Below are 57,483 nucleotides of genomic sequence, written 5' to 3'. Positions count from 1 at the left end.
GCCGAGATCGGGATGGGGTCAGAAAGGTCAGGCATCTGGACGAATCGCTTTTGGTGTCGGGATTGGGAACAATGTACTCGTGGCAATCCATGCTCCAGTTTCCTCAAAAACCGGAAATGATTTCCTCAGCAAGTCCGTCAATTTTTGTGACCGTTACCTTCCCATCGCGATCGACCGAGAGTGAACGATGTACCTTGGCCGACGAGCAGACGCCGGATTTGCTGGGATGTTGCCACCAGATGATTTTCAAAACTTCCATGCTGCCCTCAGGGCGTGCCGACGAGGCATCATTCTCCAGCAGTTTGGGTAGGATTGTCTTGATTATCTCGGCATCCTGATCGCTGAAACCGGTGCGTACGGCAAGCTGCGGATTCATGCTGCCGAAGGAGACATAAATGCCGTGATCGACACGGTGCTTCATGCCCATGGTGTCAGGGCCTCGTTTGCTGCCATCACCTTCGCCACTGACGCTCTTGGTGATCTGCGTGCTGGTCACTTCGACAGGTTCCAGGCTGAAGGCAGATTGCAGCGTGACCGGACCACGGATGCCAATGGAGATACCGGTGTCGCCTTCCGGTTCTTCTGCGTTCTCGGCTTTGCTCTTGGCTTTCTTTCCAGCCTTGATGGCGAACAACTGGCCGAAGGCACGCACGTCAAACCATTTCTCACAGGCAAGCTTTATCGTTTCCGTACCACCAAGCTTGTCACCCAAGCCGGATCTGGCACGCTCGGCGAGACTTCTACAGCCGTCGTCTCTGCGATCGTCTGACTGTACAAAAATTGAACCCTTTGCCAGATTTTCTTGCAAACGATCCCGGAGCTTGCGCTTGAGGCAGACATCGGTGATTTCGCCGATGCTATCGTAGCTGGTGCGTGGACGGTTGCCATTGAGCGGATCGCCATTTGGATTGGCGTTGGTGACGCGCAGGACCAGTGCGAAATCGATCTTGTGTTGCAGGCTGCTCATGATGTTTCCTCCGCTTCGGATGCCTCGTTGGTTTCGGCTGTGCTGACGTGAGTTCTCGGCTCGTTGAGCTTGGCACGCTGGCAGTGGTAGCCCAACAGAAATTCGCCCGTGAGCTTGCGATCTTCGGTGAAATCGCCGTCCTGGAATTTCTCGACGATCTGGTCGATCTGCTGCTCAAGCTGGTGCAGATAACCCGGACTACGGCCTCGGAGTCGTGACCTCGACGGATTGAGCGCCAGTTCGATCTGCCGCCAGGTGGCGCAGGGATGATCGGCAAAGCGCTGCATCAGCTTGACGGCGTGGGTATCGCGTTTTTCGCCGGCGGCATACAATGCGCGTTGTTCAAGGTGTTCGGCAATCGCCAGCAGGCGGCCAAAGAGATAGTCGCGAGTGTTGCGATCCGGTTCGAGCGCCATGGCGTAGTTTCCTTGTTTCAGCTGATGTTGATATCCGCGAAAGAGTGCGCAGGCGACACCGAGCGTCTTTTCCCACTCCCAGGTTTCCAGCCCGACACGACGGATCACGCGGCGGAAAGTGGATTCGAAGAGGTCACGCGGCAGTGGCTGACTGTCGACGATGCAGGGCAGCAAGCGCTCGACGCAGGCCTTGCGCAGACGCTCGTCGACCCTCGGGCCATAGGCGGCGTCGGCGATGTCGCGTGGTGCGGGGGCGCCGGTAAACTTGCGATCCTTGCCGAAGTTCTGATGCCAGGAAAAGTTTACGTGCCAGGCTTCGATGCGGTCGAGAAATTCCGCGCCGGCGAATTCCCGGTAGAAGCTGATCGCCATGCGGCCCGGTGTCGCGGCGTCGAGAGCCATCATCACGATACTCGCCGACGGGGTCAGCTTGGCGCGGTAGCCGGCGATCTTTTGCTTGAGCGCGAGTGCGTAGCCCTGCCCGGCGTCGCCGTGATAAGCGATGTCCATTGACAAAGATTCCAGTCCGAACAGGGCAAAGGTGTCCGCCAGCGGATCGGGAATCGCTTCGCCACCTACCGACCAGGCAACCACGATCTGATCGCTATTGCGGAAGGCCTGGCGTCCGATCAGCCAGCGCAGCGCGAGGTGCGCCTTCTGTGAAGCATCGTAACCGATACCGCAGGCCTGGTCGCTGTCCGTGAATCGGCCACGAAAAGTGAAGCCGGATGTATCGTTGGAACTGATCAGCTTGGCGCCATCACCGGGGTGTCGAAGACGTTTCGAATGGCTGGCGGCGAGCGCGGCATCGAATTCTCCGGTTGCCATACACAGGCCTTTTCTCTGCATCCGTGAGGCGTTGAACTGAATCCAGGCGAGCTGAATGTTCGGATCACGCCACACCGCAGGCTCGCTGTCACCGGGAATTTCGACGTGCCAGCGGACGAAGGCGTTACCCTGATCACCATTGCTTGGAGGAAGCAGTCGAAAGATTTCCGGTTTGGGGGTATCGCCTGGCCATTTCGTCAGCAGCTTGCCGTCGGAGTCGACGAACAGCAGCTTTTCCTTGATCAGATCGGCGACCACCGTTCCGCGTCGTACGTAGTTCAGGACGGCTTGCGCTTTTGGGTTGGCAAAGGGTGACGCACACCATGCGCCTAGCAGTTCCAGATACTCTGCATGGAATGACGGCTTGGCGCCGCCATGGGCGGGATAGTCGCGAGCGACATACTGAATCTTGTCGCACAGGGGATGGGGCGGCGGCTGGGTGCCGACGCGGTTGGCTGATTCCTCGGTTGCGGGAATCAGCGTCTCCTCCTTCTGTACCATGCGCGCACGCTGGAAACTGCCTTCGGCATTCAGGACCATCTCGATATGCGCCTGCTGCGGGGTATGGCTGATCGGCGGCAACGGGTTGTTGGCAAACTGATCCCTGTCGATACAGACGTCGTAGGTTTCCAACAGTCTCTGCAACCAGCCCATGTCAACCCTCGCTCTCTGCGGTCGTGACTGCGCACAGGTTATGGCCCAGTCTGAAATCCTTGACCGCCATTTCGCGCACGAACTTGGTCACTTTGCAGTCTTCCGGACGAATGAAGCGAATCACGCCGTTCTCCATTCTTGGCATCCAGAAGCGACTTCGCAGTTCCTTGTTCCCGGTTTCATCGGGATAGTCGAAGCCGTGGAAGGTCAGTCCAAAAGCCAGTTCCCCGGCATGGTCGTAGGCGCTCTCGCCGCTACCAAACAGGCAAGGCTCCGCGTAACCCTGGCAATCGCGAGTGCCTAGAAAAATGTCCTGCCGACCTCCCCGTTCCAGCATTCGCCGCAAGATCGCAACGTGTTTGGCCTCGACCCGGTCCTCCTGAAGTTCGTTGCGGTGGATGTTCCATTCGAAGTGCGCCTGCACCTGATATTCGACATCGGCGAGAAAAGTGTAGATGGCCAGAGTATTGCCGCCTCCGAAGTTGAGCGGCTTGGTGCCTTTGGTCTGGGTGCGGATCGGTTTCATCACGCGCACCGCGTCGATCACCCAGATCAGTGTCGGTTTCCAGTAGATCGACTTGGCGACGCCTTTGAGCGCTTCATAGGTCGGGATGTGGTACGAGCATTTTTCGCCACCGACGCGGGTTACGGGGTCGGTAAACAGCGCGTAGCGGCCCCAGGTGCGAAATTCGATGTGGGTGCGTTGCGGTTCAGACATAGAGCGTCTCCATGGAACTGGCCGGTGTTTCGCTGAGGCCGAACTCTTGGCTGTAGTACTCGGGTCGCAGGTGATAGATGCCGATGCCGTCGCCTATTTCATGAATGGCATCCGCACGCTGCAAGACATCGAACACGGACGGAAAGACATTGACCGAGAATCGCTGGGCTCGGCGTAGCAGGTCGAACTGCAATTCGGGTTTGAAGCTGCCACAGAGTTGCGCCACCAGTTCTTCACCCTCAACACCATAAGGTACGATGACGCCCTGCGTGGGTGCGTCGATGGCACGGAACGCTTTCGCTGCGGTCATGAAGGCTTGCCGTAGCTGCAGCGGCGGGGCGCTGCCTCGGTGTTGCGTGTAGTCATGCGCGGCGAGACGGTTTTCCGCAAGGAGGTTCAACAAGCTGTCGTCGCGCATGGCGGCGTCGGGCGACACCGGGTAAACCATTTCCCTGGCGCGCTGGGCGAAATAGTAATCGAAATACTTGGTCATTGCTGCGGGGCCAAGCAGATCGCCATCAAATGCGTGTCGATTTCGCTCGAATTCATCGAGAACCCGCTGGGCGACGTTCCGCCCCTCGCGGATGTCAATCAACCGATCAATCCGCTCGTCCGCCGGGTTGATCACCTGTACACGACTGATCGCGCGTCGCCCATTTCGATTGCATCGTCCTGCCGCCTGGGCAATTGAATCCATCCCGGCGACGTGGCGTATGACAGCACCAAAATCGACGTCGACGCCAGACTCGATCAACTGGGTACTGATGCAAAGTGTGCGCAAACCGTCGATCAGGCGGTTGCGGATCTTGGTCAGAACCTGGCGGCGATGCTCGGGGCACATCAAGGTACTCAAGTGATAGATCGCGCCCTCGACTCGCTGCGCACAAATCTGATACAGCGTCAGCGCGGCCCTACGGGTATTGACGATGACCAGACAACTGCCGCTGTCGGCGATTTCTTCGGCCACGAGCGCAGCCACCTCTTCGTCCGTCCAGCCCCCAGCCTGATGACGATGGAAGACTTCTGTGCGTTTGAGCGCGGCAAACAGTCGCGGTACATCAGGAATGATTTCGTTTGCCGACTGGAAGCGTGCAGAACCCTTTTGCGGATCGACTGCATTGAGCAATGGCTGGGTGGCGGTGCACAGGACAACGCTGCTGCCGCAATGTTCGACCAGGAAATTGATCGCGTTGTTGAATAGATGAATGCAGCGCAAAGGCACGGTCTGTGCCTCGTCGAAGATGAGCACTGCATTTGCCAGTTGATGCATCCGGCGTGCTCCGCGCGTGCCGGGTCCGAACAGCGTTTCGAGTAACTGGACGCTGGTCGTGTAGATCACCGGCGCATCCCAGTTTTCCGAAAGGATCTTGGCGCGCCAAGTCTGTTCGTCCGGCGTCAGGTTGGAGTGGTGTTCAAGAACGATGCTGCCCGATTCAATGCCCGCCCCTGCCGGCTCAAGAATACCTCGCACCACATCGGCGTTCTGGTCAATGATCGAGGTAAAGGGAATGACATAAATCACCCGGTCAAGTCCATGCTGTTGTGCATGATGCAGAGCAAAGCGCAGGCTCGCCAGCGTCTTGCCACCACCTGTCGGCACCGTCAGGGTGAACATGCCCTGCTTGCGCTCGGCGGCCAACCGGCAATGTTCGGATACTTCCCGTCGAAGTGCATCGACAGGATTGGTGTCGGTGAAGCTTGTCAGATGCAACTCGAGAAGAACAATCAAATCTTCCCAGCGCCGGTATTGCCCATGCTGCCTCAAGTGTCGGGCATGCGGTCGCTCAAAGTCGGCACTATCCACACGGTCAGCGTCGATCAGACCACTGAACAGGAAGCGCACCAGCAGTCCGAGCTTGAACTGGACGATCTGATTGCTTTTACCGGATTGATGCTCCAGTTTGACGATACTGCCGGCAATCTTCTGGAGATCGTCAGCAAGATTTCCGCCATCGATGAGTTCGCTCAGCCTGTTCGATACTGAAGCGTCAATCTTGGCCAGGGCTTCCTCCAGGTGAGCCGAATGTTCTGCCTTGTTGATCCGACGGGTGAAGTTGTCTCCGCCTTCTGGAGTCAGGCAATCGATCAAACCGGAATGATGCGAAGCGATGCAAACAGCCAGCATCTGCCCGAAAAGCTGACCAAGCGAACCAGCCTTCGAAAGTTTCCGCCAGACGAACTGCGCTCCGGCCGTTGAATGATCGACGCGACCGCAAAGTTGCTTGGCGTCGACAAAATCGTCTGCATCCTGGTCGATCAGGCCAACCGCAGACCTCAGATAATCCTGAAACGCCTTGCTGTACTTACCAAGATCATGCAGCAGGCCAAGAACTTCACCGGCGCCTTGGAGATTAGCGGGGTGTATGCCGTCGACCGCGATGAGTTTCAGTTTGGCCGCATTTCGTGCCGACAACTGCCCGACTGCGAGAAGGTGGCGTTCCAGTGTCTGTATCGTACCGTCGGCCTCGCGTCGATGTGCGATCGAGGGGTGTCGTGTTTCAGTTGGCTGCATGACGGATCGATCTCCTTGGTCACGATTATGATACGAAAGTGGCAACCCTATCGACGCAGGACTATTGCAGCAAGTGTTCACAGCCACTGAGAATATCGATTCTTCCACAGCAAGATCTGCAGTGATTCACTTTCGCGACCACAAAATGCCAGGACCGGGTTTCCCCGCCCCTAAAATCACCCGATCGCTGGATCAGTTACTTCCAGCCGGCCTACTTCTCGAAGAGTAATAGGAGACAGACCACGTTTCTCTCTGAACAAACGTAGCCGCTTCCGTCGATGTGGAAGCACTCCCTGTGTGTTCCGCGTTGGCGTTACCGCCCGAGCCGCCTTGCGGCGGCACCCATCTGCTCATGCTCGAAGGCCGGTGCGAAGTCACCCAGATCTGCCTGCCGCAACCCCACTCCCGAACTGAGTGCGACCTGCCGCCAGTTCGCCACCACCACATGCACTTCGGCCAGCACCACCAAGGCCTGGGTTTCGTCCAGCCTGAAGTAGGAGGCACGCGCCAGCAGCATCTGCACATCGGTGATCGGCCCATCCTGCTCGGACAGCCAGGTCCTGGACTCACGGTCCTTGTCCGAGAACGGATTGATGTCGAAGGCTGGCGCCAGGCGCCACTGGCCGTATGCCACGTGCAGGAAGCCGTGATTCTGCCGATGATCGTCCACGTTGGTAATCAGCAGGTTGAACACCAGCCGGCGCCAAAGCTGCTGCACGTCCTGCGTGGGAGCATGGCCGTAGGTTCGGATGGCGTCGACGATCTCGGTGTAGCTGCGGTCTTCCGCGCGCAAGGCCTGTAGCCATCCGTTGCAGGTCGGCCGACACGTTGAAACGCGTCGGACTGGCCCACCAGTCCTCGTCATAGGCGAAGGCGCTGTGCTCGCGCCGCCCCTGGCGGACATGCACGAGCGAACCCACCGGCAAGCCCGCCTTGCCGATGCAAAGCTGAAGCTGCCGACGGATCGAGGCCATGGCCGCCATCACAGCGCTCCCGAGGTACCCGGCTTGCTGCGCACACGCTTGGGCAGGCGCTCGTCCATCCGTATCAGGCCCATGTCGTCCCTGGCCGTATCCAGGAGGTTTTCCAGCGCCTGGACTTCGCCGAAGACATGTCGCGCGCGGGCAAAGAAGTGGATGGGCACCGCAGGTCGCCTTTCTCCATGCGCCGCACGGTAGAGAGGGACGCGCCCATGCGCTCGGCCAGCGAGGCCTGTGAGAGGTGTCGCCGTCGACGCGCCAGGGAGATAGCGCCTCACTCGTGCTGCTATCGCCGCCACGTCCTTCCTTACCTAATTCCCCGCCGTACCCGCATCACTACCCCAAAATGACAAACACTTAACCCATCCCGACTTCATTCGTAAGCGCTCAGCAAAAAGTCATCCGATATTTGGAGCCGAAGCCGTCCAGAATGGCATCGACGTCAGCCTCAAGCGTTGCGGCGCTGCGGTCACTGATCGCTTTCGGCGCGCGCGGTGCCGGTGGCGCGCGTCGTCGCCGCGCTCTGGGGCGAGGAAGAGGCGCCCAGCGGGCCGCCGAACGGGCGCAGCAAGAACGGCGGGGCGGAGGCGAGCCGCGGCGCCTTCGACATCACGCTCGCCCGCTTGCAGCAGCGGTTACGCCAGAGCGACGCGCTGCAGGTCGACGACGGCTACCTGACGCTCAACCCGCACCGCTGCTGGGTCGATCTCTGGCAGCTGCAGCGCCGGCTGAACGAGACGCGCGCGACCCTTGCGGGTAACGCCGAGGAGACGGTGACGCGTCTCGCCGCGCACAGTCGGGCGCTACTCGCTTTTGCGCCGTGGGACTTCCTGCCCGCCGAGGGCGCGCCCTGGGCGCGCAGCGCGCGCCAGACGCTGCGCGCGCAAGTGATCGACGTGCTCGCCGATCTGGCAAGCGCGCTCGGCGATCTCGGCCAGGGCGCCCAGTTCTGCGCACTGTGCCGCGCGGCGCTCGCCGTCGATGCGGGCCGCGAGCCGCTCTACCGGGTCTGGATGTGCGGCCTCTACGAGCAGGGCGAGCACGCCGAAGCGCTGCGCGTCTATCGCCGCTGCCGCGAGGCGCTGGCGCGCGAGTTCCAGACCGTTCCCTCGCCGCCGACCGAGGCGCTGCGAAAGACGATCGAGGAGGCATCACCGCCGCCTGCGCCGGGGTCGTGACGGCGAGCGCCCTGCTGCTGCCGGCAGGGTTTATGCGGGAACGCCGAGCGCGCTGCAGAGAAAGGTCATCAGCGGCGTCGCAGCGGTGAAACGCTGGGCGACGATCGCCGGCAGTTCGGGCGCCACGACTTCGTCAAAGACAAGCGGCGCGATGGCGATGAAATCCTTGCGTTTCAGGTCTTCCCGCGCCGGATGGTCGGCAGCGTAGCCCCGCGGCAGACGTGTCAGGCTGTCGCCAGACAGCGCGAAAGACGCGGCGAAGAGCGGATCGTTGCGCACCTTGAACCACTGCTCAGGCCGTTCCGCAATCGCCTCGCGCAGTCGCCCGAGCGCGACCGGCTCGGGATGCCAGCAGCCGACGCCGAGGAAACAGCCGTCAGCGGCGAGGTGTACGTAGTACCCCGGCGCGTGGACATCCTTGCCCAGGGCATGGCGAAAGTGGATGCCGACGTTGGTCTTGTACGGCGACTTGTCGCGCGAGAAACGCGTGTCGCGAAAAACCCGCATCAGCGACCCCCCCGCTTTTTTCGCCTCGGCGCGGAAATGCGGCGCGAAACGAGTCAGATGCGGCGCCATCGCGGCGATGAATTCCAGGGCCGGTTCGCGCACCAACGCCTCGTAACGTGCCTGGTTCGCCACGAACCAGTCGCGCCGATTGTTTGCCGTCAGTTCGGCGAGGAAGTCGAAAGTCTGTGATGAAAACATGGTCGGGTTCGCCAAGCCGTTCGCATCAGGGCTGCGCCGGTATCGGCGGCATTTCGTCGAAGGCGGGCAGGTTCGGGTCGAGCGAATCCCAGCACAGACGACGCTTGGCGTAGACCGCCATTTGCGGCGTAACAGCTTCCGGTGCGTCGAGATTGGCGACACGCAGCGTCAGCATTCCGGGCATGCCGGAACTGCGGCCAAACAGCGGACTGCCGCAGGTTGGGCAGAAACTCGTCGTCACCGTTGCGCCGCTATCCGCCTGCCAGGCGAAATCGCGCGCCGCACCGCTGAGGGTTACCGCGGCTTCCGGCCACAGCGCGTGAAAGGCGTGTCCAGCGCCGCTCAATCGGCGACAACTCTCGCAGTAGCAGAAGCCGGTCATCATCGGCTCACCGGCAGCGGCAAAATGAATCGCGCCGCATAAACAACGGCCTTGATGGACGGTAGTAGCGCTCTCACTCATGGTGTCCTCCAGGAATCAGGCGTGGGAGAATGGCCATCGATGACCATTCCTAGTCGCTTGCAATTAGCAAGTGAGACGATGCTGCCACAGTTACTTTCTAATTGCAAGCGACGAACTCGACAGGTAAAGTGGCTCCACCATGAAACTCCCGCCACACGGTTCGTTCCGCTCGCTCTGTCCGCTCGCCGCGTCGCTCGACCTGCTTGGCGACCGCTGGAGCCTGCTCATCGTTCGCGACCTGATGGCGCGCAAGACGCGCTACAAGGACTTCCAGGGATCACCGGAGCGTATTCCGACCAACATCCTCGCCCAACGGCTGAAGCTGCTCGAAGAGAACGGCCTCATCGCCCGCCGGCCCTACCAGCAGAGGCCGCTTCGCTACGAGTACTTCCTGACCGCCAAAGGGGCGGACCTGCTGCCCGTCCTGCAACAATTGGCGCTGTGGGGACAGAAGTATGTCCCCGATAGCTGGACGCCGCCGGCGTGGTTTGCGACCGCCACCGCCGCCGACCTGCTGGCGCGTGACGCGGCGACTCCACCGACCGGCGAACCCGGCGACGAGTGAGGCCGACCCCGCAGTGCGAAGGCCTTGGCACTCTTTGTCGGAGTCAACCGAGTTCAAGCTGGCGACGCGCCGTGTGCTGGACGCTGCTCAGTTCGGCGATCGGCTGACGGCGAGGAAGCCGCGGATTGCATCACCGAAAGGCGCGTCGCCGGCAGTACGAGCGGGCGACAACGTCGGCGCAGAGGTTATGGCTATATGGGTTATCACTATCGCGGCGACTGCTGCCACCCCGGATCGACGACGGACCGGCGCTCCTTTGTCCGGCTGGCCGCCGTCACGGGAGGCCTGTAACCAGCACCTGGCCCATCACCCAGGGATTGGCCGTTCGCGATAGCGCCGGCGCGTCACTCAGCGACTGGCCAGCCTGTTCCAGTCACGTGCCCTTTATCGGCAGCGGTGAACTCTTGACGCGCGATGTCATGCGACACCCCGAACAGCATTTTCGATCAACGACGAATTGTGTCCTCGCCTTGCCACGGAAACCGGCGTCGGAGCATTCCCAGCCTTCTGTGGGGATGGCCGAGCTAGTCGACTCGGCCGTGGCAATGTTTGTAGCGTTTGCCCGAGCCGCAGGGGCACGGGGCGTTTCGAGGGAGTGAGTTCAGCTCCTCGTGCGCGACGGCGCCGACGCCCTGGAGCCGGTCGAGTGTGGCGATGGCGTTCCGGGTCCTGAGCGTATCCGGATGATCGTTGCCCAGCACGCGTTGCTGGTCGGGCAGCAGCGCTTGGTAGAGCGCGGTCGCGGCGCGTGCGTCGCCGGTCTCGCCGGTCCAGTGGGCGAGGTTGGCGCGGGTCCTGAGCGTTTCCGGATGATCGTTGCCCAGCACACGTTGCTGGTCGGGCAGCAGCGCCTGGTAGAGTTCGAGCGCGGCGCGTGCGTCGCCGGTCTGGCCGGTCCAGCCGGCGACGTTGTTGCGGGTCGTGAGCGTATCCGGATGATCGTTGCCCAGCACGCGTTGCTGGTCGGGCAGCAGCGCCCGGGAGCGTTTCCGGATGATCGTCGCCCAGCACACGTTGCTGGTCGGGCAGCAGCGCTTGGTAGAGCACGAGCGCGGCACGAGCGTCGCCGGTCTGGCCGGTCCAGTGGGCGACGTTGTTGCGGGTCGTGAGCGTATCCGGGTCGTCGGCCTCCAGGTCGCGGGTCAGGATCGTTCCGACGCGAGTCCACGCAGGCTGGCGCGCACTCGCCAGAACGCCGTCCGGGAGGGCGTCGTCAAGCGCGAAGAAGCGCGCCCGGAACTCGCCGACCTCGAGCAATCCCGACTCGCCGTGTTCCAGCAGAATGCTCGCCGCTCGACTGAAGGCCCGCGCCATCTCGTCGCTCGCGTGTTGGCGCCGCGCCTGGTCGAGCCGGGTCGTCTGCTGCTCGATCAGCACGTCGATCACCGTGCGCGCCTTGTCTTGGCCGTTTGCCTGCTGCCGCAGATTGGCGAGCAGCGCCTCCTGCATCTTGGCGTGGAAGCGGTACGCCGAACCGCTTGCCAGGACGTGCGAGTTGTTCGGCCCGACCAGGTCGTGAAAGTCCTGGATCGCGATGTCGGTGATCACGTGGCGGTCAAGCAGCCGGCGAAACACGTGCTCGTCGAATTCCAGCGCCAGTGCCTGCAGGGCGCTGCGCTCGCGCGGGCTCATGTAGCGCAGGAAGCGCTGCTGCAAATCGTTGTGTCCGCGTCCGAGATGACGGGCGGCGGCGAAGTCGTCGCGGTGCCGTCCGATCTGCCGGATCGCGAGGTCCAGCGCGAAAGGATGGTAGCGCCGCTCGTCGCCGGGCGACACGCTTTCGTCGGCCGCCGCGAGGATGGCGTCGCGGTGGGTCTCGATGATCTCTGCGATGCGTTCGCAGACTGGGTCGCCGGTGTGCTCCCGGTACCAGTCGAGCACCTGGTCGAGAAAGCGCTTGGCGTCGTCCAGGCTCAGGCCGCCGATGCGATGCTGTTCGATGAGCACGTCCCAGGTATCTTCGGAGAGATCGTCGCGCTGGTCGTAAAGGTCGCGCCAGCGAATCTTGCCGCGCCCGAACAGCGCGAAGCCGCAACGCGGTCGCGGTTCACTCGTTGCCAGGTGGCTGCACAGCGCCTGCAGCGCCGACTGGCTGTTGCGCGCGTTCAACGTCGACGAATGCGCTCGAAACCATCGATCAGGAGGCACAGTGCGTAAGGATGGCTGTTGCGTTCGCCCTGCGTCGTGAGGAAATCGATCAGGTCTTCGGCGAGAATGAGCGGTGCGTACTGCTCGAAGTCGGCGTTGGTCAGCTCTGCCAGTTCGAGCGCCGGAAACCGTTCGTCGTAGCGCTGCCGGCGGCGGCGGTCTCTGAACGCGATTGCCGTGTGGAGCAGCAGTCTGGCGCCCTTGACGGTCGTCGCGTAGTCCTTGGCCTGCTCCCAGAGGGTGCCGACAAACCCGGCGGTCTGCTCGTGCTTGCCCAGTAACTCTTCGATCTGCTCGCGGCCGAAGTCGCCGCTTTCCGCCAGGCGGGCTTTCCAGGCAAGACAGTAGACGTCGAAAAGCGGTAGCGGAACCTCCACCTTTTTCAGCGCTGTTCGCAAATGGCGGAAGAAGAGTTCGAAGATCGGGTACTCGGGAGTGACGATATCCGAGTCCAGGTCGACCTCGGCGAATGCCAGCGGATAGCCGCCCTGATCCGACGTTTCGCGGCGGAAGTCGTCGACTGCCTTGTTGCGCAGCGCGGTCTTGCCGGCTCCGCCAACACCGTGGAAAGCCTTGATCGGTGTGAACCGTTCGTCTGGCGTGAAAGGGCGCGCCAGTAACTCCCGGAAGAAACTCCGCAACACCTCTCGCGACTGCTCGCGGTCGGTAAACACGTCCTCGGCCCTGGGACCGGGGGGCGTCCAGAACAGACCCTTGCGTGCCATTCACCCTTCCTTTCGATCGACCGTTGGCGCCGGGGCAGGCCCGCGCGCGACTCCTGCAGGACGGATTATGCGGCCTTCGCCGGAGCGATGCGACAGGCGGTGCATGTCGCGGGCGATCTGCAGCGTTGCTCGCTTCCGCCGGTACGAGCAATAGGAGCAATAGGAGACAGACCACGTTTTTCTCTGAACAAGTAGCCGCTTCCGTCGATGTGGAAGCACTCCCTGTGTGTTCCGCGTTGGCGTTACCGCCCGAGCCGCCTTGCGGCGGCACCCATCTGCTCATGCTCGAAGGCCGGTGCGAAGTCACCCAGATCTGCCTGCCGCAACCCCACTTCCGAACTGAGTGCGACCTGCCGCCAGTTCGCCACCGCCACATGCACTTCGGCCAGCACCGCCAAGGCCTGGGCTTCGTCCAGCCTGAAGTAGGAGGCACGCGCCAGCAGCATCTGCACATCGGTGATCGGCCCATCCTGCTCGGACAGCCAGGTCCTGGACTCACGGTCCTTGTCCGGGAACGGATTGATGTCGAAGGCCGGCGCCAGGCGCCACTAGCCGTGTGCCACGTGCAGGAAGCCGTGGTTCTGCCGGTGATCGTCCACGTTGGTAATCAGCAGGTTGAACACCAGCCGGCGCCAGAGGTGCTGCACGTCCTGCGTGGGAGCATGGCCGTGGTTCGGATGGCGTCGACGATCTCGGTGTAGCTGCGGTCTTCCGCGCGCGAGGCCTGCAGCAAAGACGCAGCGGACTGTGGTACGGGATGCGGCCGTCTGCTTTATCGCGATCAAAGCGGCGGACGACGGCTACCGGCACATCGCCCAGCAAAACGACCCGAGCCGGTGCGGTATCGATGCCCGCCTGCGCTGCCAGCTTCAAGGCCCGGACCTCGCCACGAGTGACGCCACGCGCGTCGCCCACGCTGGGGAACTTGCCGATGGCGAGTCGGCCGTCCTCATCCACCAGCGTGCACTTGGGCCGCATGCCACCCAGCGACGTGCCCTTGCCCTGCAGATAACGCAAATCCTCGGCGGTCTCATCGCCGCGTCCACCGCCCGGCTAGCCTGGAAGACACGCGCCAGCTCGACCAGGGGCGGGGTGCTGCGCCGCCCGGCCACCGTCGGCCGCTGCCAGGTGCCATCCGGGTCGCGCAAGCGCAACGCGCCGACGCGGCTGAAATCGTCCACCGCGAGCAGATAGTCCAGTTCCGCGAGAGCCGGCAGCCTTGGATCATCCTGGCGGCGCTTGGCGTGGTCACGGGCAATGACGCGCCGGCCCCAGGCGTCGGGCGCGGTGTCGGCGATGGCGCCGTGGAACACCGAGAACAGATCAGATCGTGGCTTCGCACGATCTACGATCTATTCTTATCCGTTGTGGCCCTTGGGGAGCCGCCAGCGCTGGCCCAGTAGAGTCAATTGTGCCCCGATTCAGCCCCTACTAGGCGGCCCCGACCGCCTTCGCTGCGCGATGAGTGCCAGCAGGGCCCCTAGACCAGCCAGCGCTATTCCAGAGGGTTCCGAGACAACGCCGGGTGGTAGCGGTTGTGTCGTGTAGTCAACGATAATGGATGCGCTATCGCCGCTTAGCGCAAATGCCAGTGCCAATCCCAAGTCACCAGGGCCACCCACAAAGTTGCTTCCGTCAGCTGAGAGCACGGTGAGATCGCCCGACTCAAGGGCGGTGCCGAACCCGGTCCAAATGCCTGAACCGAAGGCCGTCAGTGCAGCACCCGAGGCCGCGACGCCCGAAAGTCGAACAGTGATCCCACCGCCAACCGTATCGTACTGGAACAGCGCCAAGTCACCGCCCGCTATCGACCCCGTGAAAGCTGCTGTGTCGTCACCAAATCCAAGGATGTCGTTCTCGGCATAGAAACCAAAGACCGTGCCGTCCAGCCTTGTGCCCGGCGCAGCTGTAAATGTAAACGTCGTCCTGGCGATGGTTCCTGCTAGCTCGGTGACGGCGCTGGTCGTGACCGCACCGGTTACCGCGCTGTTACCGACCAAGCCGCTGCCAAGGTCAACCGGTGAGCCAAAACCGCCTGCAGCGCCATTGCTCAACACTGCTGTGCTACCGCTAGAGAAGCGAAGAAACGGGTCAATGGACCAGGTCGGTGTGGCGCCTACACTCAGATCTGTGTAGTCGAAGAACCCGCCGAATGGCACCAAGCCGTTGCCGGCTTCGCCGCCATTGACGGTCACCGATGTCGTTGGGTTGCTCAATACCACAGGTGCAGCCGCGGCAGAGACTGCCGCCAGCAACGCCACAACACCTACGAGCCCATGCTGCAACGAGCGCGTGAGAAACCGTGGGCGGCGCACATCAACGTCGCGGCCGAGAGCCGCTGCTAGAAGTGAACTTTTCATAAATCGATACCCCCATAAGGCTTGGCGAAGGAAAACGCACCTGCAAGAGCAACTGCATTTCCCATGTTAAAAATGACATGAAGAGGAATCATGGAGCCTCGTGCAACACTTCCTCGCGCTGTGTATCGCTCATATCGAGTCACGAGCACTTATCGTGCCTGCTCTTATAATTCGCAATTATTCATGTGTTTACACATATACTTGGCGATTTTCAGCGCGTCGGATGTAAAATTTTTCGACATCCGGAATGCTGAGCCAGAGCAATAGGGGACAGACCACGTTTTTCTCTGAACAAGTAGCCGCTTCCGTCGATGTGGAAGCACTCCCTGAGTGTTTCGCGTTGGCGTTACCGCCCGAGCCGCCTTGCGGCGGTACCCATCTGCTCATGCTCGAAGGCCGGTGCGAAGTCACCCAGATCTGCCTGCCGAAACCCCACTTCCGGACTGAGTGCGACCTGCCGCCAGTTCGCCACCGCCACATGCACTTCGGCCAGCACCGCCAAGGCCTGGGCTTCGTCCAGCCTGAAGTAGGAGGCACGCGCCAGCAGCATCTGCACATCGGTGATCGGTCCATCCTGCTCGGACAACCAGGTCCTGGACTCACGGTCCTTGTCCGGGAACGGATTGATGTCGAAGGCCGGCGCCAGGCGCCACTGGCCATGTGCCACGTGCCACGTGCAGGAAGCCGTGATTCTGCCGGTGATCGTCCACGTTGGTAATCAGCAGGTTGAATACCAGCTGGCGCCAAAGCTGCTGCACGTCCTGCGTGGGGCATGGCCGTAGGTTCGGATGGCGTCGACGATCTCGGTGTAGCTGCGGTCTTCCGCGCGCGAGGCCTGTAGCCATCCGTTGCAGGTCGGCCGACACGTTGAAACGCGTCGGACTGGCCCACCAGTCCTCGTCATAGGCGAAGGCGCTGTGCTCGCGCCGCCCCTGGCGGACATGCACGAGCGAACCCACCGGCAAGCCCGCCTTGCCGATGCAAAGCTGAAGCTGCCGACGGATCGAGGCCATGGCCGCCATCACAGCGCTCCCGAGGTACCCGGCTTGCTGCGCACACGCTTGGGCAGGCGCTCGTCCATCCGTATCAGGCCAATGTCGTCCCTGGCCGTATCCAGGAGGTTTTCCAGCGCCTGGACTTCGCCGAAGACATGCCGCGCGCGGGCAAAGAAGTGGATGGGCACCCGCAGGTCGCCTTTCTCCATGCGCCGCACGGTAGAGAAGGACGCGCCCATGCGCTCGGCCAGCGAGGCCTGGGAGAGATGTCGCCGTCGACGCGCCAGGGAGATATCTTCTATACAACCCTGGGCCAATTGCCAATCACCCTTCCAAACCGATCACTCTGGGAGATTGACGCCGCTTGGCAAGCACTCATGTACTGTACTCACGTCGACGACCCGCACCGTCGGCCACTTCGACGTGGCGGTCATGGCGGCACGCTCCAGCCGAGATCGCGATGAATCGCCAGATGGCGCGGCGTCCATGAGTTCGGCGTCTTGTGCACGAAATGAAAGCGGGCGACGTGATAACTCGGATCGAAGCCGTAGAAATTGCGCTGCAGTTCAGCGAGTTCCTCCGCACGATAGCTTGCCAGCGGCTTGGCAGTTTCGTCGGCCAGGCGCTGCGCCCGTTTGACCCGCAGCCGCTCGTCGAGGTCGGGAGCCATGGCCAGTTCGGTGGCGCGGCGGGCGACATCGATCCGGAAAGCGTCGGGGTCGCCCGCCAGACAGGCGTCGATCAGGCCGGCGGCGACCGCAGCAGCGGCAGTCATCGGCAGCCGGTCATGCATGATCGCCTGCGCTCCCGCCATCCCGACGCGCGCCGGCAGCAGATAGGTCCAGTATTCCGAGCCAAACAGGTTGCCCATGTTGCGGTAATGCGGATTGAGCAGCACGCCGGCGCGCGCCCAGACCAGATCGGCGGCGCGCGCCAGGAAACAGCCCCCGGCACCGCAATTGCCCTGCAGCGCGGCGATCGTGAGCTGGTTCTCGCTGCACAGGATCGCTTCGGCGAGATCGTCGATGGCTTGGATGTTGGCCCAGGATTCATCCGCCGGCGATTCGGCCGCTTCGATACACGAGAGGTGGATGCCGTTCGACCAGTAGTCGCGTCCGCCCATCAACACCAGCACACTGATCGGCTGCTGCCGTGCCCAGGCGTACGCCGCCTGCAGGCGCTGGCATTGACGAGTGCTCATGGCGCCGTTGTAGAAGTCGAAGTGCAGGAAACCCACGCGCCCGGCTTGTTCATAGCGAATGTCCTGCCAGGTCCGGCCGGCAGGAGCGAAATAGCCGTCGAGCGGGGCTTCCGGAATCGTCGCCAGTGCTGCCGCAAAGACCTGCGTCGCCGGCAGCTTGAGCGAGTTGCCGGGTTCCTCGCGGCGCAGGTGACCGATCCATACTGCGCCATCGACCGTTGCGCGCAGGATCGCCGTCTCGCGCCAGGCGATCACCTCGCCCGGCGCGCCGGCGCGTGGCGGGCATGGATTCTCTTCCGGCCAGGCGTCGAACAGGCGGCAGGGCTCGCCGAACAAGCGATCGGCGACGCCGGGAAAACCATCGGCGGCGTTGATCCTGGCCAGCACGCGCGCCGTTTCATCGCGCTGCCAGTCGATGGCACGATCGACCTGCTTCATCAACGGCCGCTGTCTGCCTGGAATGGTCGGGTCGGCATCGTCGACCGGCGTCGGCACGAAGCCACCAACCAGGAAGCGTTCGACGGCTTTCAACAGCGCACGCACCGCGGCTTCGGTGACCTCGTGGCGATAGAGGCTCGACTTCCTGGCCATTCGCATCGGAAAGGTTTCGGTTGCCCAGACCGGGCCGGCATCCATCTCGGCGGTCGCCTGCAGGACCGTCACCCCCCAGTCCCGCTCGCCTCCCTGAATCGCCCAGTCGAGCGCCGACGGACCACGGTCGCCGACGATTCCCGGATGGACCACCAGACAGCAGTGCCGGCGCCAGATCGTCTCCGGAATCGCGCGGCGCAGATACGGCGCGACGATCAACTCGGGCCGGAACAGCGCGACAGCTTCCTCGGCCACCGCATCGGCGATGTCGTATTCGATCGACAACTGATGATCGCGTGCGCGCAGTTCGGTGTACAGGCGCTGGCTGAGGCTGTTGAAGGCGTGGCAGAGAAAGAGGATGCGCATCTTTCACTCAAGCGTCGCGCCAGCGACTGACGAATTCCCCTCTCCAAAAAGCGGGAAAAGGGTCGGGAGAAGGGTCGCGGGAGGGGTCGGGGTGAGGAACATGCTCATGACTGTGCACACCCTCAGCAGATGCGCGGCAATGGTTCGCCGCTCAGCCAGTCGACGATCCGCCGGCCGCCAAAGGTCGTGGTCATCTGCACGAAATGCTGCTCGTCCTGATGCACGCTGCCGATTACCGCCGCACGCCGGCCGAGCGGGTGGGCCTGCATCGCGGCGAGCAGGGTGTCGCAGTCCTGCGGTGCGACGATTGCCAGCAATTTGCCCTCGTTGGCGACATACAGCGGGTCGAGACCCAGGAACTCGCAGGCGGCGGCCACCTCGGGCTGTACTGGCAGCGCACGCTCCTGCAGCATCATGCCGACACCCGACTGGCGGGCGATCTCGTTGAGCGTCGTCGCAACACCGCCACGCGTCGGGTCGCGCAGCACGCGAATGGCCGCCCCACTCGCGCGCATCGCGGCGATCAGGCCATGCAGCGCGGCCGTGTCGGAAACGATGTTCGCGGCAAAACCGAGGCTTTCGCGCTGCGCCATGATCGCCATGCCATGCTCGGCGATGCTGCCGGAAACGACGATCCGGTCGCCGGCGCGGGCGCGGTCGCCGGCATAGTCGGTGCCCTCGGCAACGACCCCGGCGCCGGTGGTCGTGATGTAGACGCCATCTCCCCTGCCCTGTTCGACCACCTTGGTGTCGCCGGTCGCCACCGGCACGCCGGCGTCGCTGGCGGCGCGCGCCATCGATTCGACGATGCGCGCCAGATCGCCGAGCGGGAAACCTTCCTCGAGAATGAAGCTGGCCGCCAGATACAGCGGCGTTGCCCCCATCACCGCGACGTCGTTGATCGTTCCGTGCACCGCCAGGCAGCCGATGTCGCCGCCGGGGAAGAACAGCGGCGAGACGACATGCGCATCGGTGGACAACACCAGCCGGCCCGGCGGCATCGGCAGCACGGCCGCGTCGTTGCCCTGCCCCAGGTAAGCGTTGCCGAGCCGCCTTGCGAACAGTTCCTCGATCAGTTGCGCCATCGCCCGCCCACCGCTGCCATGCGTCATGTCGACACGGCCTTGCCGCAGATCGAGGGGACGGACGTAACCCTTGCGGACGTCCTTCATGACACGACCGCCAGGTCGGTAAAACGCCCGTACGAATAGTGTGCCGCACACGCCCCTTCCGACGAAACCATGCACGAGCCGATGGGGTTTTCCGGGGTGCATACGCTGCCGAAAATCCGGCATTCCTGCGGTCGCTTGACGCCACGCAGGATCGCCCCACACTCGCAGGCCGGATGGTCGGCCACCGCCCGGTAGCGAACCGCAAAGCGACGCTCGGCGTCGAAGTCGGCAAATTCCTTGCGGATTCTGAGCGCACTGTAGGGCAGCTCGCCCAGTCCGCGCCAGGCAAAAGAGCGGCGCAGTTCGAAGACCTCGGCCACCAGACGCTGCGCCTTGCGGTTGCCGTCGCGCGTCACGGCGCGCGTGAACTCGTTCTCGACCACGGCCCGACCGGCGTTGACCTGCCGGATCAGCATCAGGATCGACTGCATCACGTCGAGCGGTTCGAAGCCGGCGATCACCACCGGTTTGCGATATTCCTCGGCAAAAAATTCGTACGGCCGCGTGCCGATGATCGTCGAGACATGCGCCGGTCCGATGAAGCCGTCGATCCGCACACTGCCCCACTGCCGGACCTCCGGCGATTCGAGAATGCTGGCGATCGCCGACGGCGTCAGCACATGGCAGCAGAAAACCGAGAAGTTCCGAAGACCGAGCGTCTGCGCCTGCTTGATGAGTACCGCCGTCGGCGGTGTCGTGGTTTCGAAACCGATGGCGAAGAAGACCACCTCGCGATCGGGATTCTGCTGCGCGATGGCCAGCGCGTCGGCGCCCGAATAGATCATCCGGATCTCGCCGCGATGCTCGCCCCTGCTGACGGTCATGCCTTTTCCAGGCCCCCCCCGATCATGAAGGTCATGACCGTTTCCCTCCCTTGCAGGGCGCATTCCGGCTGGCACGCCGGAATCGCTCGATGGGCGCGGAGCAGGCTCCGCGAATTCCCCATCTCGCCCCCCGACTCCTCCCCCGCAAGTGGGGAGGGGAGATTCATGAGTCGCTGACGCGACTTTCACATTAACGGGGTGGCTGCCCGCCCTGCCCACCCGGCCCGCCATACCCACACTCCTGCTCAATCCCGCTTTCGCCTTGAGCAGCGACAGCCCGCCCGACGCCGGCACGCGCATGGGATCACCGTAGCTGCACAGGATGACGCCCAGGTCACGAGCGAATGCGATTGCCATGTCGATCTGTCCGATCGGCAGCACGCAGACCGGACAGCCCGGTCCGTGAATCATGCGCACGTTTGGCGGCAACAGGTCAGTCACCCCGTAGCGAGAAATGGCATGGGTGTGCCCACCGCAGAATTCCATGAAGTGATAGTCGCGATCCGCCCGCGCCGCCTGCCGAATCGCCGCCGCCAGGCCTTGAGCCAGGTCTCCATCACGGAACTCGTCGATAAATCTCATTTCGCACCTTCAGCAGTGAGCCATGCATTGGCCTGACCTGCCACGGCAAATTGCAGGACAGGCGAATCATTGCGACAGGGCAAGACCTGGATGATCCGGGTCCTAACGGTCATGACGTTTCCAGGCACCCCCGATCCATGAAAGTCATGACCATTTTCCCTCCCTTGCAGGGCGCATTCCGGCTTGCACGCCGGAATCGCTCAATGGGCGCGGAGCATGCTCCGCGAATTCCCCATCTCGCCCCCCGACCCCTCTCTCGCGAGTGGGGAGGGGAGATTCGTGAGTCGCTGACGCGACTTTCACCTTAACGCCGGCTGACCACCAGACTCGCGCTACGCTGAAACCGCAGTCCGCCACCTGAAAAAGCGACTTCCAGAGCATAGACACCGGCGGGAGCCTCTGCCGGAATCCCGATGAAAGCGTCAAGCTGCCACTTGCCGGGTTTGATCTCGAAACGGCGCGAAACGTCTTCAAAAACCGTGTTGCCCTTGAAGGTGATGCGTCGGGACAGGTCCCCCACCACCCCTTCACCGGTACGCAGCGGACACATCGAATAGACCATGCGGTGGTTGAATTCTTCGCCGGCGGGAACGCGGGAGGGCAGGATTTCGTTCAGGTCGATGTCGATGTTGGGACGTTGCAGTCTGGCGCAGTTGCGCTCTTTCCAGACCACATCGGGCGGGCTGACAAGCTTTTCACCGGGCTGGCGCCCGCCTTTTTCCTTACGCTGGAACCAGGACTGAAGGGTCTCGAGCGGGGTGGAACCCTGGCCAGTGGCGCAGGCGGCAAGCAGGACCGTGCTCAAACCGAGCAGCAGGACGCGCAGTAGCAGGATCATTGGCAGGCGATTGATCATTTTCGTATCGTCCATCCGCCTGCCGAACCGGAATCGTCACGCCTGACGACCGGCGGATTGGGGTTGCTGCGAATACTGGAGCGTGCTGCAGGGGCTTCCTTCACCCTTGAGGTGACTGCGACCTTCTCGCCCGCATCCGGACTGGCCCGTTCGCGGCTGGCGGACGCGGGACGAGCCACAGGGTCCGGCGGTGTCGGGATCGTGGCCGGCGTCCCGCCCTCGGCCGGAACGGATGGCAGGGTACTCGCCGGGAGCACGGGCTCGCGCAGCGTCGATGTGCCCAGGGCGGCGGCCGCTGCAGGCTCACTACGCGGCAGCGAAGGCGCCGGCGTGGCACCCACCGGAGGTTTTTGCGCCAGCCCGCCAGACGCTTCCGCCGGTGACGCTGGACTCTTCTTGCTGCTACTCCACCAGCCCAGACCAGCAAGCATCAACAGCGCAGCCATCAGAGCCAGGATGCCCGGGTACTTTTTCCAGAGCGCCTGCGCTGGCGATGCACCCATGGTTTCTCCGGTTGCATCGCCAGCGATCCGGATGGCCGCCGGCTCTGCGACAGCAGCGGATCGGCCGATGTCTGCAGCAGTAGAGGCGGCACCCTGCGGAACAAACAGGCGTGTCCCGGGAATCGGGCAGGGAGCCGCGTCGGGGGGCGGCAAATGGCTGGTCAACACCCCCTCCAGCGCGCTGCGAAACGCGCTGGCATCAGGGTAGCGCTGCGCAGGGTCCTTGGCCAGCGCTCGTGACAGGATGTCCTCAAGCACGACCGGCAGGCTGCCTGCAAACTGGCGTAGTGGCGGCGGCGGCTCTTCGATCTGCGCTTTCATGATTTCGAAGTCGGTCCCCTTCGAGAACGGGACACGCCCGGTCAGCAGCTCGAAAAGAACCACGGCCAGCGAGTATAGATCCGAGCGGGCGTCCACATCCCTGCCCTGGACCTGTTCGGGAGACATGTACTCGAGCGTCCCGATCAGATGTCCGCTACGCGTCAGGCGCATCTTCTCGAGGATGCGCGCGATGCCGAAATCCATCAGCTTCAGCGACCCGTCCACGGCCACCATCATGTTGGCGGGCTTGATGTCGCGGTGCACCACACCCGCACGGTGCGCGTGCTCAAGACCGTTCAGCGCGGCGATTCCATAGCGTATCGCTTCCTGCCAGGGTAACGCGCCGCGTCGAACGACGAGCTGGTCGAGCGTTTCGCCGGCGACAAATTCCATGACCATGTAGTACTGGTCGGCATGCCGGAAAAACCGGTAGACGCCGGCGATGTTCGGATGATTGAGACGGGCCAGGGCCACCGCCTCGGTTCGGAAGCGTTCGATAATATCGGCGCGCGCGGTAAATTCCGGGCGCAGTGATTTGATCGCGACATCCCGTTCAAGCATTGAGTCGCGGCCCTTGAAAACCTCCCCCATCCCTCCTTCGCCAATTTTGGCGACGAGTTCGAAATCACCGATCACCTGACTGCCCATCACCTGACCTCCAAGTTGTCAGTCACCATTTCACGCGTCACCGGTATCGGCCTCTCCACGGCCTCGGGAGGCCGAACGGCAATGATCCCGACGGAAATGTTGTCGCTGCCACCCCGCTCGCGCGCCAGTTCGATCAGCCGCCGACAGGCCGCCTGCGGGTCGCACGATTCAACCACCCGGACAATCTCGCTCGCATCGACACAGTCGTACAGACCATCGGAGCAGAGTACGAAAGTGTCGCCGACTTCTGGCGGGTCGCCGACCTGGGCGGTGACCCGCAGATCCGGGCGCGTGCCCAGAGATCGCAACAGGACATTGCGCTCGGGGTGATAGCGTGCGTGTTCGGCCGAGATCAGTCCTTCATTGACCAATTGTTCGACGAGGGTGTCATCCTTGGTCAATTGCGTAACCTGGCCATGTGAGCAACGGTAGAGCCGGCTGTCACCGACATGCCCAAACCACATGCCCCGTCCAACCAGGGCCAGTACCGTCGCCGTGGTTCCCATTCCCGAGAGCGCTCTGTCGGCCTCGGCGGCACGAAAAATCGCGGCATTCGCCTCCCGTAGCGCCTGCTCGATCGTATGCAGGGGGTCATCATCATGGGCTGCAAAGTAATGACTGCAGATCGTATCCACTGCCAGCTTGCTCGCCACCTCGCCGCCATTGTGCCCGCCCATGCCATCCGCCACCACCGCCAGAACACCTCGTCTCCTGCGTTCATCGGGGTCGCCCGGAGAAACAAAGGCAATCGAATCCTGGTTGCTGGTTCGCACGCAGCCAATGTCAGTGGCCATGCAGGTTTGCAAAATATAGTACGCGGATGCATCGCTCATCGGATCACTTTCTCTCTTTCGGTCGGAGTTGCCAGGCCAGAAACTCGTTACCGCTCTGGCGAACCTCAAACGCCACCCGCTCATCTTCATGTCCTTCTCGCTTGAGCGTCAATACGACATGAGCCCCGACCGGATACGGTTTCTCGAATACCTTCACCGTCGTGCCAAGCAGTCTGCCATCTTCGTAGATATCTGCAGGCCCGTCGATCGTACCGATGCGCACCACCCTCAGCGCGGCACCCTGCAGCCCGGCGTGCACCATCGGCTCGGAGCCTGCACTCATGGGCGGAGCGTCCACCACGGTTCCCGGCCGCATCTTCCATAAGAATCCTGCCAGCAACACGCCCGCAAGCAGGAATCCGCTGCCGATCAGAGGCCAGTGTTCCCGCCAGGCCGACCACCCCCTTGATCGGAATCCACGATCCGCCAGCGCTGTCTGCGCAGGCGGCGATCGTCCGATTTGCTGAAGGTCGTCAAGCAGCTCGCGGGCATCATGATAACGTTCCGATGCATCGCTGCGCAGACATCGGCCGATGATGCGCTGTAGATCGTCTGACATCGGCGAAGCCAGCGTCGGAATAGGGTACTCTGCGCGGCTAATGCGTTCGCAGAGCACCCCCACAGAGTCGGCGGCGAATGGCATATTGGCAGTCAGCATTTCGTAGAACAGGACGCCCAGCGACCAGACATCTGCCCGTGCATCCGCTGGCCTGCCTCTGATCTGTTCAGGCGCCAGGTAATCCATTGTGCCGACACAACCGCCGACCATCGTCAGACGCTTGCTGCTGGGATCCTTGGCAATGCCAAAGTCGAGCAGCTTGACCTGCCCAGCGGAACTCAGCTTGATGTTCGAGGACTTGATGTCCCGATGGAGGATGCCGCGCTCGTGCAGATAGGCAATGGCTTCGACCACGGCACGAAAGATGGCCAGCGCCTCGGCCACCGGCAGCCCACCACGAGCACGCCGTATCCGGTCATCGAGGGTGATGCCGTCCACATACTCCATGATGATGCATGGGCGCCCTTCGAACTCGACGAAATCATAGAATTCGGCAATGTGCGGATGGTGCAGCCCGGCCTGGATCCGCGCTTCGTTCATGAAGCGCTCGGCCAGACCCGCTCCGGGTTCAGCACCCGAAAGAATCTTGACGGCGACGACTCGTCCGATCCTGGAGTGTACCGCGCGGTACACTTCGCCCATGCCACCTGCACCGAGCGATTCGAGCAGTCGATATTCGCCAATCGCCGCGTTGGCGAGCATGGTCATGGGCTGCCGGCGCCATCAACTACTGGAGCACTGCCTTGACTTCCATCAGTTCCTTGGCGAACTTGATGGGTACCGCAAAGGTGATGGTCGGGTTGCCGGCGTAGAAAAGGCCGATGACCCGCCCACGATCGTCGAAAACCGGCCCGCCACTGTTACCGGGTCCGGTGGCGTTGGCAGTCAGTTGATAGGAATCCGATGCGCTGTAGTAATCGTCTTTGCCGCCGCCGGCCGTAGTCACCGTGCCGCGTATGACCTTGCCGATGGCTCCGGGTGTGACGGTCGGAACCGGAATGTCTACGATGTTCATTCCACCCGGGTCGAGCATGTCTTTCGATTTACCGGCAAAGAATACCTTGGGCGAAACCCCGGGATAACCCAGCACGGTAATCGGATCGCCCGGCCTGACATCCTCGTAGCTTGACTCGGGCGCGAGTACGGTCGGTTTGACTGCCGCCGGGGTGTCCACCTTGATCAAGGCGACGTCATGCTCGTCCGAGACTCTGGCAAGTTTGGCGGGAATGCGCAGCTTGTTGTTGGCGAAAGTGACCTCGAGGCGGTCATGCCGTCCGGCAACCGGTTTCTGTTCACCCAGAGGCGTTTGCGACCAGACGCTTTTCTCGGGATACCAGCGGTGTTTGGGGACATTTTCGACGGCGACCAATTCCTTCTTCTGATTCAACTCGAGCCGCACCCCTGCCGGTAACATCTGGTAGGCTTTCCAGGGCGCAGCCACGTGGCGATTGGTCAGAATGAACCCGTTCTCGGTGACGGCAAATCCGGAACCGGAGTGGCTGCCGCCGATCGGCACACTGTTCTTCTGCGCCTGCGCGGTCAACACCGGCTCCAGGTCGCCTTTCGGCGTCCGCACGTAGGCCGGTTTCCCTTCCCAGGACTGGTGATACAAAGGTTGCCCCGAAGCCAGGTCGATCAGCTTCCAGCTCACTTCGATGTATACCGTCGACCCCGAATACGCTGCGGCAATTTCCTTCGGCGTCATCAGGTCCTGCATCGCCTTGACTGTCGACGCCGTCGCTTCCGATTGCGATTTTGCAGCCTGGACCTGGGATGTGGTGGCCTCGATCTTCTTGTCCGTTTCCCGGCCCATGAAGACGAACACGCCAGCCACCACGGCCACCACGGCGAGCATGGCGGCCACGATGTTGACCATGGACTTGCGCGACTCCACCTTGGTCTGGGTAATCAGTCGTTCCACCGTTTCCTTGCCCACCCCGCGCGCACCTGCTGCCGTCGCGGAAGACGCGGCGGTATCGCTAGCGGTGGCCGCAGCCGCCATCGGAGCCATCGTCGCCTCGCGGGTCTGCGCGGGCGAAGCCTGGCGCGGGTCGAACTGGCGCGTCGCCCGGAGAGCATCGGCAGGCGGCGGATCGAGCTGGAACGTGAGTTCCGGCCCGCCCGCCCCGAACTGGATGAGGTCACCATGGTGCAGGGCGACATTGTCGCGAATACGCGCACCGTTGACGAACACGCCATTGCGACTGTTGAGGTCAACCAGCGTGAAGCCCTTCTGCTGAGCGTCGCGCTTGATCGTCGCATGATTGCGGCTGACCGTATCGTCACGCTCGGCGTCGTAGGAGACGCTGGCAGCAGGGTCGCGCCCAAAGGTAATTTCGGTCGTCTGCGTGACCGGGAAGGTCACTTCCTGGTTCGCCTTCGAGCCGGTCAGATGTCTGAGCAGCACGCGTTGCGGTCGTACCTCGGCGTTCGTCGCTGGCACCGGGGAAATTTCACGGGTAGGCGCCGCCTGCCTGAGATCGATCTGGCGCGTCGCTTTCGGAGTCAGTGCCGGTGGCGGGTCCATCTGGAAGCTAAATTCCGGCCCCCCGGTACCGAGCTGCACGAGGTCCCCATGATGGAGCGGCGTGCTACCGGCGATCCTCGACTGATTGACGAAAACACCATTACGGCTACCCAGGTCGGTGAGGATGAAAACCGTGCTCTGTGCAGGATCACGAGTGATCCGGGCATGGTTGCGGCTGACGGCATCGTCCCGTTCCATGTCATAGGCGACGGTCGATGCGGCGTCTCGTCCAAGCGAGATCTCCGGTACCTGATCAATGGGAAAGCTGATCTCCTGATTTGCTTTGGAGCCCGAAAGGTGCTTGATGACGATACGTTCCATCCGACCATCCTTCCTGTGAATGTCACTCGATTTCATTGACAACCCTACATCCCCTGTATTCCAGTCTACCTCAAGGCCCATTGACGTTCAATCCTGCACATGCCCACACCAGAAATGGCTTCCAACGACGTCAGATACCAGAACAAGGCACCGCCAGTAATCGGTGATGGGCGAAAGAACTCTCAAGATTTTGAGCGAGCATCCGTTTCTGGGAGTATTACCTGACTTCATTACCCCACTTCACCGACTGTACTGACGGAGCAAGTCAAATGTTCAAGCATGACCACTCATCCCTCGTGCATGCTTCGCGACGCGCATCCCGCCGCTTGCACCGGCGCCCCACGCTTTCAGCCATGGCGTCGGCACAGCCGCCCGGGTTCCTGCCGACAGCTTCCGGCCGTGCGCAACACTCGCACGTTCGCCGTTTCGATACGCGCCAACCCGAAGCCACTGCGCTGGAATTACTGGCCGCCGAACTGCGCATCGGTGACCTCGAAAGGGCCTTGGGCGAAGCGCGGGCGGCGGCCCATACCGATGCGCTGACCGGAGCACTCAACCGTCACGGCTTTACCGAAGCCTACCAGCGTGAAGCGGCGCGCTCACGCCGTAACAATAGTCCCCTGGCGCTGGCTCTGATCGATCTCGATGACTTCAAGCGCCTGAATGACACCCTCGGACATCAGGTGGGCGACGAGGCACTGGTTCATCTGGTCAGGGTGATTCGCTCGGCGCTACGTCCATCGGACATTCTCTGTCGCTTTGGTGGCGAAGAGTTTGTCGTGCTGCTGCCCGAAACGGCACTCAACCAGGCGACCAGTGCCATTTCCCGTTTTCAGCGGCAGCTTGCCACACAGGCCATCCCGGGCCAGGAAATCGTCCTGACCTTCAGTGCCGGCGTCGTTGTTCAGGCAAGTGGCGAATCACTCGAACAGTCGATTCTACGTGCCGACGTGGCGACCTACGCGGCCAAGCGGGCAGGCAAGAATTGCGTCGTCGCGGGTTGAACTGTGCCTGTGTGAAGACCCCGGGAGTTGGAGACCCGAGCACGCACCGGTGTCGGGGACAGAGCATGGTAGACTGCTCACCAGTCACCATTCGTCCTCCATCCGCTTCTTCCATACGGTCATTGCCATGCGCTATATCTCGACTCGAGGCCACACTGCCAGTTCACTGAATTCCTCCGGTCATACATTTACCGAGATCCTGCTCGGCGGACTGGCGCCGGACGGCGGTCTCTATCTGCCCGAAGCCTATCCGCAAGTCAGCCGTGATCAACTGGAGCAATGGCGATACCTGTCGTACGCCGATCTGGCCTATGCCGTGCTCTCCAGATTCATCGACGATATCCCCGCCGCCGATCTGCAGGCTTTGCTGGCCAGGACCTACACCGCGGGGGTTTACTGCAATGGCCGCATCAGTGCGCAGGCAAGCGAGATTACTCCCTTACGCTGGCTCGAAAGGCCGGATTCCGCACGCGGCGAAGGCGGACTGGCGATCCTCGAACTGTCCAACGGTCCAACCCTGGCTTTCAAGGACATGGCCATGCAGTTGCTCGGCAATCTTTTCGAGTACGTACTGGCCAGGCAGGGAGAGGAAATCAACATCCTCGGCGCCACCTCGGGCGACACCGGCTCATCCGCCGAATACGCCATGCGCGGCAAGAAAGGCGTGCGGGTATTCATGCTTTCGCCGCACGAGCGGATGAGCGCTTTCCAGAGGGCGCAGATGTATTCGCTGCACGATGCGAACATCCACAACCTTGCGGTACGCGGCATGTTCGATGATGCCCAGGACATCGTCAAGGCGGTGTCCAATGATCATGCCTTCAAGGCAAAGTACAAGATCGGAGCGGTCAACTCGATCAACTGGGCACGGGTTGCTGCACAGATCGTCTACTACTTCAAGGGGTATTTTGCAGCCACTGCCGACAGCAATGCCCGGCAGGTCGACTTTGCAGTCCCCTCAGGCAACTTCGGCAACATCTGCGCTGGCCACATCGCGCGCATGATGGGTCTGCCGATCGGTCGCCTGGTTCTGGCAACCAACGAGAATGACGTGCTTGACGAGTTCTTCCGTACCGGCGTCTACCGCCCGCGGGCAGCCGCCGAAACCTGCGCCACTTCGAGTCCGTCGATGGACATTTCGAAGGCCTCCAACTTCGAACGCTTTGTCTTTGATCTGGTTGGTCGTAACCCGGCCGTGATTCGCCAGTGGTGGCAGGAGATCGATACAGGTCGCAGCTTTGACCTGTCCGGAACGCCATTCCTTGCCAGATTGCCGGAATTCGGTTTTGTTTCCGGGAAAAGCACGCATGCGGATCGTCTGGCAACGATCCGCCGAACCTTCGAAAAATATGGCCTGATGATCGACACGCACACCGCCGATGGGCTCAAGGTCGGCAGCGAGTTACGAACACACGGGATACCAATGATCGTCCTCGAGACGGCCTTGCCGGTCAAGTTCGAGGAAACCATGGTCGAGGCCCTCGGCCAAAAACCCGAACGACCCGCCAGCCTGCAGGGTATCGAAAACCTGCCACAACGAGTCGCGGTCATGGACGTCAGTGTCGAGGCAGTGAAGCGCTTCATCGAGCAGCATCTGAGCTGATCCCGGCCGGGCACCGACTCCCGACAGCAGATGAAAAAACATGTCCTAGAGATAGATGACCGCCGGAAAGACGGCGACCGCGAGCACCAGGACCAGCCATTCGAGATTATGTCGCGCCAGGAATCCCGTGAAGTGCATGACCAGAATTGAAATCGCCAACACGTAAAACAGCGCAAATAGCATCGAATCCCCTCTCGTTATTTCGCGCAGACCACAACGCCTGTTTCGTATCGCTCAGGCCAGATTATATTACTGCCTTGCTCGGCTGCCTTGCTCGGCTGCCTTGTTCGGAATTCCCGTCAGCGATCGCGCGGCCGGCATAGCCGCTGCCTCAGGACAAGACCGCTCACGCTGTGCAGACGGATGCCCCCTGACGGTCATGACGCTTCCAGACACCGCCGATCCTGAAAGTCACGACCGTTCGCCTCTCCCGCGAACAAGGAGGGGAAATTCGTGAGTCGCTGACGCGACTTTCACATCAAGCCTGGAAACGCATCGACAGATCAAGGGCACGAACATCCTTGGTCAGGCTACCAATCGAAATGCGGTCCACCCCGGTCTCGGCGATGGCACGCACACTCTCCAGGCTGACGTTGCCCGACGCTTCGAGAACGGCACGACCAGCGGCAATCGCTACGGCTTCGCGCATCTCGTCCAGTCCCATGTTGTCGAGCAGGATCATTGTCGCACCGGCATCCAGGGCCTGCCCCAATTCGGCCAGGGTTTCGACTTCGATCTGGACGAACTGGCAGCGACCTGCCGCGTTCTCGGCAACCTGTTGTGCGGCAGCCAAGGCTGCAGCAATGCTGCCGGCAGCCAGAATGTGGTTTTCCTTGATCAGAATCCCGTCATAGAGGCCCAGGCGGTGATTGCCACCCCCACCGCATCTGACCGCGTACTTTTGTGCCAGGCGCAGACCGGGAATCGTTTTGCGCGTATCGACCACCTGCGCCCGCGTACCGGCAACCAGGTCGGCGTATTGCCTGGCTTTGCTGGCAACCCCGGAAAGCAGTTGCAGGAAGTTGAGCGCACTGCGCTCGCCGGTGAGCAGGGCGCGCGCCGGTCCCTCGATTTCGCAGAGCAGTTGATCCGGGCGGATGCGTTGGCCATCAGCTGCCTTCCAGGCGATGGCAATCGCCGCATCAAGCCGGGTAAAGCAGCGCTCGAACCAGGCGGTCCCACAAAGGATGGCATTTGCACGGGCAACCACGGTGGCGCGCCGGATTTCGCCGGCGGGAACCAGTTGCGCGGTCAGGTCGCCGCTCCCGACATCCTCGCTGAGCGCAGCCGCGACGTTGCGCTCGATTTCCGTATCCAGCATGGCTGCAAAGGTCATGACAATTCCCGTACACTAAGAGCTGATTGCACCGATTCTACCACCGAAGGAAAACCCTGATGCTTGACCTGTTGCTTGCTGGCCTGGGAGTGATGCTTGCCCTTGCATTTGCTGGCGGCCTGGTTTACCTCTATGTACAGGACGTCACGCAGGAAAAGCATGCCGTGTTGCGGAATTTTCCGCTGGTCGGTCATCTGCGCTATTTTTTCGAGACGCTCGGCGAATACTTCCGGCAGTATTTTTTTCTCGGCGACCGGGACGAGATGCCCTTCGATCGGGCGACTCGTAGCTGGGTCTACCGCATGGCCAAGAACGAAGGGGGCATTATCGGCTTCGGCTCGACCTACCGGATCCATACCCCCGGTGCTCTGATTTTCGTCAATGCGCCGTTCCCCGTTCTCGATGAGGAGAAACAGGCAACACCCGCGCTGGCGATTGGTGAAGGCTACTGTCGAACCCCTTTCGTCGGTCGGTCGCTGGTGAACATCAGTGCCATGAGTTTTGGCGCCATCTCCCAACCTGCCGTACGCGCGCTTTCCCACGGTGCAGCAGCAGCCGGCTGCTGGCTGGACACCGGCGAAGGGGGGCTTTCTCCGTATCACCTGGAAGGCGGTTGCGACATCATCTTTCAGATCGGCACGGCCAAGTACGGCGTTCGTGACGGTAACGGCGAGCTGTCCGACGAGCGTCTGCGCGAACTCGCCGCCCAAGCCAGCGTCCGGGCTTTCGAGATCAAGCTCTCGCAGGGAGCCAAGCCGGGCAAGGGCGGGGTTCTGCCGGGCAACAAGGTCACGCCCGAGATCGCGCGCATCCGCGGCATCAGCGAGGGACGCGATTCACTGAGCCCGAACCGCCACCGCGACATCGCCAACATCGACGAACTGCTCGACCGGGTCGAACATGTCCGGGCCATCACCGGCAAGCCGGTGGGTGTCAAGACTGCCATCGGAGGGGATCGCTTCATCCAGGAACTCACGGCAGCGGTCGCACACCGTGGCCTGCAGGCAGCACCCGACTTTCTGACCCTGGACGGCGGCGAAGGCGGCAGTGGTGCCGCACCGCAGGCGCTGGCCGATCACATGGCGATGTCGATTGACGAAGCCCTGCCACTGGTTGCCGACGCACTGCTGGCCAGCGGCCTCAAGGAACGGATTCGGATCATCGCTGCCGGCCAACTGGTGACGCCGGCGCGCGTCGCCTGGGCACTGGCGACGGGCGCCGATTTCGTCAATACCGCGCGTGGCTTCATGTTCTCGCTGGGCTGCATCCAGGCCCTGCGCTGCCACACCAACACCTGTCCGACCGGCGTCACCACGCACGATCCGCGCCTGCAGCGTGGCCTGGTCGTCGAGGACAAAGCGACGCGGGTGGCGTCCTATTGCCGGAACATGAACAAGGAAACCGAGATGATCGCCCACTCCTGCGGCCTGCGCCATGCTCGCGAACTGCACCGTGGGCATGTACGCATCATGCAGCCTTCCGGACAGAGTGTCGCACTCGACAGACTCCATCCCTATCCGGCTACGTCTCCCTGAAATCAGTCGGCCGCCGCGACGATGGCCAGCAGGTCTTTGCCGTAACGGTCGGCCTTAGCCAGACCGATCCCCGGTACGGCGAGCAGCGCCTGCACAGAATCGGGCAGCAGCGCAGCAATCTCGTAGAGCGCGCGATCATGCAGGATCACGTAGGCGGGCACCCCCTGTTCGCGTGCCCTCTCGCTGCGCCAGGTCCGCAGCCTGGCCACCAGGGGCGAATCGTTGGCTCGCTGCGGCGTGCTGCCCGATACCACCTTGCTCCGGGCTGGCGTGCCCTTTGGCCGATCCGGACGCCGCCGCAGCTTGAGGCTGATTTCCCCCTTGAGAATCGGCCGTGCGCTGTCCGTCAGCTTCAGCGCCCCGTAGGCCGCGGCGTCGGCTTCGAGCACCCCACCGACGAGCAATTGCCGAAATACCGAGCGCCATCCCATGTCGTCCAGCTCCGCTCCAACACCGAAAGTCGGCAGGCGGTCGTGACCGAACTGCCTGACCTTGTCGGTAGGCTTGCCACGCAGGATGTCGATCAGATGCCCGGCACCAAAACGCTGACCGGTTCGCAAGGCTGCGGAAAGCGCTTTCTGCGCCGCCACCGTACCGTCCCAGAGCTGTGGCGGGTCAAGGCAGACATCGCAGTTGCCACAGGGCGCTGCGGCCTCGCCAAAATAGTTGAGCAGGAGGACGCGACGGCACTGCGCCGATTCGCAGTAGGCGAGCATGCTCTCGAGCTTCTGCCTTTCGACGCGCTTTTGCTCGAGCGGTGCCGACGACTCCTCGATCATTTGCCGATGGATGACCACATCATTCAAGCCGTAGGTCATCCACGCTTGCGACGGATCACCGTCGCGCCCGGCGCGCCCGGTTTCCTGGTAATACGCTTCGAGGCTCTTGGGCAGGTCGAGATGGGCGACGAAGCGCACATCGGGCTTGTCGATTCCCATCCCGAAAGCGATGGTGGCCACCATCACCAGCCCATCCTCGCGCAGAAAGCGCTGCTGGTGACGCTGCCGGTCGGCAGCGGTCAGCCCGGCATGGTATGGCAGGGCAGTCACTCCCTGGGCATTGAGCCAGATGGCGGTTTCATCGACCTTGCGGCGCGAAAGACAATAGACAATGCCGGCCGCACCGTGATGTGCGCCGAGAAAGTTCAGCAACTGCCTGCGCGGGTTGTCACGCTCGACGATCGTGTAACGGATGTTTGGCCGATCGAAACTTGCGACGAACAAGCTCGCTTCCTCGAGCTTCAGGCGGGTAATGATTTCCTGTCGGGTCAGCGGGTCGGCAGTCGCCGTCAAGGCGATGCGCGGTACCCCAGGGAAGCGCTGGTGCAACTGCGAGAGCTGAATGTACTCCGGTCGAAAATCGTGTCCCCATTGTGAAACACAATGCGCCTCGTCTATCGCAAAGAGTGCGAGCTGCCGGTGCGCGACGAGTTGTTCGAGCAGACCGATGAAACGGTCGCTGAGCAGCCGTTCCGGTGCCACATAGATCAGATCCAGCTTGCCGTCCAGCAAACGGCGCTCGGTGTCCACCGCCGACCGGAAATCCATCGACGAGTTCAGGAAGGCTGCGCGCACACCCGCCAGCCGCAGGGCATCAACCTGATCCTGCATCAGCGCGATCAGCGGCGAAACGACCACCCCAACACCCTGGCGTAGCAGTGCCGGGATCTGATAGCAGAGCGACTTGCCACCACCGGTCGGCATCAGCACCAGCGCGTCACCGCCAGCGACGAGCTGGTCAACGATTTCCTCCTGCTGACCACGAAACGACGGATAGCCGAAAACCCGGCGCAGGATGTCGACCGCGGGCTTGCTCATGACCTGCGTTCGCCGTGGGAACAACCGAAGGGAATCAGATCCAGCGCTCCCGGTACAGTTCCCGGCCATCCCAGCAGAGAAACTCGCCTTGCGTCTCCTGCCAGTCCGCCAGCACCCAGCGTTCGACGTGAATACCGTCGATCAGATGGTCATGCGTTGCCGGACGATGCGTGTGACCGTGAATCAGTGTGGCATAGCCATGCGCGCGCAGGAAATCGTCAGTCGCCCCGGCATTGACGTCCATCAGGTAGTCCGCCTTGTCTCGCTTCGCAGATTTGCTTTTCTGGCGGGCCGCGATGGCCATCGCCTTGCGCTCCGGCAGGGATTTGCCCAGAAAGGTGGCCTGCCAGTCGGGCCGGCGTGCCAGCGCACGAAATGCCTGATAGTCGTGATCGTCGGTGCACAAGGCATCGCCATGCGACAGGACGAACTGCCATGCCGGCAGTGACAGGACATAAGGATCCGGCAGCAGCCGGACACCGCTGCGGGCAGCGAAGTGGTTCCCGAGCAGAAAATCGCGGTTGCCGTGCATCACCGACACGCACACCCCGGTCGACGCCAGCGCGTGCAGGGCATCGACGATGTCGGCGGCAAAAGAATCCTCCGGATCTTCCAGGCAGTCGTCACCCGGCCAGGCTTCGAAAAGATCACCGAGAATGAACAATTGCTCGGCGGCACGCGCACGGCCACCAAGAAAATCGAGGAAGAGGCGGGTGACGCCCGGCGCCTGCGGTGCGAGATGCAGATCAGAAATGAACAGGATCACTACGTCGACGAATCGTGCACTGGTGCGGTCATTAATGTGAAAGTCGCGTCAGCGACTCACGAACCTCTCCCCTCGCGAGAGAGGGAAACGGTCATGACTTTCATGATCGGGGGTGTCAGGAAAAGTCATGACCGTTAGCAGACCTCGGCACGTTCGATCAGTACCTCTTCAAGGGGCACATCGCTATGCCCACCGGAAAAACCCGTCTTGACTGCCTTGATCCGATCGACCACATCGCGACCCTCAACCACCTTGCCGAACACGCAGTAGCCCCAACCCTGGGCATTGGGCGCACGGTAATTGAGAAAATCGTTGTTGACCAGATTGATGAAGAACTGGGCGGTGGCCGAGTGCGGTTCAGGAGTACGTGCCATGGCGACCGTGTAGGCATCATTCCTGAGCCCGTTGTTGGCCTCATTGCGGATCGGGGCCTTGCAAGCCTTCTGTTTCATGCCCGGTTCGAAGCCACCGCCCTGAACCATGAAGCCGGGAATCACGCGATGGAAAACCGTGTTGTCATAGTGGCCGGCTTCGACGTAGTCAAGAAAGTTTCTGGCCGACAAGGGAGCTTTTTCGGCGTCCACTTCGATGGCAATGACGCCAAAATTGGTATGCAGCTTGATCATCGTTTTCCTTTCTCGGGAATGATCTTGACCGACTCGATGATGACCGGTTCAAGAGGAACGTCCTGGTGTATCGAGCGGTTCCCGGTCGCCACCTTGGCGATCTTGTCCACCACTTCCATACCTTCCGTGACTCTGCCAAAAACCGTGTAGCCCCAGCCATCGCTCGCGGGATAGTTGAGTGCGGCATTGTCGCGGTGATTGATGAAGAACTGTGAACTCGCCGAATGCGGATCCGGGGTACGGGCCATGGCGATCGTTCCCCGATCGTTTTTCAGGCCATTCTTCCCCTCGTTTTCCACCTTTCTGGCCGCCGGCTTCTGTTGCAGGTCAACGGTAAAACCACCGCCCTGAATCATGAAGCCGGGAATGACGCGGTGGAAAACCGTGCCGTTGTAGAACCCCTCATCGACGTACCGGACAAAGTTCTGGACAGTTTTGGGTGCCTTTTCGGAATCGAGTTCGATCACGATCCGACCCATGCTGGTCTGCATGTCGATGCTGGGTGCAGCCAGTGCCGCCACCGACAGCAAGCCACCGGCAATCAGGACAAGTTTCCTGTACATCAGAGATTTCCTCCGGGTGAATAATGATCATCCACCGATACGTTCCTGCTGGATCAGCCACCTGCCTCTGGATTTGACCAGGACGAGGTTTTTGGTCACGGTGGATTTCAGGTAGGGCGAACTGTAATGCTGAAGGAGTTTTACCGTCGCCTTGTCGTCGGCAAACGAGACTTGGAGATCCTCGATTTCGACCTGCAGCTTGCCAGGCTTGCTCATCGGACGGGTGCGCTCACTTTCCCACGCCTTACGAGGAATTCCTCTGGGCGTACGAAAGTCGGCTGCATAGTAAGCGAGATAGGCCTTGGCATCCTTGCGCGACCAGGCACTGGCCCAGCCTTGCAGGGCTTTCGTCACGGCCCTCTCGTCACTGGCAGCCAGCGTTGTTGCCGGCTGCCCCGATTTATCAGCCTCTGTCACAGCAGCAAGCGGAGTAATGCCCTTGCCCGCAGCCAGCGCGACAGCAGAGGTACCGGCGGCAGGGGTTGATGCTGCCGCCGGCATGACATCCGGTTCGATGCTGGTCATCCGGCTGCCAGTCTCGCCGGCTGGCCGTATCGCGACTCCTGTGCTGCTTGTGGAGGGCTTATTGAGTTCCCGAAGCCTGGCAAGCTTGGATTGTGTCACCCGCCTCGACGGATCCAGTTGCAGCGCCTTGTCATAAGCCTGACCGGAGAGCATGGCGTAGACATCACCCAGGTTGTCGTAGGCGGTCGCGTAGCCCGGATGGATCCTGATCGCCATCTCGAGTGCCGTACGCGCCTTGTCGTATTGTTTCTGTTGGGCATACAGAACCGCCAGGTTGTTGTAAGTCTCTGGCAATTCGGGATAGTCCTCGGTCAGTTTGCTGAAGACGGCTATTGCTTCCTGCGGTTTTCCCATCTCGGTGAGGGCCAGGCCCTTGAGGAATCGCCCCTGGGGATCCGATGGCTTGCTCGCCAGGTAGGCGTCGACCTTTTCGAGCGCATGCGCAGGCTGTCCCTGACGCATTAGCCGCTGCGCATCCGACAGCGTGTCGGATGTCGCAAAGAAACTGCTACAGCCCAGTAGCAAACCGACGATCAAGGCCGGAAATGAGGCAGGCATAGGCATCGGAAGATTCGAGTGCATCGGTATGGTATACTGGCCTATGCAGCAGTCGGGCGTCACTAAACCGGCTGATTCTAACAAGAAGTGCGTCCAAACCAAAGCACTCCAGGTGTACGTGCAGAGTCAATTTGTTCTTCCCGTAACCCTTCGGCTTCCCGTCAAGCCGGCGGTGACCAGCAAGAATCCGGTCCATCCATCCAATGCGGGTTGAGAATCCTGATTAGATTGAGGAACCTGGATTCTTTGAAGAGAGTGGATTGACCCTGCGCGTACGTCTGTGCTGGACGCTATCGCGGACATTAAAAATGTTGAAGATCTACAACTCGCTGACCAGAGAAAAGCAGGACTTCGTACCGATCACGCCCGGCAGCGTCCGCATGTACGTCTGTGGAATGACCGTCTATGACTACTGCCACCTCGGCCATGCGCGCGTATTGGTCGTTTTTGACATGGTTCAACGCTGGCTGCGAGCGAATGGGCTACAGGTATGCTACGTCCGGAACATTACCGATATCGACGACAAAATCATCCAGCGGGCGCTGGCCAACAAGGAAAGCATCGGCGAACTGACCGACCGCTTCATTGCCTTCATGAATGAAGACGCGGCGGCACTTGGCGTGGAGAAACCCGACCATGAACCCCGGGCAACCCAATATATTCCGCAGATGCTCGGCCTGATCGATCTGTTGGAGAAAAACGGGCTGGCTTACCAGGCGACCACTGGTGACGTCAATTTCTCGGTCCGAAAATTTCCTGGTTACGGCAAATTGTCGGGTAAGTCCATTGACGATCTACGCGCCGGGGAACGCGTCGACGTTGACATTGGCAAGGATGACCCGCTCGACTTCGTGCTCTGGAAACGAGCCAGGAAGGACGAACCTTGCTGGCCATCACCCTGGGGCAATGGTCGCCCCGGTTGGCACATCGAGTGTTCAGCGATGAGTTCGGACCTGCTCGGCAAGCACTTCGACATTCACGGCGGCGGGCAGGACCTGCAGTTTCCCCATCATGAAAACGAGATCGCGCAGTCCGAGGGCGCACATCACTGCCCGTTCGTTAACTACTGGATGCACAACGGCTTCGTCCGTGTCGATAACGAAAAAATGTCGAAGTCACTCGGCAATTTCTTCACGATCAGGGACATTCTCAAGCAATACGATCCTGAGGTACTGCGTTTCTTCATCCTGCGGGCGCACTACCGCAGCCCGCTCAACTATTCCGATGCCCATCTCGACGATGCACGACAGGCGCTGAGCCGGCTTTACACCGCACTCAAGGCAACCCCGCCGGCAGTCGAAGTGGCCGCGGTGGACTGGCATGAGCCACATGCAATTCGCTTCAGCCAGGCCATGAACGACGACTTCAACACCCCGGATGCGTGTGCCGCATTGTTTGACTTGGCCAGCGAGGTGAACCGCAGCAAGTCTGCGGGACTGTCCGGTCAGTTGCGTGGGCTGGCGGGCCTGCTGGGCCTGCTCAAGCGCGACCCACAAGGATTTCTCCAGGGGTCACCGGCACTGGGCGCTGAAGAGATGTCGGTCGAAGCCATCGAAATGCTGATCGCCAACCGGTTGGCGGCAAAGAAACGCAAGGACTACGTCGAAGCAGACAGAATCCGTAGCGGACTGCTGGCCGCGGGAGTCGTCCTTGAGGATGGTGCACAGGGAACCCACTGGCGACGCGCCTGATCGCCTGATTGCCTAACGGTCATCACTTTTCCAGGCACCCCCGATCATGAAAGCCATGACCGTTTCCCTCTCCCCCAACCCTTCCCACGGCCCGCGCGGCATCGCGGGCCGGCTACGGCGGCGCGGAGCAGCGCTCCGCGAAACCCCGCCTGAGGGGGAAAGGAGGTTCGTGAGTCGCATACGCGACTTTCACATTAACGAAGAACCCGGCCACTGTTGCCAATGACCGTTAAATCAACAAACCGGGAACCAAACCGATCATTGGCCGAATAGCTGATGCGATAGCCCCCAAGGTCATGATTCTGCATGCCTTCGAGACTGGTCAGAAGCTTTTCGCGGCTGAGATCTTTGCCCGCCTTGCGGATGGCATCGACCAGCACTTTCGCCATGGCGTAAGCCTCGACACCATAGTAAGAAAACTTTCCATTCTGGCCGAGCAGCTTCTGGTATTCGCGTACCAGCGGCGTAGTATCGTTCCAGGGATAGGGCATGACCTGTGAAATGCCGATCCCGCGTGCCTCGTCACCAAGCTCCTGCACCAGCAGATCGGCGCCAACTGGCGACAGGGTCATGAACTGTGGCTTTTGACCGATTTTTCTCATCGCACGAACGAAGGCGGCAGTCGGCTTGTACAAGGTCACCATGATCACCGCTTGCGGGGTAACCGGGGCAATGGTCTGCACCGCCTGACTGACATCGGCCGAGTTGCGTTCGACCGTGGCCACCGCCACCGGTGCCTGGTTATGCTTTCTGAGCGCGGCAACGACGCCATCAAGGCCGGATTTTCCGAATCCATCGTTCTGGTAAAAAACGGCGATGTTGCTGAAGCCAAGAGAGACCAATTGATTGACGATCGCTTCGGTCTCGTTTGCGTAACTCGCCCGCACATTGAACATGTAGCGATTTTTCGGGTTGTCCCTAGGCAACTGACGGATCGATTCGGCACCCGAAATTGCTCCGACCAGCGGCACTTTGGCCACACCAAAGACCTCGTTCATTGCCGCTGTGGTGGGACTCGAACCATAGGATGCAAGCAGGGCAAAAACCTTTTCCTGGTTGATCAGGGTGCGGGTATTGGCGACCGCACGATCGGTTTCGTAGCCATCGTCGAGTGCGCGCAGCTCCAGCCTTCTTCCATGAATCCCACCGGCGTCGTTGATCTGGCGAAAATAGGCGTTGATGACCATCTTCATGTCCAGCCCATACGCCCCGTTGGGGCCGGAAAACGGCGCAGTCATGCCGATCAGGACGCTGTTGTCGGTCACCCCTGTCTCAGCCGCCAGCACGCAGCCAACCCAACTCAGGCAAGCAAACAGTAGCGCCCTGAAGATCCTCATGCCCATTCTCCTTGAATGCGATTGCTGCGATCGTTACAGACCTGCGACTGGCCATGGTCAACGGCTATTACTTTCCAGGCACCCCAATCATCGAAGTGATGACCGTTTCCCTCTCCCCCGACTCCCCCCGTGAGGAGGATGGGTCGATTCGTGAGTCGCATACGCGACTCTCACATTCAAGAATGGCGAAGCAAACTGACACACCCCTTACACGCAGCGACTGCGCGCAAATTATTCTCCTGCGATGGCTTTGCACGACACTACGCTGCTGCACCAACGGGTGCAGCGAGGCCGGTTCTCAGAGGTTAATGTGAAAGTCGCGTCAGCGACTCACGAATCTCCCCTCCCCCTTGCGGGAACGAAGGCGGGGTTTCGCGGAGCACTGCTCCGCGCCGCCGTAGCCGGCCCGCGATGCCGCGCGGGCTGTGGGATGAGAGGGGGAATTCGCAGAGCCTGGCTCTGCGCCCATCGAACGATTCCGGCGTGCCAGCCGGAATGCGCCCTGCAAGGGAGGGAAACGGTCATGACTTTCATGATCGGGGGGTACCTGGAAAAGCCATGACCGTTAGAATCAATCGACTGCGCGACCGATCTGCGGCGTTGCTCGCTCGCGCCTTGCCTCTCAGCTTACTGGCTTGCTGGCGACGATTTCGCCATCCACCTCTCAGGTGGCAGCGAAGAAGTCGCGCACACGATCCATCCAGGATTTGGCGCGTGGATTGTGTTGAGCGGAGTTCTCGCGGCTGGATTCCTCAAGTTCGCGCAACAACTCTTTCTGGCGTTCGGTGAGATGCACCGGGGTTTCCACAACCACATGGCAGAGCAGATCACCGTGAGCGTTACTACGTACGCCCTTGATGCCTTTGCCGCGCAAGCGAAAGATTTTCCCGGACTGCGTCTCCGGGGGTACACGGATTTTCGCGGCGCCATCGAGCGTCGGAATATCGATTTCTCCACCCAAAGCCGCGGTGGTAAAACTGATCGGCATCTCGCAGTGCAGATCGTTCTGTTCGCGCTGAAAGACAGGGTGTGTCTTGAGGTGAATCTGAACGTAAAGATCCCCTGACGGTCCGCCATTGATGCCGTGCTCGCCTTCGCCCGTGAGTCGAATCCGGTCGCCCTCGTCAACCCCCGCGGGAATTTTCACCGCCAGGGTTTTGTGCTGCTTGACTCGACCCGATCCGTGACACTGAACACACGGCTCAGCAATAAAGCGCCCGGTACCGTGACATTTCGGACAGGTCTGCTGAATCGAGAAGAAACCCTGCTGCAGGCGGACCTGGCCGCTCCCCTGGCAGGTCGGACAGGTCTTTGGCTGCGTACCGGCCTTGGCACCACTGCCATGGCAAGCGTCGCAAGCCTCCATGGTCGGAATGCGGATCTTGGTTTCGGTGCCGAAGGCTGCCTGCTCCAGCGAAATTTCGAGGTTGTAGCGCAGATCGGCACCGCGATAGACACTGGAACGCCCACCACCACCACGACGGCCACCGAAGATCTCGTCAAAGATGCCACCGAAGGCATCGGAAAATCCCCCTGCCCCTGCGGCACCCATACCGGCCTGCGGATCGATGCCGGCGTAACCGTACTGGTCGTAGGCAGCGCGTTTCTCCGGGTCGGTGAGCGTTTCGTAGGCTTCCTTGACTTCCTTGAAGTGCTCCTCAGCCTTGGGGTTGTCCGGATTACGATCCGGATGATGCTTCATCGCCAGCTTGCGGTAAGCCTTCTTGATTTCTTCATCGGACGCGTCGCGATTGACGCCGAGAATGTCGTATAAGTCGCGTTTTGCCATGGGTTTATGAACAATTGGTGGGAGCAGGGCGAGGCGCGATTATACGCCCCGCCTGGCAGGCAAAGACTTACTTCTTGTCTTTGACTTCGGTGAACTCGGCGTCGACGACGTCGCTGTCGTCCTTCTTCGCTTCACCGGCAGCCCCGGCAGTATGCGCGGCGCCCCCCGTTTGCTCCTGTTGTTTGGCGTACATCTTCTCGCCCAACTTCTGCGCAGCCGTTCCGAGTGCCTCGTTCTTCGCCTTGATGGCCTCGATGTCGTTGCCACGAATGGCCTCCTCGGCCTCATGCATCGCCTTTTCGATGACCTGTTTCTCGCTGTCGGAGAGTTCCTTGCCGTATTCGGCAAGCGACTTCTTGACGGTGTGAATCATGCCGTCGCACTGGTTGCGGGCTTCCGCCAGTTCATGCGCTTTCCGGTCTTCTTCGGCGTGCAACTCGGCATCCTGGACCATGCGCTGCACTTCCGCTTCGCTGAGGCCAGAAGACGCCTGAATCTTGATCTTGTTCTCCTTGCCGGTGGCCTTGTCCTTGGCCGAGACATGCAAAATACCATTCGCATCAATATCGAAGGTCACTTCGATCTGTGGCATGCCACGTGGCGCCGGTGGAATGTCGGAAAGATTGAACTGTCCGAGGCTCTTGTTGCCGCTGGCCATTTCCCGCTCGCCCTGCAGCACGTGAATGGTCACCGCAGACTGGTTATCGTCAGCCGTCGAAAAGACCTGTGTCGCCTTGGTTGGAATGGTCGTGTTCTTCTTGATCAGCTTGGTCATCACGCCGCCCAGCGTCTCGATTCCCAGCGACAATGGCGTCACATCGAGGAGCAGGACGTCCTTGACCTCGCCCTGCAGAACACCACCCTGGATCGCTGCACCGACGGCCACCGCCTCATCCGGATTGACGTCGCGGCGCGGTTCGCGGCCGAAGAACTCCTTGACCCTTTGCTGCACCTTGGGCATCCGGCTCTGTCCGCCGACCAGGATGACATCGTCGATGTCGCCGATCTTGCAACCAGCATCCTTCAGGGCAATTCGGCAGGGTTCGATGGTCCGTTCGATGAGATCGTCGACCAGCGCCTCGAACTTGGAGCGTGTGATCTTCAGCGTCAGGTGCTTGGGTCCGGAGGCGTCAGCGGTAATGTACGGCAGGTTGATTTCATTTTGCTGGCCGGACGAAAGCTCGATCTTGGCTTTTTCAGCGGCATCCTTGAGGCGTTGCAGGGCCAGCACGTCGGCCTTGAGGTTGACGCCCGATTCTTTCTTGAACTCGTCGATGATGTAATCGATCAGACGCTGGTCAAAGTCTTCACCGCCGAGGAAGGTGTCCCCGTTGGTCGACAGCACCTCAAACTGGTGCTCGCCTTCGACCGCAGCAATTTCGATGATCGAGATATCGAAGGTGCCGCCGCCCAGGTCGTAGACCGCGATCTTCTTGTCCCCCTGCTTTTTGTCCATGCCGAAGGCCAGGGCCGCTGCCGTCGGTTCGTTGATGATACGCTTGACTTCCAGGCCGGCGATCCGCCCGGCATCCTTGGTCGCCTGGCGCTGGCTGTCGTTGAAATAGGCAGGCACGGTAATCACCGCCTCGGTCACGTCTTCGCCGAGATAATCTTCGGCGGTCTTCTTCATCTTGCGCAGAACTTCCGCGGAAACCTGTGGCGGTGCAATTTTCTTGCCGCGCACCTCGACCCATGCGTCGCCATTCTCGGCTCTGAGAATCTTGAACGGCATCAGCGAGATATCCTTCTGTACCTCCTTCTCTTCAAAACGGCGACCAATCAGCCGCTTGATCGCGTACAGCGTATTTTTCGGATTGGTCACCGCTTGACGTTTGGCCGGCGCCCCGCAGAGAATCTCGCCATCCTCCGCATAAGCAACCGTTGATGGCGTCGTACGCGCGCCTTCCGAGTTCTCGATGACCTTTGGTTTGCCGTTCTCCATGACGGCTACACAGGAGTTGGTCGTTCCGAGATCAATGCCGATGATCTTGCCCATTTCAGAATCCTTTCAATATTATTTTGAGAACATTCGCCAAAACCGGAATGTTGGGTAACGCTACGCAATTGGGGATGGTCGTGACGATTTCAAGCGCTGGCCTTGGCTACAACGACCAGTGCCGGGCGCAGTACGCGATCGGCCAGCAGGTAGCCCTTCTGCAGTACGCTGACCACGGTGTTGGGCTCCTGTGGTGATTCGACGACGCTGATCGCCTGGTGTCGATGCGGGTCGAACTTTTCGCCCAGCGGGTTGACCTCGGTCAGTGCCGACTTTTCGAAAGCCGCGACCAGTTGCTTGAGGGTCAGTTCGGTACCGGATCGAAGGCTCTCGACACTGGCTGTCTCGGTCGCCAGCGCAGCTTCGAGGCTGTCCTTCACTGCCAGCAGTTCCCGGGCAAAACGGTCAACGGCGAATTTCGCGGCCTTGCTGATGTCCTCCTGCGCACGGCGGCGCACGTTCTCGGTTTCGGCCTTGGCTCGCAGCCATGCATCATGGTACTCCTCGGCCTGTTGTTGAGCTTGTTTGAGGGTTTCTTCGAGATTGGGCGCGCCGCTTGCAGGGGGCGCTCCTGCGGATGGCGACTCAACGATCTCTGGTGTGACAGAAGCAACTTCCGGCGTGGCCGGGGCGGCAGTGGTCACTTCGGGTACGGTGTCATTCGTTTGCATAAATGGTGATCTCCCTGAAAACGGGAAAGAGTTTGGGGCGAGTTCTCCGATTTCAAGCTTTTTGTCCCTTGATCTTGTGGGCTGCGATGCAACCGACGCAAAATTGTTCATGCACGCGGCGGTTCTGCTGCTAGCATCTCGGTTCCGGCTGGCCGTCGATAGGGGTGGGTTCTGGCATGTTGGAAAAGATCGGCAAATATCCAATCATTCGCTCCCTTGGCAAGGGTGCGACTGCTGTCGTCTATTTGGCCCGAGACCCGGATATGGACTGCCAGGTCGCGATCAAGCTGATTCGTTTCGGCGAAGAAAATGCAGCCATGTCACGACGTCTGCGCAAACTTTTCCAGACCGAGGACGCGATCGGTCGTCGGCTGAATCACCCCAACATCGTCAAGATCTTCGACGCTGTGGTGGAACCGGATCAGGCCTATCTGGTGATGGAGTTCGTCGAAGGCACCGCGCTCGACAAGTATTGCGCGATCAATCGGCTACTGCCGATGCACCGTGTCATCGGCATCATCTTCAAGTGCTGTCTGGCTCTCGATCACGCCTTCCGCCAGGGCGTCGTACATCGTGATATCAAGCCGGCCAACATCCTGCTCAATGACCACGACGAGCCGAAAGTCACCGATTTCGGTCTGGGCCTCAATCTGCTCAAGGATATGGGAATGGACTCGACCTTCGTGATGGGGGTTGGTTCACCCGCCTACATGTCCCCTGAGCAGGTCAAGAACTATCCGCTCAATCACAAGACCGACCTCTATTCGCTGGGGGTCATGCTGTTCCAGTTGCTGACCGGGCGCCTACCATTTCGCGCCAACAATCCCGCGACACTGGTCTACAAGATCATCAACATGGACTCGCCTTCGGTCTGCGCACTCAACCCGACTCTACCCGCGGGCCTTGATCCGATCATCAAGAAGGCACTTGAGAAGGATCTTTACAGCCGCTACCGTAATGGTGCCGAGTTCGCCAAGGATCTTTCCTCGGTGCGCTACCAGATGCTCGAAGAAGATCAGATCCAGCAGGATCAGACGCACTTTGAAAGGTTGCGCAAGGTGGAATTCTTCGCCGAGTTCGAGGATATTGAATTGTGGGAGGTGCTGCGCATCAGCGTCTGGCGAGAATTGTCGGAGAAAGTCACGATCATCCGTGAAGGCGATAACCACCGCAAGTTTGGCGTGGTGGTTGATGGCTTTGTCGAGATCTCCATCAATGGACGGGTGATCTGTCGACTCGGTGCGAGCGAGGTAGTCGGCGAGATGGCCTTCCTGCACCCGAGCGACTCTCGACGTCACGCCACGGTGGTGACTCTGGAACCGACCTTGTTCCTGGAAATCAATAGCGCAGCGCTGGAATTGAGTTCTGATGAAGTACGGGAACGCTTCAACAAGATTCTGCTGAGCAAACTGCTCGATCGCTTGCGCGAAGCCAACAAGGTGCTGGCCAAGTTCGGCCAGAACGCCGTTCAAGGCAGCTCTGCCTACACCGCAGGCCTGATGCCGCCCCTGGAGTTAATGTGATGATGCCTGACCTCGCCTCGCCAACGTTCTGGATCGCCGTATTCCAGATCATTCTGATCGACATTCTGCTCGGTGGCGACAACGCCGTGGTGATTGCTCTGGCGTGCCGCAGACTGCCTGTGGCACAACGCAACCAGGGAATTTTCTGGGGCGTCTTCGGTGCGATCGGGCTGCGTCTCGTACTGATCTACTTCGCCTTGCAACTCCTGGCGATTCCATATCTCAAGATTGTCGGCGGACTGCTGTTGTTCTGGATCGGTGTCAAGCTCATCCTGCCGGAACACGAGGATGCGCATGATCATGTGCAAGGAAGCAGCACGCTGATCGGAGCGATCAAGACGATCATCGTCGCCGACGCGGTGATGAGTATAGACAACGTCATTGCGGTCGCCGGCGCGTCGCATGGATCGATCGTTCTCGTCACCTTCGGGATCATGGTTTCGATCCCGATCGTGGTCTGGGGTAGCAAACTGGTGCTCGCCCTGATGGATCGATTCCCGATCGTGATCACGGCTGGTGGTGGACTGCTTGGCTGGATCGGTGGCGGCATGTTGGTGACCGACCCGGCACTGCCGGCAAGCTGGCATGCGACGGTTCCGCATAGCGCTTACCTGGTATCAGCTTTCGGCGCATTGCTGGTGGTGGTAACGGGCAAGTGGCTGGCCAGCCGGCAAGCGGCGCATGCGGCCGTTGAACTGGCAACTGCGACTGCCGAGAAACTTGGTGAAGGAAAAAAACCATGAATGCCCTCTGGCTGATTCCCGTCGACGGCTCGCTGCCTGCCTTGCGGGCCGTCGACCATGTCCTGCGCGAAGCGGCTCGTGACACCATCGCACCAGCGATCATGCTGATCAATGTGCAGCCCCCCCTGCCTTCGGACGTCACCCGTTTCGTCAGCCACGGCGTCGTCCAGGACTACCACCGTGAGGCTGGCGAAGCCGCACTGGCCGATGCTCGTTTCAGACTGGACGCTGGCGGGCTTGCGTACTCGCCACATATCCTGGTCGGCGAACCGGCTCCGACGATTGTCAATTTCGCCAGAGAGCAGCACTGCACCCTGATCGTCATCGGGGCTCGGGGTCTTGGCTCAGTCGCCAGCGCGCTGCTCGGATCGGTCACGAGCAAGGTCATTCACCTCACCGAATTGCCGGTCCTGGTGGTGAAGTAGGCAGCAGACCTGTGCGCTACAGAACGTAGCGCGACAGATCCTCGTTCTGCGCCAGTTCGGCCAGCCGACTGTCCACGTAGGCCGCATCGATGGCAACGCTCTCCAGGCTTCCCTCGCAGGCGGAAAACGACACCTCCTCGAGCAGTCGCTCCATCACCGTATACAGTCGTCGGGCACCGATATTTTCGGTGCGTTCGTTGACCGACCAGGCAATCTCGGCCAGGCGTTTGATACCGTCAGCGGCAAAGTCGAGGGTCACTCCTTCGGTAGCCAGCAGCGCCTGGTATTGCATGGTCAGACAGGCGTCAGTCTGCGTCAGAATGCACTCGAAATCGGCGACCGACAAGGAATCGAGCTCAACCCGGATCGGCAGGCGACCCTGCAGTTCGGGAATCAGATCCGAAGGTTTGGCCAAATGAAATGCGCCGCTGGCAATAAACAGGATGTGATCGGTACGAATCATCCCGTACTTGGTCGATACCGTGGTGCCTTCAACGAGTGGCAGCAGATCGCGCTGCACCCCCTGACGTGAAACGTCCACGCCGTGCGTGTCGCTGCGTGAGGCAATCTTGTCGATTTCGTCGAGAAAGACGATGCCGTTCTGCTCGACATTGCGAACCGCATCGTGTTTGACGTCCTCATCATTGACCAGTTTTGCGGCTTCCTCCTCGATCAGCAACCTGCGTGCATCGCAGATCTTCAGCTTGCGCGATTTCTTGCGGCCCCCGCCCATGTTCTGGAACATGCCCTGGATCTGCGAGGTCAGTTCCTCCATTCCCGGCGGAGCGAAGATCTCGGCCTGCATCAACGGAGCAGCGACATCCACCTCGATCTCCTTGTGGTCCAGTTCGCACTCGCGCAGCTTCTTGCGAAATTTCTGCCGGGTCGCACTGTCTTCTGTCGATTGTGCATCGTTGAAGAAATTGCCGCGTGCCGGCGGCAACAGGGCGTCGAGGATGCGATCTTCGGCAGCGTCTTCGGCACGCACGCGAACGCCCGTCAGCGCCTGTTCACGAGCGCTTTTGACGGCAATTTCGACGAGGTCACGGATAATCGTTTCGACATCGCGGCCCACGTAACCGACTTCGGTAAACTTGGTCGCCTCGATCTTGATGAACGGCGCATTGGCCAGACGCGCCAGCCGGCGTGCGATTTCGGTCTTGCCAACACCCGTGGGCCCGATCATCAGAATGTTCTTGGGTGTGATCTCCTGGCGCAGCGGCTCGGCGACCTGCGCGCGCCGCCAGCGGTTGCGCAGCGCAATCGCCACAGCCTTCTTGGCCTTCCCCTGACCAACGATATGTTTGTCCAGTTCGTGAACAATTTCCTGCGGAGTCATCGCCGACATGGTTATTCGAGCACCTCGATGGTGAAGTTCTGATTGGTATAGATGCACAGATCACTGGCGATCTGCAGCGACTTGCGGACCACCTCGGCCGGATCGAGTTCGCTGTTTTCAACCAGTGCGCGTGCCGCTGCTTGCGCGAAGGCGCCCCCCGAACCAATCGCGACAATGCCGTACTCCGGTTCGAGCACATCACCATTGCCGGTGATGATCAGTGAATTCTCCTGATCAGCGACTGCCAGCATGGCTTCCAGCCGGCGCAGGGCGCGGTCGCTGCGCCAGTCCTTGGCGAGTTCAACCGCCGAGCGGAGCAAATTGCCCTGGTGCTTGTCAAGTTTGGCCTCGAAACGCTCAAAGAGGGTGAAGGCATCCGCCGTCCCACCCGCAAAGCCGGCGAGAATCCGCCCCTGATAGATGCGCCGAACCTTGCGCGCACTGGCCTTGATGACGAGTTGGCCAAGGGTGACCTGTCCGTCGCCACCCATGGCAACGCGCTTGCCGCGGCGAACTGACAGGATCGTCGTGCCGTGGTACTGGTCCATACAAAACTCCTGTGGGTAATCCTAGTTTCTGGCAAGAACGATTTCCGCCACGGACTTCAGCCCGACGACGCGGAACAGTTCGGCAAGTAAGTAATGGGGGTGACGGAAAATGATCTGTCGGCCCGTCCGCCTGACCGTCGTCAGAATGTTGAGCAGGGCGCCGGCACTCAGGAAATCCATCCGGGTCACGGCCGAACAGTCAATCAGGACCGGATCATTGGCAACAGCATACGCCATTAAATCGGGAAAACGAGCCGCCTTGACATCGCCCTTGATGACATACGCCTCGGTCAACAACTGCTCGGCGGCAGCAAGAACCTGCGGCGGAGGCTCGGCTTCCATCACCCGCCTGGGCTCCCAGGAAGGTGGCGAAATCTCGAAGGTCACCGCATAGTTGATCGCCAGGTCCTCGAAGACCTCCAACTCCCCACGCAACTGGCAGACCTCGAGCTTCAGCAGCCAGCAGGCCTGGCCTTCTGCACGACCGGGCACGACCAGACGGTCGACCAGGGTCGCCAAATGATCACGGCCCAGCAGTTCGATCTCACGCCGATCCTTGCGAGCCTGCTGCAGCAATTCCAGTAGCCGCTGACAACCGGCAGCATCCAGTTTGCGCAACTTCGACAAATCGAGACGAAGATGCGGGTTTCGTGCGAGGGCCTGGCGCGCGGCCGCAAACCCGGCTTCGTTGTCACCCGTCAAATCACCCTTGAATAATACCGACCCAACCCCCTTGGCGTGTACCGACACGGCGACCACGGCATCGCGCCAACCTGGCGGCGATTTCTCGAAGGATTGGGCATAATCGATGCCCAGACCCTCAAAAGCAGCTTTTTGGCCAGTCAGTCGGAACAGGTCAAAGAGCATCAACCACAAGCGCTCGCCGGGGCCAGAGCGGTAGGAGCGAGTCGCCCTCTCGAGCAAGGCGCGAACCGCGCTCTCCTGGCCATTCGAATAAAGCATGGCGGCCTCTTCCGCCTCGGCGTCGATCGGGTCCAGCTCGGCCTCGATCTGAAATTCAGGCGCGGACTCACTAAATTGAAACTCGCTGAGATCCAGTGGCTGTCCTTCGGCCTGGGAAACCGGCGCAGTGAAGGGGAGGTCTCCCGGTACCAGGCCGACTGGCACCGCGGCAACCGGTTTCTCTTCCGCTGCCGGACCAAAGGCTCCGCTCCGCTCGTCACGTGTACGGGGAACGGCGGCTGGCCGGGCAACCATTTTCTTTTCCGGCGGCGGCTTCTTGAAAAACGAAAAAACCATTTGACGAGGAGGACTGCGGTTGAATTCGCAAATTCGCGACAAGGCGATAAGTTTACCTTGTAACACATCGCCCAGCGCACTGCAATTTCAATCCGGGGTCGATTCACACTTTCTACCTCTATTCGTGAGGAGGTTCGCTCTGCCTCCCGCAAGTCACCGATTCTCCACGTTTTATTGGGATCGACGAATTCATCCCTGATTTCGTCGCCAGGGGATTGCACCTTGTCATCTGAATTCGGTATGATCTTCTGGGAAAATTCCCTTCACCATTTCCCTCCAACTTTCCACCGAACCACCCCCACGGAGTTCCAATCATGGCAAAAGGCAACAAAGTCAAGAAAGCAGAAAAGGTCGAAAAGGCCGAGAGCATCGAACACCCCGAGCAAGCCGAAGAAGCGGCGGCAGCGGCTCCTCCTGCATTCGTCAAGATCACCAAGGTCGTTGGCCGGCAGATCCTCGACTCACGCGGCAACCCGACCGTCGAGGTCGACATCACTCTCGACGACGGTTTCATGGCCCGCTCCGCAGTCCCCTCGGGTGCGTCGACCGGGGAATTCGAAGCCTGCGAACTGCGTGATGGCGACAAGAAGGTTTACCTCGGCAAGGGCGTGCTGAAAGCGGTCGAATCGGTCAACACCAAGATTGCGAAACTCCTCAAAGGCAAGAATCCTCTCGACCAGCGCGCACTCGACGAGGCCATGATTGCCCTCGATGGCACACCCAACAAGTCAAACCTGGGAGCGAATGCGATCCTCGGCGCTTCGATGGCCATTACTTTGGCTGGCGCCCATGTCAGCAAGCTGCCGCTCTGGAAATACATCGGCAAGATCCACAAAAACCGCGACTTTGCCTTGCCAACGCCGATGGCCAACATCATCAACGGTGGCAAGCACGCCGACAACTTGATCGACTTCCAAGAGTTCATGATCATGCCGGTGGGCGCGCCCACTTTCTCGGAAGGATTGCGCTGGATCACCGAGGTTTTCCATGCCCTGAAGTCGATCCTCAAGAAGGGCGGGCATGTTACCGCCGTCGGCGACGAAGGTGGCTTTGCACCCAACCTGACCAACGACGAATCACTTGAAGTCATCATGCAGGCGATCGTTGCCGCCGGTTACAAACCCGGCAAGCAGATCAGCATTGCCCTCGATTGCGCTTCTTCCGAACTCTTCGACGAAGGAAACCGCCAGGGCTACAAGTTCTGGAAGTCGAATCCCGACAAGCTGTTCACCGACGACGAAATGATTGCCGTATACAGCGAATGGTGCAAGAAGTATCCCATCGTTTCGATCGAGGATGGTCTCGACCAGAGCGACTGGGAAGGCTATGTCAAGCTCACCAAGGCGCTCGGGGACAAGGTACAGATCGTCGGCGACGACTTCTTCGTCACCAACCCGGTTCGTCTCAAGCAAGGCATCGACATGAAGGCAGCCAACGCGATCCTCATCAAGGTCAACCAGATCGGCACCGTCACCGAAACGCTCGACGCCATCAAGATGGCCCAGAAAGCCGGTTACGGTGTCATCTCGTCGCACCGGTCCGGTGAAACCGAAGACTCCTTCATCGCCGACCTGGCCGTTGGTACCGGCGCCGGGCAGATCAAGACGGGTTCGCTGTCGCGTACCGACCGCATCTGCAAGTACAACCAGTTGCTACGCATCGAGGAGCAACTCGGGAGCAAGGCCGTCTTCAAGGGTCTGAAATCGATCAAGGGCGCGGGTTTCTAAAAACCAGAGGCTCATTATGCGTTTCGGACGGCTAAGCCAGAAGGGCATTGAGAAGATGTTTCAGCAAGCCTTTGCCACGGATTCTGGCGTTGTGCACGAACTGGAAGAAGCCCAGGTAGAGCGGGAGTTTCTCCTGTGAGAGGCCGCGATGGGGACGTAACCAGGAACGCAGCAATGACCAGAAGCCTTCCATCGTATTGACATGGACTTCATGAAACCCGTCGCCGTCCTCATCGCGGGCGTACTCACCCCGGCTGTGCTACACCGTCTTGTGTCCATCCCCCCACTCGGGCAGATGAGCGTAGAGGTCATACTCGTCCGTATAGACGATCGTGCCCAGGATCAACGGTTTCATGGTCGGCTGCTGGACGTTTTCGAGCATCCGCACGACGACCTCTCCGCCGAGTTGGAGCCTCCCGAAAATCGGCGGCTTCTCTTTTTCCAGGGTACCGCGCCCGCGAGCGCCCTGCAGGCGCCGTCGTCGGCCCTGACGGCCTTTTTTTTACTGCCTCGGGGTGGCCCTTATGGCCCGCCACGACATCAACCTCGTCACACTCGACCTCGCCCGACAGCGTCGGCTCCGTTTGCACCGCTACGATGCCCATGCGCAATGGCGAGGCCATGCGGTGCACGTCCTCTTTGTTCAGACCCCACTCCTGCCCAATCTGCTCGTTGGAAAGGTTCAGGACCATCCGGTACAGGCACTAGATCCACACCCGCAGCGGCTGGGGGGAGCCGCGAAGATCGTTCCGGTCAAGTCGTCAAAGTCGCGGCGGCAAACCGTGCAGTGATCTTTCCGGCGCGACGGCTGGGTCGTGTCATGACCTTGCCGGGTCACTTCGTGCGACGCACCATGCGGGCAGCGCACTCCCTCCGGCCAGCGCCGTTCGCGTACTTCGTCGTAACACTTGGCATCGTCCAGAAAGTTCTGAAGGTGAAGTATCGGGCCAACATCCTCAAGGCATAACAACCCAAAATTCTATCGGAATGGTGGTCTGCCCACGCGCAAATCTTCAACCGTCCGAAACACATAAAGAGCCTTTTTCGTTAAAAAACAAGTGGATAATGGGAATCCATCCTAACCGCTTATCACTTACTTATATAAATTTGTCTGATTATGGAAGAGTAAATATGGCAAAGAGTGCCCCGGACCTGACCCGCAGCAGCATTCTGAGAAAAACGATGGTCTTCATCGATTCGCGCGTTGCGGATCACCTGACGCTGATCAGTGGCCTGAGCGCCGATTGCGATCCGGTCTGGCTCGGTGCCACGCAGGACGGGCTGGGGCAGATGCAGGCCGCACTGGCCGGTCGGTGCGACCTGGCATCGATCCGCATCCTGGCGCACGGTCGCCCCGGCGCGCTGACGATCGGTTCAGGGGAACTCACGCGCGAGAACCTCGTTTCTCATGCCGCAGAACTCGCGGCGATCGGCCGCGCGCTGGGCACCGACGGCGACATGCAGATCTACGGCTGCGAAGTCGGCAAAGGCAGCGACGGCCGCGCCTTCGTGCGTGCGCTGGCCGAGGCCTGCGGCGCCGCGGTCTCGGCTTCGTCGGCGCCGGTGGGTCATGCCGACCTCGGGGGAGCCTGGCGGCTCGATGTCGGCGAGCTTCGCACCCCGCCGCTCCAACATCCGCAATGGCACGGGTTGCTCGGCATGACGATCACGCCGCTGACCCCTTCCTGCCCTGGACACAGTGCCGGCGAGTGGCGCAATGGGACGGCTTTTGCCGCGCTGCGCGCCGATGGCTCGGTGGTGACCTGGGGGTGGTCCGGCGGTGACAGCAGCGCCGTGGCCACAAAACTCGATGGCACGATCGACGTGACGCAGGTGTTTTCGACACCCTCCGCCTTTGCCGCGCTGCGCGCCGATGGCTCGGTGGTGACCTGGGGGTACGATATGGGGGGCGCTAACAGCAGTGCCGTGGCTGCCGCACTCGATGGCACGATCGATGTGACGCAGGTGTTTTCGACGACCTCTGCCTTTGCCGCGCTGCGCGCCGATGGCTCGATGGTGACCTGGGGGTATAGCTCCTCTGGCAACTGGGGCGAAGACAGCAGCACCGTGGCCGCTGCGATCAATGGCACGATCGACGTGACACAGGTAGCGTCGACGGAAAGGGCCTTTGCCGCGCTGCGCGCCGATGGCTCGGTGGTAACCTGGGGGTCTGCCGATTATGGCGGCAACAGCAGCACGGTGGCCGCAGCGCTCAATGGCACGATCGACGTGACGCAGGTGTTTTCGACGACATCAGCCTTTGCCGCGCTGCGCGCCGATGGTTCGCTGGTGACCTGGGGAATTGCCGCCTCTGGCGGCGACAGCAGTGCCGTGGCCGCGGCGCTCAATGGCACGATCGACGTGACGCAGGTGGCTTCGGCGGGAGAAGCCTTTGCCGCGCTGCGCGCCGATGGCTCGGTGGTGGCCTGGGGGCATCCCGACAGGGGCGGCAACATCAGCGCGGTGGCCACCGCGCTCAATGGCACGATCGACGTGACGCAGGTATTTTCGACCATGAACGCTTTTGCCGCGCTGCGCGCCGATGGCTCGGTGGTGGCCTGGGGGCATTCCGACAGGGGCGGCAACATCAGCGCCGTGGCCACCGCGCTCAATGGCACGATCGACGTGACGCAGGTGTTTTCGACGAGCGACTCCTTTGCCGCGCTGCGCGCCGATGGCTCGGTGGTGACCTGGGGGTATCGCTGGGGTGGCGGCGACAGCAGCGCCGTGGCCGCAGCGCTCGATGGCACGATCGACGTGACGCAGGTGTTTTCGAACGCTGGCGCCTTTGCCGCGTTGCGCGCCGATGGCTCGGTCGTGACCTGGGGTGATGCCTATCATGGCGGCAACAGCAGCGCCGTGGCGACGCAACTCGATGGCACGATCGACGTGACGCAGGTGTTTTCGACGGCCACGGCCTTTGCCGCGCTGCGCGCCGATGGTTCGGTAGTGACCTGGGGGGATGACCCCTATAACAACTATGGCAGCGACAGCAGCGCCGTGGCGAGCCAGTTGCACGATGTGGTGGGCATGGCCAATCCGTTCACCAACGACGTTTACACCGCCACGGCCCCCCTGTCGAAACAGGATGACTTCGTCGTCCTGCAGTACGCCTCGCCTTCGGTAGTGGGTGCGGGGGTGGGTAACGACACCTACCTGCTCAGCAATGCCATGCTGCCTGCGGGAACAAAGCTCACTATCACCGACCCCCAGGGCAGCAACAGCATTCAGTTGGCCAGCGGGCTGGCCATCGCGAGCAGCAAACTGAACAGCAACACGCTGCAGCTCACCCTCAGCAATGGCAGCGAGATCAATGTCCTGGGCGCCGATCGCTTCACCTATGAAGCGGGAGGCAACGCCACGGCCGGCATCAACCTGCCGGACGTGAGCTATGCCACGTTTGTGCAGAATATCCTTGGGGTTGCACTCCCCACGGGTTCGACCATTGCTTCGGGTGGCGCGGTGACGATTGGTTCTGGTTTGACCGGCGTCTCTCCAATCGCCTCATCGAAACAGGATGACTTCGTCGTCCTGCAGTACGCCTCGCCTTCGGTGGTAGGTGCGGGGGTGGGTAACGACACCTACCTGCTCAGCAATGCCATGCTGCCTGCGGGAACAAAACTCACTATCACCGACCCCCAGGGCAGCAACAGCATTCAGTTGGCCAGCGGGCTGGCCATCGCGAGCAGCAAACTGAACAGCAACACGCTGCAGCTCACCCTCAGCAATGGCAGCGAGATCAATGTCCTGGGCGCCGATCGCTTCACCTATGAAGCGGGAGGCAACGCCACGGCCGGCATCAACCTGCCGGACGTGAGCTATGCCACGTTTGTGCAGAATATCCTTGGGGTTGCACTCCCCACGGGTTCGACCATTGCTTCGGGTGGCGCGGTGACGATCGGGAGTAATTTGACCAACGTCCCGCTGGTGGTGGGAAGCACCGCACCGGTCACCGCCAGCGCTGCAAGCGAGGCCTTTACCTTCCATGTGGCGGGTGCCAAAGCCAGTGCACCGGATACGCAAATCCAGATCAACGGCTTTTCCGTGGCGAATGACCAGCTGACCATTGACACGGTGACCGCTGCGGGCAACATCAAGCTCGCCGCACTGGACGGTACGGACGGCATCACTGTGCAGTCCAACCCCATCACCGGCGATACGCTCATTGACTTTGGGGCCGATGCCAATGGGGACGTGATCACGATCACCCTGACGGGGATTACCGACCCGTCTTTGGTGAATGTTTCCGTAGTCTAACGAATAGCGTTTATCCGCCGCGCCGAAAGCGTCCGGTCCAACCGCTAAAGCAAAAATTGTCGAACTCGGGTTAACACGCTCTGATCTGAAGAAAGGGAGTCCATTTATGGTAACGATTAATACAAGAGATGTCGTAATAGGTGAATCCGATGGCTACGTCGATATCGTCGTCAGCCTGAGCGCCCCCGCACCGAGCCTGGTGACGGTGAACTACACGACGGCGAACGGCACGGCGAGAGAAGGTATCTCTTGGGACTACTTGGGGATCAGTGGCACGCTGAATTTTACCGCGGGCGAGACGACGAAGGTGGTGCGGGTCGCTCTCT

General features: G+C 61.0%; 49 protein-coding genes and 5 pseudogenes (1 of these 54 only partly in view). 13 read left to right on the top strand and 41 right to left on the bottom strand.

The window, feature by feature from the left end; translation table 11 throughout:
- From cas4 to V5B39_RS22150, 7 genes are all read right to left on the bottom strand, one after another.
- On the bottom strand, positions 1 to 35 hold the 5' end (the start) of the coding sequence (gene cas4 / locus V5B39_RS07230; RefSeq protein WP_332342238.1) for a CRISPR-associated protein Cas4. Its footprint begins 598 nt before the window's first position; the window shows 35 of its 633 coding nt (coding positions 1-35); the start codon lies at positions 33 to 35; the stop codon falls past the left edge of the window.
- A 68-nt stretch (positions 36 to 103) separates the two neighbouring features.
- Positions 104 to 967, bottom strand: a complete 864-nt coding sequence (cas7c, locus tag V5B39_RS07225; RefSeq protein WP_332342237.1) for a type I-C CRISPR-associated protein Cas7/Csd2 — start codon at positions 965 to 967, stop codon at positions 104 to 106.
- Positions 964 to 2,844, bottom strand: a complete 1,881-nt coding sequence (gene cas8c, locus V5B39_RS07220) for a type I-C CRISPR-associated protein Cas8c/Csd1 (protein ID WP_332342236.1) — start codon at positions 2,842 to 2,844, stop codon at positions 964 to 966. The genes cas7c and cas8c overlap by 4 nt, the downstream gene beginning before the upstream one ends.
- Before the next feature lie 22 nt (positions 2,845 to 2,866).
- Positions 2,867 to 3,583 (bottom strand): type I-C CRISPR-associated protein Cas5c, encoded by a 717-nt coding sequence (cas5c, locus tag V5B39_RS07215; RefSeq protein ID WP_332342235.1) that lies wholly within the window; start codon positions 3,581 to 3,583, stop codon positions 2,867 to 2,869.
- On the bottom strand, positions 3,576 to 6,095 hold the full coding sequence (gene cas3 / locus V5B39_RS07210; protein ID WP_332342234.1) for a CRISPR-associated helicase Cas3': 2,520 nt from the start codon (positions 6,093 to 6,095) through the stop codon (positions 3,576 to 3,578). The genes cas5c and cas3 overlap by 8 nt, the downstream gene beginning before the upstream one ends.
- Before the next feature lie 313 nt (positions 6,096 to 6,408).
- A complete protein-coding gene (locus tag V5B39_RS07205) occupies positions 6,409 to 6,888 on the bottom strand; it encodes a HipA domain-containing protein (RefSeq protein ID WP_332342233.1) in 480 nt (159 codons plus the stop codon).
- A 189-nt stretch (positions 6,889 to 7,077) separates the two neighbouring features.
- Complete coding sequence (locus V5B39_RS22150) at positions 7,078 to 7,239, bottom strand: DNA-binding protein (protein ID WP_434735663.1); 162 nt, start codon at positions 7,237 to 7,239, stop codon at positions 7,078 to 7,080.
- 336 nt (positions 7,240 to 7,575) lie between these two features.
- Here V5B39_RS22150 and V5B39_RS07195 point away from each other — a divergent pair, with 336 nt between their 5' ends.
- The gene (locus tag V5B39_RS07195; protein WP_332342232.1) at positions 7,576 to 8,253 is read left to right on the top strand and encodes an AfsR/SARP family transcriptional regulator; all 678 of its coding nucleotides are present in this window, start codon (positions 7,576 to 7,578) and stop codon (positions 8,251 to 8,253) included.
- 30 nt (positions 8,254 to 8,283) lie between these two features.
- Here the strand turns inward: V5B39_RS07195 and V5B39_RS07190 are convergent, their stop codons facing one another.
- Both V5B39_RS07190 and V5B39_RS07185 read right to left on the bottom strand, forming a co-directional pair.
- The gene (locus V5B39_RS07190) at positions 8,284 to 8,958 is read right to left on the bottom strand and encodes a DUF2461 domain-containing protein (protein WP_332342231.1); all 675 of its coding nucleotides are present in this window, start codon (positions 8,956 to 8,958) and stop codon (positions 8,284 to 8,286) included.
- A 25-nt stretch (positions 8,959 to 8,983) separates the two neighbouring features.
- Positions 8,984 to 9,421 carry a GFA family protein gene (locus tag V5B39_RS07185; RefSeq protein WP_332342230.1) on the bottom strand — a complete coding sequence of 146 codons (438 nt, stop codon included), beginning with the start codon at positions 9,419 to 9,421 and terminating at the stop codon, positions 8,984 to 8,986.
- A 139-nt stretch (positions 9,422 to 9,560) separates the two neighbouring features.
- Here V5B39_RS07185 and V5B39_RS07180 point away from each other — a divergent pair, with 139 nt between their 5' ends.
- Positions 9,561 to 9,986, top strand: a complete 426-nt coding sequence (locus V5B39_RS07180; protein ID WP_332342229.1) for a winged helix-turn-helix transcriptional regulator — start codon at positions 9,561 to 9,563, stop codon at positions 9,984 to 9,986.
- 524 nt (positions 9,987 to 10,510) lie between these two features.
- Here V5B39_RS07180 and V5B39_RS07175 read toward each other — a convergent pair.
- From V5B39_RS07175 to V5B39_RS07120, 12 genes and pseudogenes are all read right to left on the bottom strand, one after another.
- Positions 10,511 to 10,939, bottom strand: a complete 429-nt coding sequence (locus tag V5B39_RS07175) for a tetratricopeptide repeat protein (protein ID WP_332342228.1) — start codon at positions 10,937 to 10,939, stop codon at positions 10,511 to 10,513.
- A 94-nt stretch (positions 10,940 to 11,033) separates the two neighbouring features.
- A pseudogene (locus tag V5B39_RS22145) lies at positions 11,034 to 11,300 on the bottom strand (hypothetical protein); the annotation flags it as partial.
- A gap of 791 nt (positions 11,301 to 12,091) precedes the next feature.
- Entirely contained in the window at positions 12,092 to 12,859 is a 768-nt protein-coding gene (locus V5B39_RS07165) for a hypothetical protein (RefSeq protein WP_332342226.1), read from the bottom strand.
- Between the two features lie 242 nt (positions 12,860 to 13,101).
- Positions 13,102 to 14,175 (bottom strand): annotated as a pseudogene (locus V5B39_RS07160) (type II toxin-antitoxin system HipA family toxin); the annotation flags it as partial.
- Between the two features lie 105 nt (positions 14,176 to 14,280).
- Positions 14,281 to 15,219, bottom strand: coding sequence for a hypothetical protein (locus tag V5B39_RS07155; RefSeq protein ID WP_332342225.1), 939 nt, complete (start codon positions 15,217 to 15,219; stop codon positions 14,281 to 14,283).
- 346 nt (positions 15,220 to 15,565) lie between these two features.
- Positions 15,566 to 15,886, bottom strand: a complete 321-nt coding sequence (locus V5B39_RS07150; RefSeq protein WP_332342244.1) for a hypothetical protein — start codon at positions 15,884 to 15,886, stop codon at positions 15,566 to 15,568.
- Complete coding sequence (locus tag V5B39_RS07145) at positions 15,819 to 16,064, bottom strand: HipA domain-containing protein (RefSeq protein ID WP_332342242.1); 246 nt, start codon at positions 16,062 to 16,064, stop codon at positions 15,819 to 15,821. Before V5B39_RS07145 ends, V5B39_RS07150 begins: the two co-directional genes overlap by 68 nt.
- A 176-nt stretch (positions 16,065 to 16,240) precedes the next feature.
- Positions 16,241 to 16,531, bottom strand: coding sequence for a helix-turn-helix domain-containing protein (locus V5B39_RS07140; RefSeq protein WP_332342224.1), 291 nt, complete (start codon positions 16,529 to 16,531; stop codon positions 16,241 to 16,243).
- 113 nt (positions 16,532 to 16,644) lie between these two features.
- Entirely contained in the window at positions 16,645 to 18,372 is a 1,728-nt protein-coding gene (locus V5B39_RS07135) for a hydrogenase maturation protein (protein WP_332342223.1), read from the bottom strand.
- 122 nt (positions 18,373 to 18,494) lie between these two features.
- Entirely contained in the window at positions 18,495 to 19,544 is a 1,050-nt protein-coding gene (gene hypE / locus V5B39_RS07130; protein ID WP_332342222.1) for a hydrogenase expression/formation protein HypE, read from the bottom strand.
- Positions 19,541 to 20,341, bottom strand: a pseudogene (hypD, locus tag V5B39_RS07125) (hydrogenase formation protein HypD); the annotation flags it as partial. The gene hypE and the pseudogene hypD, both read right to left, overlap by 4 nt.
- A 279-nt stretch (positions 20,342 to 20,620) precedes the next feature.
- A pseudogene (locus V5B39_RS07120) lies at positions 20,621 to 20,893 on the bottom strand (hydrogenase formation protein HypD); the annotation flags it as partial.
- Between V5B39_RS07120 and V5B39_RS07115 the strand changes: the two are divergent.
- On the top strand, positions 20,828 to 20,986 hold the full coding sequence (locus V5B39_RS07115) for a hypothetical protein (protein WP_332342243.1): 159 nt from the start codon (positions 20,828 to 20,830) through the stop codon (positions 20,984 to 20,986). The pseudogene V5B39_RS07120 and the gene V5B39_RS07115 overlap by 66 nt on opposite strands.
- A gap of 268 nt (positions 20,987 to 21,254) precedes the next feature.
- On the opposite strand, the gene V5B39_RS07110 is transcribed toward V5B39_RS07115, so the two are convergent.
- The 5 genes from V5B39_RS07110 to V5B39_RS07090 are packed head-to-tail and all read right to left on the bottom strand — an operon-like array spanning position 21,255 to position 27,518.
- Positions 21,255 to 21,806 (bottom strand): hypothetical protein, encoded by a 552-nt coding sequence (locus V5B39_RS07110; RefSeq protein WP_332342221.1) that lies wholly within the window; start codon positions 21,804 to 21,806, stop codon positions 21,255 to 21,257.
- Positions 21,803 to 23,278: a serine/threonine-protein kinase gene (locus V5B39_RS07105; RefSeq protein ID WP_332342220.1), complete on the bottom strand. Its 1,476-nt coding sequence runs from the start codon at positions 23,276 to 23,278 to the stop codon at positions 21,803 to 21,805. The genes V5B39_RS07110 and V5B39_RS07105 overlap by 4 nt, the downstream gene beginning before the upstream one ends.
- Complete coding sequence (locus V5B39_RS07100) at positions 23,278 to 24,072, bottom strand: Stp1/IreP family PP2C-type Ser/Thr phosphatase (RefSeq protein WP_332342219.1); 795 nt, start codon at positions 24,070 to 24,072, stop codon at positions 23,278 to 23,280. Before V5B39_RS07100 ends, V5B39_RS07105 begins: the two co-directional genes overlap by 1 nt.
- Before the next feature lie 43 nt (positions 24,073 to 24,115).
- A complete protein-coding gene (locus V5B39_RS07095) occupies positions 24,116 to 25,378 on the bottom strand; it encodes a serine/threonine-protein kinase (RefSeq protein WP_332342218.1) in 1,263 nt (420 codons plus the stop codon).
- A 19-nt stretch (positions 25,379 to 25,397) separates the two neighbouring features.
- Positions 25,398 to 27,518 carry an FHA domain-containing protein gene (locus V5B39_RS07090; RefSeq protein ID WP_332342217.1) on the bottom strand — a complete coding sequence of 707 codons (2,121 nt, stop codon included), beginning with the start codon at positions 27,516 to 27,518 and terminating at the stop codon, positions 25,398 to 25,400.
- A 353-nt stretch (positions 27,519 to 27,871) separates the two neighbouring features.
- Between V5B39_RS07090 and V5B39_RS07085 the strand changes: the two genes are divergently transcribed.
- Entirely contained in the window at positions 27,872 to 28,522 is a 651-nt protein-coding gene (locus V5B39_RS07085) for a GGDEF domain-containing protein (RefSeq protein WP_332342216.1), read from the top strand.
- A 127-nt stretch (positions 28,523 to 28,649) separates the two neighbouring features.
- Positions 28,650 to 30,125, top strand: a complete 1,476-nt coding sequence (thrC, locus tag V5B39_RS07080) for a threonine synthase (RefSeq protein ID WP_332342215.1) — start codon at positions 28,650 to 28,652, stop codon at positions 30,123 to 30,125.
- A gap of 45 nt (positions 30,126 to 30,170) precedes the next feature.
- Here the strand turns inward: thrC and V5B39_RS07075 are convergent, their stop codons facing one another.
- Both V5B39_RS07075 and nadC read right to left on the bottom strand, forming a co-directional pair.
- Positions 30,171 to 30,308: a hypothetical protein gene (locus tag V5B39_RS07075; protein WP_332342214.1), complete on the bottom strand. Its 138-nt coding sequence runs from the start codon at positions 30,306 to 30,308 to the stop codon at positions 30,171 to 30,173.
- Between the two features lie 295 nt (positions 30,309 to 30,603).
- Complete coding sequence (nadC, locus tag V5B39_RS07070; protein ID WP_332342213.1) at positions 30,604 to 31,461, bottom strand: carboxylating nicotinate-nucleotide diphosphorylase; 858 nt, start codon at positions 31,459 to 31,461, stop codon at positions 30,604 to 30,606.
- A gap of 59 nt (positions 31,462 to 31,520) precedes the next feature.
- Here nadC and V5B39_RS07065 point away from each other — a divergent pair, with 59 nt between their 5' ends.
- Entirely contained in the window at positions 31,521 to 32,996 is a 1,476-nt protein-coding gene (locus tag V5B39_RS07065; protein WP_332342212.1) for an FMN-binding glutamate synthase family protein, read from the top strand.
- Between the two features lie 2 nt (positions 32,997 to 32,998).
- Here the strand turns inward: V5B39_RS07065 and recQ are convergent, their stop codons facing one another.
- The 5 genes from recQ to V5B39_RS07040 all read right to left on the bottom strand — a co-directional run bounded on the left by recQ (position 32,999) and on the right by V5B39_RS07040 (position 37,935).
- Complete coding sequence (recQ, locus tag V5B39_RS07060; protein ID WP_332342211.1) at positions 32,999 to 34,813, bottom strand: DNA helicase RecQ; 1,815 nt, start codon at positions 34,811 to 34,813, stop codon at positions 32,999 to 33,001.
- Between the two features lie 34 nt (positions 34,814 to 34,847).
- Complete coding sequence (locus V5B39_RS07055) at positions 34,848 to 35,579, bottom strand: UDP-2,3-diacylglucosamine diphosphatase (protein WP_332342210.1); 732 nt, start codon at positions 35,577 to 35,579, stop codon at positions 34,848 to 34,850.
- Positions 35,580 to 35,713: 134 nt separating this feature from the next.
- Positions 35,714 to 36,205 (bottom strand): peptidylprolyl isomerase, encoded by a 492-nt coding sequence (locus V5B39_RS07050; RefSeq protein ID WP_332342209.1) that lies wholly within the window; start codon positions 36,203 to 36,205, stop codon positions 35,714 to 35,716.
- Entirely contained in the window at positions 36,202 to 36,768 is a 567-nt protein-coding gene (locus V5B39_RS07045) for a peptidylprolyl isomerase (RefSeq protein ID WP_332342208.1), read from the bottom strand. The genes V5B39_RS07050 and V5B39_RS07045 overlap by 4 nt, the downstream gene beginning before the upstream one ends.
- 27 nt (positions 36,769 to 36,795) lie before the next feature.
- Positions 36,796 to 37,935, bottom strand: coding sequence for a tetratricopeptide repeat protein (locus V5B39_RS07040; protein WP_332342207.1), 1,140 nt, complete (start codon positions 37,933 to 37,935; stop codon positions 36,796 to 36,798).
- Between the two features lie 224 nt (positions 37,936 to 38,159).
- Between V5B39_RS07040 and cysS the strand changes: the two genes are divergently transcribed.
- Entirely contained in the window at positions 38,160 to 39,542 is a 1,383-nt protein-coding gene (gene cysS / locus V5B39_RS07035; RefSeq protein WP_332342206.1) for a cysteine--tRNA ligase, read from the top strand.
- 194 nt (positions 39,543 to 39,736) lie between these two features.
- Here cysS and V5B39_RS07030 read toward each other — a convergent pair whose 3' ends face one another.
- The 4 genes from V5B39_RS07030 to grpE all read right to left on the bottom strand — a co-directional run bounded on the left by V5B39_RS07030 (position 39,737) and on the right by grpE (position 45,335).
- Entirely contained in the window at positions 39,737 to 40,879 is a 1,143-nt protein-coding gene (locus tag V5B39_RS07030) for an ABC transporter substrate-binding protein (RefSeq protein ID WP_332342205.1), read from the bottom strand.
- A gap of 664 nt (positions 40,880 to 41,543) precedes the next feature.
- Entirely contained in the window at positions 41,544 to 42,668 is a 1,125-nt protein-coding gene (dnaJ, locus tag V5B39_RS07025; protein ID WP_332342204.1) for a molecular chaperone DnaJ, read from the bottom strand.
- Between the two features lie 67 nt (positions 42,669 to 42,735).
- Positions 42,736 to 44,664: a molecular chaperone DnaK gene (gene dnaK, locus V5B39_RS07020; RefSeq protein ID WP_332342203.1), complete on the bottom strand. Its 1,929-nt coding sequence runs from the start codon at positions 44,662 to 44,664 to the stop codon at positions 42,736 to 42,738.
- A gap of 89 nt (positions 44,665 to 44,753) precedes the next feature.
- Positions 44,754 to 45,335, bottom strand: a complete 582-nt coding sequence (gene grpE / locus V5B39_RS07015; protein WP_332342202.1) for a nucleotide exchange factor GrpE — start codon at positions 45,333 to 45,335, stop codon at positions 44,754 to 44,756.
- A gap of 176 nt (positions 45,336 to 45,511) precedes the next feature.
- Here grpE and V5B39_RS07010 point away from each other — a divergent pair, with 176 nt between their 5' ends.
- Genes V5B39_RS07010 through V5B39_RS07000 form a run of 3 tightly spaced genes read left to right on the top strand, consistent with a single transcriptional unit; the run spans position 45,512 to position 48,026 of the window.
- Complete coding sequence (locus V5B39_RS07010) at positions 45,512 to 46,858, top strand: serine/threonine-protein kinase (protein WP_332342201.1); 1,347 nt, start codon at positions 45,512 to 45,514, stop codon at positions 46,856 to 46,858.
- Between the two features lie 2 nt (positions 46,859 to 46,860).
- Complete coding sequence (locus tag V5B39_RS07005; protein WP_332342241.1) at positions 46,861 to 47,601, top strand: TerC family protein; 741 nt, start codon at positions 46,861 to 46,863, stop codon at positions 47,599 to 47,601.
- Positions 47,598 to 48,026: a universal stress protein gene (locus V5B39_RS07000; protein WP_332342200.1), complete on the top strand. Its 429-nt coding sequence runs from the start codon at positions 47,598 to 47,600 to the stop codon at positions 48,024 to 48,026. Before V5B39_RS07005 ends, V5B39_RS07000 begins: the two co-directional genes overlap by 4 nt.
- A gap of 16 nt (positions 48,027 to 48,042) precedes the next feature.
- On the opposite strand, the gene hslU is transcribed toward V5B39_RS07000, so the two are convergent.
- The 3 genes from hslU to V5B39_RS06985 are packed head-to-tail and all read right to left on the bottom strand — an operon-like array spanning position 48,043 to position 51,131.
- Complete coding sequence (gene hslU, locus V5B39_RS06995) at positions 48,043 to 49,374, bottom strand: ATP-dependent protease ATPase subunit HslU (RefSeq protein ID WP_332342199.1); 1,332 nt, start codon at positions 49,372 to 49,374, stop codon at positions 48,043 to 48,045.
- Positions 49,375 to 49,376: 2 nt separating this feature from the next.
- Positions 49,377 to 49,913 (bottom strand): ATP-dependent protease subunit HslV, encoded by a 537-nt coding sequence (gene hslV, locus V5B39_RS06990; protein ID WP_034950363.1) that lies wholly within the window; start codon positions 49,911 to 49,913, stop codon positions 49,377 to 49,379.
- 21 nt (positions 49,914 to 49,934) lie between these two features.
- A complete protein-coding gene (locus V5B39_RS06985) occupies positions 49,935 to 51,131 on the bottom strand; it encodes an STAS domain-containing protein (protein WP_332342198.1) in 1,197 nt (398 codons plus the stop codon).
- A gap of 356 nt (positions 51,132 to 51,487) precedes the next feature.
- Between V5B39_RS06985 and eno the strand changes: the two genes are divergently transcribed.
- Positions 51,488 to 52,900 (top strand): phosphopyruvate hydratase, encoded by a 1,413-nt coding sequence (gene eno, locus V5B39_RS06980; protein ID WP_332342197.1) that lies wholly within the window; start codon positions 51,488 to 51,490, stop codon positions 52,898 to 52,900.
- A gap of 31 nt (positions 52,901 to 52,931) precedes the next feature.
- Here the strand turns inward: eno and V5B39_RS06975 are convergent.
- Positions 52,932 to 53,843 (bottom strand): annotated as a pseudogene (locus V5B39_RS06975) (IS1595 family transposase).
- A 188-nt stretch (positions 53,844 to 54,031) separates the two neighbouring features.
- On the opposite strand from V5B39_RS06975, the gene V5B39_RS06970 reads away from it, so the two are divergent.
- Positions 54,032 to 57,157, top strand: coding sequence for a DUF4347 domain-containing protein (locus tag V5B39_RS06970; RefSeq protein WP_332342196.1), 3,126 nt, complete (start codon positions 54,032 to 54,034; stop codon positions 57,155 to 57,157).
- Positions 57,158 to 57,263: 106 nt separating this feature from the next.
- Positions 57,264 to 57,483 (top strand): Calx-beta domain-containing protein (locus V5B39_RS06965; RefSeq protein WP_332342195.1); only part of this gene is annotated, 220 nt, incomplete at its 3' end.

Source organism: Accumulibacter sp. (assembly GCF_036625275.1).
Lineage (GTDB): Bacteria > Pseudomonadota > Gammaproteobacteria > Burkholderiales > Rhodocyclaceae > Accumulibacter.
Note: the sequence above shows the minus strand (reverse complement) of the source record. Positions and strands in the feature narration are given on the sequence as shown.

What these genes read in the sequence shown, in the direction of transcription:
- V5B39_RS07030 (WP_332342205.1), bottom strand. Translation starts at nt 40,879, where the DNA reads ATGAGGATCTTCAGGGCGCTACTGTTTGCTTGCCTGAGTTGGGTTGGC.
- V5B39_RS07155 (WP_332342225.1), bottom strand. Translation starts at nt 15,219, where the DNA reads ATGAAAAGTTCACTTCTAGCAGCGGCTCTCGGCCGCGACGTTGATGTG.
- V5B39_RS07165 (WP_332342226.1), bottom strand. Translation starts at nt 12,859, where the DNA reads ATGGCACGCAAGGGTCTGTTCTGGACGCCCCCCGGTCCCAGGGCCGAG.
- dnaJ (WP_332342204.1), bottom strand. Translation starts at nt 42,668, where the DNA reads ATGGCAAAACGCGACTTATACGACATTCTCGGCGTCAATCGCGACGCG.
- V5B39_RS07105 (WP_332342220.1), bottom strand. Translation starts at nt 23,278, where the DNA reads ATGGGCAGTCAGGTGATCGGTGATTTCGAACTCGTCGCCAAAATTGGC.
- V5B39_RS07095 (WP_332342218.1), bottom strand. Translation starts at nt 25,378, where the DNA reads ATGACCATGCTCGCCAACGCGGCGATTGGCGAATATCGACTGCTCGAA.
- grpE (WP_332342202.1), bottom strand. Translation starts at nt 45,335, where the DNA reads ATGCAAACGAATGACACCGTACCCGAAGTGACCACTGCCGCCCCGGCC.
- V5B39_RS07135 (WP_332342223.1), bottom strand. Translation starts at nt 18,372, where the DNA reads ATGCGCATCCTCTTTCTCTGCCACGCCTTCAACAGCCTCAGCCAGCGC.
- V5B39_RS06985 (WP_332342198.1), bottom strand. Translation starts at nt 51,131, where the DNA reads ATGGTTGCCCGGCCAGCCGCCGTTCCCCGTACACGTGACGAGCGGAGC.
- V5B39_RS07065 (WP_332342212.1), top strand. Translation starts at nt 31,521, where the DNA reads ATGCTTGACCTGTTGCTTGCTGGCCTGGGAGTGATGCTTGCCCTTGCA.
- V5B39_RS07110 (WP_332342221.1), bottom strand. Translation starts at nt 21,806, where the DNA reads ATGATCAATCGCCTGCCAATGATCCTGCTACTGCGCGTCCTGCTGCTC.
- V5B39_RS07090 (WP_332342217.1), bottom strand. Translation starts at nt 27,518, where the DNA reads ATGGAACGTATCGTCATCAAGCACCTTTCGGGCTCCAAAGCAAATCAG.
- V5B39_RS07100 (WP_332342219.1), bottom strand. Translation starts at nt 24,072, where the DNA reads ATGGCCACTGACATTGGCTGCGTGCGAACCAGCAACCAGGATTCGATT.
- thrC (WP_332342215.1), top strand. Translation starts at nt 28,650, where the DNA reads ATGCGCTATATCTCGACTCGAGGCCACACTGCCAGTTCACTGAATTCC.
- V5B39_RS07115 (WP_332342243.1), top strand. Translation starts at nt 20,828, where the DNA reads ATGGGTGTGCCCACCGCAGAATTCCATGAAGTGATAGTCGCGATCCGC.
- V5B39_RS06970 (WP_332342196.1), top strand. Translation starts at nt 54,032, where the DNA reads ATGGCAAAGAGTGCCCCGGACCTGACCCGCAGCAGCATTCTGAGAAAA.
- V5B39_RS07005 (WP_332342241.1), top strand. Translation starts at nt 46,861, where the DNA reads ATGCCTGACCTCGCCTCGCCAACGTTCTGGATCGCCGTATTCCAGATC.
- cas5c (WP_332342235.1), bottom strand. Translation starts at nt 3,583, where the DNA reads ATGTCTGAACCGCAACGCACCCACATCGAATTTCGCACCTGGGGCCGC.
- cysS (WP_332342206.1), top strand. Translation starts at nt 38,160, where the DNA reads ATGTTGAAGATCTACAACTCGCTGACCAGAGAAAAGCAGGACTTCGTA.
- hypE (WP_332342222.1), bottom strand. Translation starts at nt 19,544, where the DNA reads ATGAAGGACGTCCGCAAGGGTTACGTCCGTCCCCTCGATCTGCGGCAA.
- cas7c (WP_332342237.1), bottom strand. Translation starts at nt 967, where the DNA reads ATGAGCAGCCTGCAACACAAGATCGATTTCGCACTGGTCCTGCGCGTC.
- hslV (WP_034950363.1), bottom strand. Translation starts at nt 49,913, where the DNA reads ATGGACCAGTACCACGGCACGACGATCCTGTCAGTTCGCCGCGGCAAG.
- V5B39_RS07085 (WP_332342216.1), top strand. Translation starts at nt 27,872, where the DNA reads ATGGCGTCGGCACAGCCGCCCGGGTTCCTGCCGACAGCTTCCGGCCGT.
- nadC (WP_332342213.1), bottom strand. Translation starts at nt 31,461, where the DNA reads ATGACCTTTGCAGCCATGCTGGATACGGAAATCGAGCGCAACGTCGCG.
- V5B39_RS07050 (WP_332342209.1), bottom strand. Translation starts at nt 36,205, where the DNA reads ATGATCAAGCTGCATACCAATTTTGGCGTCATTGCCATCGAAGTGGAC.
- V5B39_RS07190 (WP_332342231.1), bottom strand. Translation starts at nt 8,958, where the DNA reads ATGTTTTCATCACAGACTTTCGACTTCCTCGCCGAACTGACGGCAAAC.
- V5B39_RS07180 (WP_332342229.1), top strand. Translation starts at nt 9,561, where the DNA reads ATGAAACTCCCGCCACACGGTTCGTTCCGCTCGCTCTGTCCGCTCGCC.
- V5B39_RS07145 (WP_332342242.1), bottom strand. Translation starts at nt 16,064, where the DNA reads ATGGCTACAGGCCTCGCGCGCGGAAGACCGCAGCTACACCGAGATCGT.
- V5B39_RS07185 (WP_332342230.1), bottom strand. Translation starts at nt 9,421, where the DNA reads ATGAGTGAGAGCGCTACTACCGTCCATCAAGGCCGTTGTTTATGCGGC.
- V5B39_RS07045 (WP_332342208.1), bottom strand. Translation starts at nt 36,768, where the DNA reads ATGTACAGGAAACTTGTCCTGATTGCCGGTGGCTTGCTGTCGGTGGCG.
- V5B39_RS07010 (WP_332342201.1), top strand. Translation starts at nt 45,512, where the DNA reads ATGTTGGAAAAGATCGGCAAATATCCAATCATTCGCTCCCTTGGCAAG.
- eno (WP_332342197.1), top strand. Translation starts at nt 51,488, where the DNA reads ATGGCAAAAGGCAACAAAGTCAAGAAAGCAGAAAAGGTCGAAAAGGCC.
- hslU (WP_332342199.1), bottom strand. Translation starts at nt 49,374, where the DNA reads ATGTCGGCGATGACTCCGCAGGAAATTGTTCACGAACTGGACAAACAT.
- cas3 (WP_332342234.1), bottom strand. Translation starts at nt 6,095, where the DNA reads ATGCAGCCAACTGAAACACGACACCCCTCGATCGCACATCGACGCGAG.
- dnaK (WP_332342203.1), bottom strand. Translation starts at nt 44,664, where the DNA reads ATGGGCAAGATCATCGGCATTGATCTCGGAACGACCAACTCCTGTGTA.
- recQ (WP_332342211.1), bottom strand. Translation starts at nt 34,813, where the DNA reads ATGAGCAAGCCCGCGGTCGACATCCTGCGCCGGGTTTTCGGCTATCCG.
- V5B39_RS07000 (WP_332342200.1), top strand. Translation starts at nt 47,598, where the DNA reads ATGAATGCCCTCTGGCTGATTCCCGTCGACGGCTCGCTGCCTGCCTTG.
- V5B39_RS07075 (WP_332342214.1), bottom strand. Translation starts at nt 30,308, where the DNA reads ATGCTATTTGCGCTGTTTTACGTGTTGGCGATTTCAATTCTGGTCATG.